This is a genomic window from Pseudoalteromonas arabiensis (genome assembly GCF_001550155.1).
Lineage (GTDB): Bacteria > Pseudomonadota > Gammaproteobacteria > Enterobacterales > Alteromonadaceae > Pseudoalteromonas > Pseudoalteromonas arabiensis.
Map to the genome: position 1 here is coordinate 57672 of NZ_LRUF01000019.1, position 57009 is coordinate 114680.

General features: G+C 41.6%; 61 protein-coding genes, 4 tRNA genes and 1 other RNA gene (2 of these 66 running past the window's edge). 37 read left to right on the top strand and 29 right to left on the bottom strand.

Annotation, left to right across the window (positions count from 1 at the left end):
• Nucleotides 1-352: the 5' portion of a small ribosomal subunit biogenesis GTPase RsgA gene (gene rsgA, locus PAARA_RS08050; RefSeq protein ID WP_062568532.1), read on the bottom strand. Its footprint begins 707 nt before the window's first position; only the first 352 of its 1059 coding nucleotides appear in the window; it begins with the start codon at nt 350-352; its stop codon lies beyond the left edge, outside the window.
• A gap of 122 nt (nt 353-474) precedes the next feature.
• On the opposite strand from rsgA, the gene orn reads away from it, so the two are divergent.
• From orn to PAARA_RS08075, 5 genes are all read left to right on the top strand, one after another.
• Entirely contained in the window at nt 475-1020 is a 546-nt protein-coding gene (orn, locus tag PAARA_RS08055; protein ID WP_062568533.1) for an oligoribonuclease, read from the top strand.
• 258 nt (nt 1021-1278) lie between these two features.
• Nucleotides 1279-1354 (top strand) — tRNA-Gly (locus PAARA_RS08060).
• Nucleotides 1355-1426: 72 nt separating this feature from the next.
• Nucleotides 1427-1502, top strand: a tRNA-Gly gene (locus tag PAARA_RS08065).
• 101 nt (nt 1503-1603) lie between these two features.
• Nucleotides 1604-1679, top strand: a tRNA-Gly gene (locus PAARA_RS08070).
• 424 nt (nt 1680-2103) lie between these two features.
• Nucleotides 2104-2179: transfer RNA gene (locus tag PAARA_RS08075), tRNA-Gly, on the top strand.
• Between the two features lie 70 nt (nt 2180-2249).
• Here PAARA_RS08075 and PAARA_RS08080 read toward each other — a convergent pair.
• The 3 genes from PAARA_RS08080 to PAARA_RS08090 form a co-directional block, all read right to left on the bottom strand.
• The gene (locus PAARA_RS08080; protein ID WP_062568534.1) at nt 2250-2675 is read right to left on the bottom strand and encodes a secondary thiamine-phosphate synthase enzyme YjbQ; all 426 of its coding nucleotides are present in this window, start codon (nt 2673-2675) and stop codon (nt 2250-2252) included.
• Nucleotides 2672-3139, bottom strand: coding sequence for a chemotaxis protein CheX (locus PAARA_RS08085; RefSeq protein WP_062568535.1), 468 nt, complete (start codon nt 3137-3139; stop codon nt 2672-2674). The genes PAARA_RS08080 and PAARA_RS08085 overlap by 4 nt, the downstream gene beginning before the upstream one ends.
• Before the next feature lie 76 nt (nt 3140-3215).
• Nucleotides 3216-3650, bottom strand: a complete 435-nt coding sequence (locus PAARA_RS08090; protein WP_062568536.1) for a transcriptional repressor — start codon at nt 3648-3650, stop codon at nt 3216-3218.
• A 95-nt stretch (nt 3651-3745) separates the two neighbouring features.
• On the opposite strand from PAARA_RS08090, the gene PAARA_RS08095 reads away from it, so the two are divergent.
• Both PAARA_RS08095 and PAARA_RS08100 read left to right on the top strand, forming a co-directional pair.
• On the top strand, nt 3746-4366 hold the full coding sequence (locus PAARA_RS08095) for a MarC family protein (protein ID WP_062568537.1): 621 nt from the start codon (nt 3746-3748) through the stop codon (nt 4364-4366).
• 98 nt (nt 4367-4464) lie between these two features.
• On the top strand, nt 4465-4944 hold the full coding sequence (locus tag PAARA_RS08100; protein WP_062568538.1) for a hypothetical protein: 480 nt from the start codon (nt 4465-4467) through the stop codon (nt 4942-4944).
• 238 nt (nt 4945-5182) lie between these two features.
• Here PAARA_RS08100 and PAARA_RS08105 read toward each other — a convergent pair whose 3' ends face one another.
• Nucleotides 5183-6571, bottom strand: coding sequence for a HipA domain-containing protein (locus tag PAARA_RS08105; protein ID WP_062568539.1), 1389 nt, complete (start codon nt 6569-6571; stop codon nt 5183-5185).
• Nucleotides 6555-6821, bottom strand: a complete 267-nt coding sequence (locus PAARA_RS08110; protein WP_083515294.1) for a helix-turn-helix domain-containing protein — start codon at nt 6819-6821, stop codon at nt 6555-6557. The genes PAARA_RS08105 and PAARA_RS08110 overlap by 17 nt, the downstream gene beginning before the upstream one ends.
• A 615-nt stretch (nt 6822-7436) precedes the next feature.
• Between PAARA_RS08110 and dusA the strand changes: the two genes are divergently transcribed.
• The 7 genes from dusA (at nt 7437) to PAARA_RS08145 (ending at nt 12268) form a co-directional block, all read left to right on the top strand.
• Nucleotides 7437-8450: a tRNA dihydrouridine(20/20a) synthase DusA gene (gene dusA / locus PAARA_RS08115; RefSeq protein ID WP_083515284.1), complete on the top strand. Its 1014-nt coding sequence runs from the start codon at nt 7437-7439 to the stop codon at nt 8448-8450.
• Nucleotides 8451-8686: 236 nt separating this feature from the next.
• Nucleotides 8687-9361 (top strand): PspA/IM30 family protein, encoded by a 675-nt coding sequence (locus PAARA_RS08120; RefSeq protein WP_062568541.1) that lies wholly within the window; start codon nt 8687-8689, stop codon nt 9359-9361.
• Nucleotides 9362-9371: 10 nt separating this feature from the next.
• Nucleotides 9372-9578: a PspC domain-containing protein gene (locus tag PAARA_RS08125; protein WP_062568542.1), complete on the top strand. Its 207-nt coding sequence runs from the start codon at nt 9372-9374 to the stop codon at nt 9576-9578.
• Nucleotides 9579-9587: 9 nt separating this feature from the next.
• The gene (locus tag PAARA_RS08130; RefSeq protein WP_062568543.1) at nt 9588-9914 is read left to right on the top strand and encodes a hypothetical protein; all 327 of its coding nucleotides are present in this window, start codon (nt 9588-9590) and stop codon (nt 9912-9914) included.
• An 80-nt stretch (nt 9915-9994) separates the two neighbouring features.
• Entirely contained in the window at nt 9995-10501 is a 507-nt protein-coding gene (locus tag PAARA_RS08135) for a copper chaperone PCu(A)C (RefSeq protein WP_062568544.1), read from the top strand.
• 8 nt (nt 10502-10509) lie between these two features.
• Complete coding sequence (locus PAARA_RS08140) at nt 10510-11496, top strand: DUF2333 family protein (protein WP_062568545.1); 987 nt, start codon at nt 10510-10512, stop codon at nt 11494-11496.
• Nucleotides 11497-11500: 4 nt separating this feature from the next.
• A complete protein-coding gene (locus tag PAARA_RS08145) occupies nt 11501-12268 on the top strand; it encodes a TIGR04219 family outer membrane beta-barrel protein (RefSeq protein WP_062568546.1) in 768 nt (255 codons plus the stop codon).
• A gap of 30 nt (nt 12269-12298) precedes the next feature.
• Here the strand turns inward: PAARA_RS08145 and PAARA_RS08150 are convergent, their stop codons facing one another.
• Together PAARA_RS08150 and PAARA_RS08155 are read right to left on the bottom strand one after the other, a co-directional pair.
• Nucleotides 12299-13186, bottom strand: a complete 888-nt coding sequence (locus PAARA_RS08150) for a TIGR03899 family protein (protein WP_062568547.1) — start codon at nt 13184-13186, stop codon at nt 12299-12301.
• Entirely contained in the window at nt 13155-13640 is a 486-nt protein-coding gene (locus PAARA_RS08155; RefSeq protein WP_237114486.1) for an SRPBCC family protein, read from the bottom strand. Before PAARA_RS08155 ends, PAARA_RS08150 begins: the two co-directional genes overlap by 32 nt.
• A 277-nt stretch (nt 13641-13917) precedes the next feature.
• On the opposite strand from PAARA_RS08155, the gene PAARA_RS08160 reads away from it, so the two are divergent.
• Together PAARA_RS08160 and PAARA_RS08165 are read left to right on the top strand one after the other, a co-directional pair.
• Nucleotides 13918-16113 (top strand): bifunctional diguanylate cyclase/phosphodiesterase, encoded by a 2196-nt coding sequence (locus PAARA_RS08160; RefSeq protein WP_062568549.1) that lies wholly within the window; start codon nt 13918-13920, stop codon nt 16111-16113.
• 122 nt (nt 16114-16235) lie between these two features.
• Nucleotides 16236-18416 carry a YgiQ family radical SAM protein gene (locus tag PAARA_RS08165; protein ID WP_062568550.1) on the top strand — a complete coding sequence of 727 codons (2181 nt, stop codon included), beginning with the start codon at nt 16236-16238 and terminating at the stop codon, nt 18414-18416.
• Nucleotides 18417-18490: 74 nt separating this feature from the next.
• Here the strand turns inward: PAARA_RS08165 and mgtE are convergent, their stop codons facing one another.
• The 12 genes from mgtE to PAARA_RS08225 all read right to left on the bottom strand — a co-directional run bounded on the left by mgtE (nt 18491) and on the right by PAARA_RS08225 (nt 27855).
• Entirely contained in the window at nt 18491-19849 is a 1359-nt protein-coding gene (mgtE, locus tag PAARA_RS08170; RefSeq protein ID WP_062568551.1) for a magnesium transporter, read from the bottom strand.
• 210 nt (nt 19850-20059) lie between these two features.
• On the bottom strand, nt 20060-20332 hold the full coding sequence (locus PAARA_RS08175; protein ID WP_062568552.1) for an HPr family phosphocarrier protein: 273 nt from the start codon (nt 20330-20332) through the stop codon (nt 20060-20062).
• 13 nt (nt 20333-20345) lie between these two features.
• A complete protein-coding gene (gene rapZ / locus PAARA_RS08180; protein ID WP_062568553.1) occupies nt 20346-21191 on the bottom strand; it encodes an RNase adapter RapZ in 846 nt (281 codons plus the stop codon).
• Nucleotides 21192-21644, bottom strand: coding sequence for a PTS IIA-like nitrogen regulatory protein PtsN (gene ptsN, locus PAARA_RS08185; protein WP_062568554.1), 453 nt, complete (start codon nt 21642-21644; stop codon nt 21192-21194). It abuts the gene before it with no gap.
• Between the two features lie 3 nt (nt 21645-21647).
• Nucleotides 21648-21935 carry a ribosome hibernation promoting factor gene (gene hpf, locus PAARA_RS08190; RefSeq protein ID WP_062568555.1) on the bottom strand — a complete coding sequence of 96 codons (288 nt, stop codon included), beginning with the start codon at nt 21933-21935 and terminating at the stop codon, nt 21648-21650.
• A gap of 26 nt (nt 21936-21961) precedes the next feature.
• Nucleotides 21962-23461 (bottom strand): RNA polymerase factor sigma-54, encoded by a 1500-nt coding sequence (locus PAARA_RS08195; protein WP_062568556.1) that lies wholly within the window; start codon nt 23459-23461, stop codon nt 21962-21964.
• 109 nt (nt 23462-23570) lie between these two features.
• Nucleotides 23571-24296, bottom strand: a complete 726-nt coding sequence (gene lptB, locus PAARA_RS08200; protein ID WP_062568557.1) for an LPS export ABC transporter ATP-binding protein — start codon at nt 24294-24296, stop codon at nt 23571-23573.
• Nucleotides 24293-24814, bottom strand: a complete 522-nt coding sequence (lptA, locus tag PAARA_RS08205) for a lipopolysaccharide transport periplasmic protein LptA (protein WP_062568558.1) — start codon at nt 24812-24814, stop codon at nt 24293-24295. Before lptA ends, lptB begins: the two co-directional genes overlap by 4 nt.
• Entirely contained in the window at nt 24804-25358 is a 555-nt protein-coding gene (gene lptC / locus PAARA_RS08210; RefSeq protein WP_062568559.1) for an LPS export ABC transporter periplasmic protein LptC, read from the bottom strand. Before lptC ends, lptA begins: the two co-directional genes overlap by 11 nt.
• Nucleotides 25355-25906 carry a 3-deoxy-manno-octulosonate-8-phosphatase KdsC gene (kdsC, locus tag PAARA_RS08215; RefSeq protein WP_062568560.1) on the bottom strand — a complete coding sequence of 184 codons (552 nt, stop codon included), beginning with the start codon at nt 25904-25906 and terminating at the stop codon, nt 25355-25357. Before kdsC ends, lptC begins: the two co-directional genes overlap by 4 nt.
• Before the next feature lie 2 nt (nt 25907-25908).
• Nucleotides 25909-26880, bottom strand: coding sequence for a KpsF/GutQ family sugar-phosphate isomerase (locus PAARA_RS08220; protein ID WP_062568561.1), 972 nt, complete (start codon nt 26878-26880; stop codon nt 25909-25911).
• 3 nt (nt 26881-26883) lie between these two features.
• Nucleotides 26884-27855: a calcium/sodium antiporter gene (locus tag PAARA_RS08225; RefSeq protein ID WP_062568562.1), complete on the bottom strand. Its 972-nt coding sequence runs from the start codon at nt 27853-27855 to the stop codon at nt 26884-26886.
• Nucleotides 27856-28101: 246 nt separating this feature from the next.
• Between PAARA_RS08225 and PAARA_RS08230 the strand changes: the two genes are divergently transcribed.
• Genes PAARA_RS08230 through murA form a run of 7 tightly spaced genes read left to right on the top strand, consistent with a single transcriptional unit; the run spans nt 28102 to nt 32758 of the window.
• Entirely contained in the window at nt 28102-28920 is an 819-nt protein-coding gene (locus PAARA_RS08230) for an ATP-binding cassette domain-containing protein (RefSeq protein ID WP_083515295.1), read from the top strand.
• Entirely contained in the window at nt 28913-29692 is a 780-nt protein-coding gene (gene mlaE, locus PAARA_RS08235; protein WP_062568564.1) for a lipid asymmetry maintenance ABC transporter permease subunit MlaE, read from the top strand. The genes PAARA_RS08230 and mlaE overlap by 8 nt, the downstream gene beginning before the upstream one ends.
• A 13-nt stretch (nt 29693-29705) precedes the next feature.
• A complete protein-coding gene (gene mlaD, locus PAARA_RS08240; protein ID WP_062568565.1) occupies nt 29706-30254 on the top strand; it encodes an outer membrane lipid asymmetry maintenance protein MlaD in 549 nt (182 codons plus the stop codon).
• A gap of 2 nt (nt 30255-30256) precedes the next feature.
• Nucleotides 30257-30934, top strand: coding sequence for an MlaC/ttg2D family ABC transporter substrate-binding protein (locus tag PAARA_RS08245; RefSeq protein WP_062568566.1), 678 nt, complete (start codon nt 30257-30259; stop codon nt 30932-30934).
• The gene (locus PAARA_RS08250; protein WP_062568567.1) at nt 30927-31220 is read left to right on the top strand and encodes an STAS domain-containing protein; all 294 of its coding nucleotides are present in this window, start codon (nt 30927-30929) and stop codon (nt 31218-31220) included. Before PAARA_RS08245 ends, PAARA_RS08250 begins: the two co-directional genes overlap by 8 nt.
• A 5-nt stretch (nt 31221-31225) precedes the next feature.
• The gene (locus tag PAARA_RS08255; protein ID WP_062568568.1) at nt 31226-31483 is read left to right on the top strand and encodes a BolA family protein; all 258 of its coding nucleotides are present in this window, start codon (nt 31226-31228) and stop codon (nt 31481-31483) included.
• Nucleotides 31484-31498: 15 nt separating this feature from the next.
• Nucleotides 31499-32758: a UDP-N-acetylglucosamine 1-carboxyvinyltransferase gene (murA, locus tag PAARA_RS08260; RefSeq protein ID WP_062568569.1), complete on the top strand. Its 1260-nt coding sequence runs from the start codon at nt 31499-31501 to the stop codon at nt 32756-32758.
• A gap of 55 nt (nt 32759-32813) precedes the next feature.
• Here the strand turns inward: murA and PAARA_RS08265 are convergent, their stop codons facing one another.
• From PAARA_RS08265 to PAARA_RS08275, 3 genes are all read right to left on the bottom strand, one after another.
• Entirely contained in the window at nt 32814-33896 is a 1083-nt protein-coding gene (locus PAARA_RS08265) for a trypsin-like peptidase domain-containing protein (RefSeq protein WP_062568570.1), read from the bottom strand.
• 98 nt (nt 33897-33994) lie between these two features.
• On the bottom strand, nt 33995-35347 hold the full coding sequence (locus PAARA_RS08270; protein WP_062568571.1) for a Do family serine endopeptidase: 1353 nt from the start codon (nt 35345-35347) through the stop codon (nt 33995-33997).
• Between the two features lie 166 nt (nt 35348-35513).
• Nucleotides 35514-35957, bottom strand: a complete 444-nt coding sequence (locus PAARA_RS08275; protein ID WP_062568572.1) for a Z-ring associated ZapG family protein — start codon at nt 35955-35957, stop codon at nt 35514-35516.
• Between the two features lie 176 nt (nt 35958-36133).
• On the opposite strand from PAARA_RS08275, the gene zapE reads away from it, so the two are divergent.
• The 8 genes from zapE to PAARA_RS08315 all read left to right on the top strand — a co-directional run bounded on the left by zapE (nt 36134) and on the right by PAARA_RS08315 (nt 42688).
• The gene (gene zapE, locus PAARA_RS08280) at nt 36134-37222 is read left to right on the top strand and encodes a cell division protein ZapE (RefSeq protein WP_062568573.1); all 1089 of its coding nucleotides are present in this window, start codon (nt 36134-36136) and stop codon (nt 37220-37222) included.
• A gap of 276 nt (nt 37223-37498) precedes the next feature.
• Nucleotides 37499-37927 (top strand): 50S ribosomal protein L13, encoded by a 429-nt coding sequence (gene rplM, locus PAARA_RS08285; RefSeq protein ID WP_062568574.1) that lies wholly within the window; start codon nt 37499-37501, stop codon nt 37925-37927.
• 8 nt (nt 37928-37935) lie between these two features.
• Nucleotides 37936-38328, top strand: a complete 393-nt coding sequence (gene rpsI / locus PAARA_RS08290) for a 30S ribosomal protein S9 (RefSeq protein ID WP_095209788.1) — start codon at nt 37936-37938, stop codon at nt 38326-38328.
• A gap of 624 nt (nt 38329-38952) precedes the next feature.
• Nucleotides 38953-39543 carry a ubiquinol-cytochrome c reductase iron-sulfur subunit gene (gene petA / locus PAARA_RS08295; RefSeq protein WP_062568575.1) on the top strand — a complete coding sequence of 197 codons (591 nt, stop codon included), beginning with the start codon at nt 38953-38955 and terminating at the stop codon, nt 39541-39543.
• Entirely contained in the window at nt 39543-40808 is a 1266-nt protein-coding gene (locus PAARA_RS08300) for a cytochrome b (protein ID WP_062568576.1), read from the top strand. Before petA ends, PAARA_RS08300 begins: the two co-directional genes overlap by 1 nt.
• Complete coding sequence (locus PAARA_RS08305; RefSeq protein WP_062568577.1) at nt 40805-41542, top strand: cytochrome c1; 738 nt, start codon at nt 40805-40807, stop codon at nt 41540-41542. The genes PAARA_RS08300 and PAARA_RS08305 overlap by 4 nt, the downstream gene beginning before the upstream one ends.
• Before the next feature lie 79 nt (nt 41543-41621).
• Nucleotides 41622-42248: a stringent starvation protein SspA gene (sspA, locus tag PAARA_RS08310; RefSeq protein WP_062568578.1), complete on the top strand. Its 627-nt coding sequence runs from the start codon at nt 41622-41624 to the stop codon at nt 42246-42248.
• Nucleotides 42248-42688 carry a ClpXP protease specificity-enhancing factor gene (locus PAARA_RS08315; protein ID WP_062568579.1) on the top strand — a complete coding sequence of 147 codons (441 nt, stop codon included), beginning with the start codon at nt 42248-42250 and terminating at the stop codon, nt 42686-42688. The genes sspA and PAARA_RS08315 overlap by 1 nt, the downstream gene beginning before the upstream one ends.
• A gap of 59 nt (nt 42689-42747) precedes the next feature.
• Here the strand turns inward: PAARA_RS08315 and dolP are convergent, their stop codons facing one another.
• Genes dolP through PAARA_RS08335 form a run of 4 tightly spaced genes read right to left on the bottom strand, consistent with a single transcriptional unit; the run spans nt 42748 to nt 46205 of the window.
• Nucleotides 42748-43314 carry a division/outer membrane stress-associated lipid-binding lipoprotein gene (dolP, locus tag PAARA_RS08320; protein WP_062568580.1) on the bottom strand — a complete coding sequence of 189 codons (567 nt, stop codon included), beginning with the start codon at nt 43312-43314 and terminating at the stop codon, nt 42748-42750.
• A complete protein-coding gene (locus PAARA_RS08325; protein WP_062568581.1) occupies nt 43307-43900 on the bottom strand; it encodes an SIS domain-containing protein in 594 nt (197 codons plus the stop codon). Before PAARA_RS08325 ends, dolP begins: the two co-directional genes overlap by 8 nt.
• Nucleotides 43901-43932: 32 nt before the next feature.
• Nucleotides 43933-44304, bottom strand: coding sequence for a YraN family protein (locus PAARA_RS08330; protein ID WP_062568582.1), 372 nt, complete (start codon nt 44302-44304; stop codon nt 43933-43935).
• A gap of 23 nt (nt 44305-44327) precedes the next feature.
• On the bottom strand, nt 44328-46205 hold the full coding sequence (locus tag PAARA_RS08335; RefSeq protein ID WP_062568583.1) for a penicillin-binding protein activator: 1878 nt from the start codon (nt 46203-46205) through the stop codon (nt 44328-44330).
• Nucleotides 46206-46266: 61 nt separating this feature from the next.
• On the opposite strand from PAARA_RS08335, the gene rsmI reads away from it, so the two are divergent.
• From rsmI to PAARA_RS08355, 4 genes are all read left to right on the top strand, one after another.
• Nucleotides 46267-47124 (top strand): 16S rRNA (cytidine(1402)-2'-O)-methyltransferase, encoded by an 858-nt coding sequence (gene rsmI, locus PAARA_RS08340; protein WP_062568584.1) that lies wholly within the window; start codon nt 46267-46269, stop codon nt 47122-47124.
• Between the two features lie 42 nt (nt 47125-47166).
• Nucleotides 47167-47532: RNase P RNA component class A (rnpB, locus tag PAARA_RS08345), an RNA gene on the top strand.
• A gap of 384 nt (nt 47533-47916) precedes the next feature.
• Nucleotides 47917-48159, top strand: coding sequence for an HP1242/YdcH family protein (locus tag PAARA_RS08350; RefSeq protein WP_062568585.1), 243 nt, complete (start codon nt 47917-47919; stop codon nt 48157-48159).
• 169 nt (nt 48160-48328) lie between these two features.
• Entirely contained in the window at nt 48329-51013 is a 2685-nt protein-coding gene (locus PAARA_RS08355) for a M14 family metallopeptidase (RefSeq protein ID WP_062568586.1), read from the top strand.
• Nucleotides 51014-51042: 29 nt separating this feature from the next.
• On the opposite strand, the gene PAARA_RS08360 is transcribed toward PAARA_RS08355, so the two are convergent.
• Together PAARA_RS08360 and PAARA_RS08365 are read right to left on the bottom strand one after the other, a co-directional pair.
• A complete protein-coding gene (locus PAARA_RS08360) occupies nt 51043-52887 on the bottom strand; it encodes a metallophosphoesterase (protein ID WP_062568587.1) in 1845 nt (614 codons plus the stop codon).
• Nucleotides 52888-52936: 49 nt separating this feature from the next.
• Entirely contained in the window at nt 52937-55693 is a 2757-nt protein-coding gene (locus PAARA_RS08365; RefSeq protein ID WP_062568588.1) for a TonB-dependent receptor, read from the bottom strand.
• A 233-nt stretch (nt 55694-55926) separates the two neighbouring features.
• Here PAARA_RS08365 and PAARA_RS08370 point away from each other — a divergent pair, with 233 nt between their 5' ends.
• Nucleotides 55927-56466, top strand: a complete 540-nt coding sequence (locus PAARA_RS08370) for an RNA polymerase sigma factor (protein ID WP_062568589.1) — start codon at nt 55927-55929, stop codon at nt 56464-56466.
• A gap of 45 nt (nt 56467-56511) precedes the next feature.
• Nucleotides 56512-57009, top strand: partial view of a FecR family protein gene (locus tag PAARA_RS08375; RefSeq protein WP_062568590.1) — the 5' portion only. The gene runs 384 nt beyond the window's last position; 498 of the gene's 882 nt are visible here — the first part of the coding sequence; its start codon is at nt 56512-56514; its stop codon lies beyond the right edge, outside the window.

The following is a 57009-nucleotide window of genomic DNA, read 5'->3' on the forward strand; positions in this document are numbered from 1 at the left end:
AAAAATCAGGGCGTGTTAGTTGTGAGCGACGTTCATGGGTTGCTTCAATAACGCCTGCTAAGTCGCCTTCGCTGACTTTTGCACGGCGAAAAATAACTTCATCACCACACACAAGGCTTGATACGGTTCTGCGTATATTACAACGCAGCACTTCGCCTGATTCGGTTTCGATATCGGCATGTTGGCCAAATCGACTGATCACAACCGCATTTTCGGCAGGGCCTAAATTATCATTTTGCCATTGCACTGCAGCCCCTTTCTGTTGCTTTTTATCTGCATTAGAGAGGCGTTTTTGGTGATTGGCCTTAATTCGACGTGATTGGCCTTTACTTAATTTCTTTTGTTTTGCCACTTTTGGCCCATAACTTGATTAAATGTCGGGCTTTTTGAAAAAAAAGCTTTAGGTCGACTGATGATACTAATATGATATATCTAAATGCGTTGGATCTAAAGGAAAGCACCGCTAAGGTAACTATGTCTTTTCATAAATCAAATCTTATCTGGCTCGACCTGGAAATGACTGGCCTCGAACCAGCAACAGATAAAATACTCGAAATTGCCACTGTTGTCACCGACAGTGATTTAAACATCTTGGCTGAAGGCCCTGTTATTGCTATTCATCAAAGTGATGAACTGCTTGATGGCATGGACGAGTGGTGTACAACTCAGCACGGTCAATCTGGTTTAACAGCTCGTTGTAAAGCAAGCACATTCACTGAACAAGATGCTATTGATCAAACACTGGCATTTCTAAAGCAATGGGTACCTGCGGGTGCTTCACCTATGTGTGGTAATTCTATCGGCCAAGACCGCCGCTTTATGAATAAGTACATGCCTGAATTGGAAAACTACTTTCACTACCGTAACCTTGATGTGAGTACAGTTAAAGAACTTGCACGTCGTTGGAAACCTGACGTATTAGCGCAAGTGAACAAAAAAGGTTCACATCTAGCCCTCGACGATATCAAAGATTCGATCATGGAATTAAAGGTTTACCAAGAAAAATTCTTTAATTTGTAAAAAACATTTGCAAACACATCGGATTATTGTAGAATCCTGCCCCGCTTAAGACGTTAACCCTCGCGGGGTTCGTATGTCTCTAAGTAATTGAATGCGGCACTAGCTCAGTTGCCAGAACGTTTTACCGCAACCTTCAAGGTTGTGCAGCAACGGACAAATTACTGATTACTTATAAAGCGGCACTAGCTCAGTTGCCAGAACGTTTTACCGCAACCTTCAGGTTGTGCGACAACGGACAAATTACTGACTACTTATAAAGCGGCACTAGCTCAGTTGGTAGAGCGCAACCTTGCCAAGGTTGAGGTCACGAGTTCGAGCCTCGTGTGCCGCTCCAATTTCTCACTAAAAGAAATTGGCTTAAGTTTCAAGGGGAAAGTTGAAAGCATTAGCTTGAAACTAGAAAAATGCGGCACTAGCTCAGTTGGTAGAGCGCAACCTTGCCAAGGTTGAGGTCACGAGTTCGAGCCTCGTGTGCCGCTCCAATTTCTCACCAAAAGAAATTGGCTTAAGTTTCGAGGGGAAAGTTGAAAGCTCCAAGCTATTCCAACTTTTAACTTGAGTCTTATAACTAGTAACTTATTGTGCGGCACTAGCTCAGTTGGTAGAGCGCAACCTTGCCAAGGTTGAGGTCACGAGTTCGAGCCTCGTGTGCCGCTCCAATTTCTCACCAAAAGAAATTGATATAAGTTTTAAGGGGAAAGTTAAAAGCATGAGCTTGAAACTAGAAACTTGCAGCTTACAAGTTATTTATGCGGCACTAGCTCAGTTGCCAGAACGTTTCACCGCAACCTTTAGGTTGTGCGCCAACGGACAAATTACTGACTACTTTTGAATGCGGCACTAGCTCAGTTGCCAGAATGTTTTACCGCAACCTTCAGGTTGTGCGCCAACGGACAAATTACTGACTACTTTTGAATGCGGCACTAGCTCAGTTGCCAGAATGTTTTACCGCAACCTTCAGGTTGTGCGCCAACGGACAAATTACTGACTACTTTTGAATGCGGCACTAGCTCAGTTGCCAGAATGTTTTACCGCAACCTTCAAGGTTGTGCAGCAACGGACAAATTACTGACTACTTATAAAGCGGCACTAGCTCAGTTGGTAGAGCGCAACCTTGCCAAGGTTGAGGTCACGAGTTCGAGCCTCGTGTGCCGCTCCAATCTCTAGACAAATCCCAAAATACTTTCTTAAATAATTTAGTTAATGCCAAGTTTTGCTTACAGCTTGTTTTAGATCTGACCTTGAATCGTCGCGACAATACGTCTTGCACCACCTTGATCTCGGTGTTCACCTAAATAGATACCTTGCCAAGTACCTAGCATTAAACGGCCTTGATTAATTGGAATGGTGAGCTCAGCACCTAATGTACTGCTTTTTATGTGGGCTGGCATATCATCATCACCTTCATAATCATGACGATAATAACTTTGTCGTTCTGGCACAAAATGATTGAAGTGACTTTCCATATCCATTCGTACAGTAGGATCTGCATTTTCGTTAATAGTTAAGCTTGCAGAAGTATGCTGAATGAAAAGATGTAACAAACCAACTTTGTATTGCCTTATTTCAGGAAGTTGACGAAGTAGCTCGTCATCAATGATGTGAAAGCCTCGTGAACGAGGCTTCAATTGAATGGTTTTTTGCTGCCAGCTCATAGTTTATCAAAGCTAACTTCAATATTAGCGTTACCATCAGCTGAAGTGAATGGAATTAACACCTTAGCACCCTCACATTTATGAGCGATTGTATGTCCTTTACCAGACACAACGACAGGTGTTGCCATATCAAACTCATAGCCTTTTTCGCCGAGTAGGTTTTTAGCGCCACCTGTTACCATATTGGTAATTTCGCCCACCATGTCAGTGACTTCTTCATTGACTGAGTCTGGTCGCTCACCTAGCATTCTTTCCATAATGGTTAATGCTAGATTTTCATCAAAAGTAATTGATAGTGAGCCTTTTGTTTGTGGCCCCACCATACCAATCAAGCCCGACACATCGCCACGGGCTAACTCATCTTTTTTTAAACTTGGTTTACCCGGTTTTAATTCTGTTTGAGCCATGGTGCTCAATACATTCAATAATGATGATAAAAAAGGGTTGATGAACTCTACATTCATTGTTTATTTTCCCTCAGATTACGCAGTTAAACTGTTTTTCTAACTATAAGTGTAGTGGCTGTATGTGACAGCGCACTTAATCTTTGCAATTTTCACATTTACCGTGAGCTTCGATAGTTTGTCCTGAGACAATAAACCCACTCTCTGCGGCTAGGTTATTTAGTTCGTGTGAAATAACGGTTGAGTGTAATTCTTTAACATAGCCACAACTGTCACATATGAGTAATTGTACAGGGTGAATATGATCAAAATGATGGCACAACATAAATGAGTTGGTACTTTCAATTTTGTGAATAAAGCCAAGTTCTGACAAGAAATCGAGAGCACGATAAATAGTGGCAGGTTTTGCGCCTGACTCTGTTAATTTAAGTTGTTCTAATAAGTCATAAGCACCAACGCCACCCTGAGCACTTGCTAGCAGGCGGAATACTTTCTCACGGATAGGTGTGAAACGTGCCCCACGATTATCGCAGACTTGTTTTGCTTTACTGACGAGTGATTCTATATTCATCTTCTCTTATCCTTACGCTACCGTGATATACTAACATACTGTATTGTAGTTGCAGTGTTTTTATTCGCTAACACGTTTTATAGGGAGTTTTCTTAATGAATGAATTGCTTGCTGCATTCATTTTCTTTTTTGCCGTCATTGACCCTATTGGTACAGTGCCTGTATTTATTGCTGTTACTCGTTGGGATGATGCTAAATTTAAGCGTAAAGTTGCGTTAAAGGCAGTTGGCGTTTCTGCATTAGTTTTATTGTTCTTTGTGATTGCTGGTGAACTACTTTTAAACGCGATCAATATTCCGCTTTCAGCGTTTCAGATTGCCGGAGGTATCGTATTATTAATTTTTGCCTTGTCGATGATATTCGGTGAAAGTAAACCTGAAACTGAAATCAAAAGCGTTCGCGACAGTACCGAAACTGCTATTTTTCCATTAGCCATTCCTTCTATAGCCAGCCCAGGTGCCATGCTTGGTGCGGTGCTAATGACTCGAAATACAGAATACACTTGGTATGAGCAGCTTGTAACATCATCAATCATGCTTTCTGTATTAGTGATTGTGTTGGTTTTATTATTGCTCGCAACACATGTACATAAGTTAATTGGCGATAGTGGGGCAAGTATTATTAGCCGAGTAATGGGATTAATTTTATCTTCCGTGGCTGTGACTAATATTTTGGGGGGGATTGCCCATTACTTTGGTTTAGCTGTGACAGCATAATTTAAATTTAAAGTGCATTTTCAGTAATTTAAATTTTGAATTATTGCCTGCTTTTATCTAACTTAAAGGAAGGCAATATAAAATTTAAGGAACAAAGAATGCTCATTAAAAATGTTATTTTATCTATTTTTCTGATTTTTAGTTTAGGCGCTTGCATGGAGCCAACCTATGATAGTGGTAAGCTAAAAGTGATTGAAGTGACCGACCACGATTTTAAAATTAATGGGGAGAGCGCCGTTACGATAATTGTAGGCCATGCTAATGTGGCGGAATACAGCTTTTCTATTCGTAAAAGTGATCTTAAAAAGGGCATACTTTTGCAGTCTGAGTCTGATAACAATTCAAATGTGCGTGCCGATGGTACTTTCTTTAGCGAGTATTACGTACAGTCAAAAGATCATGATACACATGCATCCATTGAAATTGTAGAGATAGATCCTGCCCAGAAAGTTGCTCGCATTGCAGTGGGTGCTAAATTGGTTAATCTGAAAAATGAAGATTATAAAGAGCTTGAAATCACTGTTTTAGAGCTTACAGGCAAAAACCTTGAGCACCTTCTAAACGAAGTGAAAATTTAGTCTTTACATTTTTATTTTATTCATCGAAGAAGTGAGATTGCAGTACACTTCTTCGCCTCTTTTCATCATCTGATCTTCGATTAAGCCATGTGCCGTTTTTCTGTAGCACCCATGTTAGAAAGTAATCATACACGCGAAAAAATCGATTTAATAATATGATTTATAAGTACTTTTATTCGATGTCTACTTATTGTCATGCCACTTTAATGAAATAAATAGAAATAGCTAGAAATCCACACTAAATTAAGTCGCTCATTTCCGTTATTTTATCCACTTCTGAACTTAGCTCTTCAACTGCTTCATCGATGATTTGAATACAGGTATTAACATGCTGTATTTCAGAATCAGTTAACTGCTGTTTAAGCGCATCAGCTTTGGCTAAATCAACAGAGCTTTGCACTTGTTTAATCATTTGCCTCATCAACAATTGCAGACGTGCGAGCGATATTTCGAATTCTTGGGCGAAGTCAGCCAACATGTAAGCGGTAAATGGGTGATTAAAATTACCTGCACTGCCAGAACCATATTCACCTATAGACATCGAAAATTGGTTTGCCATTGGTACTTTAGAATTTTCCTCAGCTTGTCTTGCTTGGATCTCTCGAATAATGGCCTCAATATTTACTAAATCGTAAAATGGCGTAAGACTTAGCCCTTGTTTACCCACAAAGAAACTGATGTTCTTGCCGTGCGCATCATAGTTGCGTACCAAAATATTAAAGGTCATCCAGCGTATAAGTTGTGTTTGGTACGCTTCGGCATTAGTTGTTTGTACATTAAATAGCTTCACAAAAGACACACCATCACGAATATAAATACCGTCGCCTTCATCACCATGTTGACGTTCGTATTTGTATGATGGGGGTAGGTTGGTTGCTTGGCAGCCATCGATAATGTGACGGCGCATAACACGCTGTTGCTCAGTTATTAACTTGCGGTCAAAACGGTCAATCACAAACACACTGACTTCTCCGTATTTTCGTACTGCTACGTTTGGTACATCAATACCCGAATGCTTTGCCAATAACATGGTAAATAACTCATTCACGGCGATAAAAGGTGCTTTTCCCGTTTCAAACTTAAAGATCTTATTGGAGCAAAGCTGGCCTTCACCAAACCCTAATTTGCCCTCAATTTCTAATAAGTTGAGTTTATCTTGTACACCCGCGACTGATAGCCTTGTACGACCATCCCAATAAGTAATAGATTCTCCAGCATTCTTAAAACGAGCTAGCTTTTCGATTAGTTCTTCATTAGTGACTTCTCGAAATGAAGTTTCGGTTTCTTCATTGTTTTGACTTGTAAATGATAACGCGCCAGATGTGTCAGCGCCGATGATCTTGATAAGCCCAAAGGTATTATTTTTGGAGATAGTTGCATTACTAATGATCTCTTCTAACCCTTTACCCTCAGGCAACAAGTTTTGTAAAAAGTTACGGACCGCCCTGTGATCAAACTCACCGTTCAAAGGCAAGTGGGGCGAGATAGCAAAACCCTCTTTGATCCAATCAGGCTCGTAAGTTAAGGTTAATTCGGTTTCAGAGCCTACAGGAATGGTTATTATCGCAATTTTACGACCATGACCGATATAAACGTTCAGAGTATTTAGATCAGTACCAGTCATCACTTACCTCTGTTCCTTCTTTGGAAGTAGCATCATCACAAAGAAGGCTAAATGAAAGACCAAGGTACTCCATTACTTTGAGTAGGTTCGTTAACTTTACATTGGTATTGCCTTTTTCTATTTTCACCAGCGTTGGCTTTGAAATCGATAATGCTTCAGATACATCCACTAAAGACAGCTTCATACCTGTTCGCTTTGCAGTGATTGCTTCAGCGAGCTGAGTCGGGGTAAAGCGTTCTGATAAGTTAGGCATGGCTGTTGCCTTAACCGCCTTACCTGTTCTGTTTGTTTTGGCTAAATTACCCATATAAGTTAATTACTGTTTACTTTTAAAAATAAAGTAATGCTAAATTGGTTATAAGTCAAATATAATTAACTTATAGACTTTAAAAAGCCTTTTTTGCTTTAAAAGTCAGTTATAATTTACTTTTAATTCTCTGTCTAGAAGTCTAGGGACGTTTTAATAGCACTCCTTACTTCTGCACTTTGAGGACCTTTGTAACCTAACGAGTATTCTTGTATCCAATCGTGCGCCTCTCCAATAGAAATAATATGCATTGAATGGATATCATCACTCAAAATTGCATAGGCTACGTCTAATTCGGAAGTGTTTTTTGTCTAGGCTTTCTGCCAGTACTCTTTTACTGAATGTTTTACTTTCGTTGTGTATAATCTTTCCTTTAGATTTCTCGCGTACTACGCACTTGTAGCGGTAGTCGCCTGAAGCAAGACGGCGTTTTTCGATATTGTATGAAGCCATTGAGTAACCCTAAGTTATCGATCAGTCCTACCCCGCGGGGGTGACTATAAGGTGACTGTATATCGAAACTCGCGGCGATTTAAGGTAATTCAAGGCAATTCAGACTATATGAGTAACACACTAAATAAGGGCTCTAGCCCAGTAATAGCAGGTAATACAGGGTTTAGACGGTTTAGCGTGGCACCCATGCTGGATTGGACTGATCGTCACTGTCGAACCTTTCACCGTAAAATGACTAAGCATGCTGTGTTATATACTGAGATGGTGACAACTGGCGCTATTTTATTTGGTAAAGGTGACTACTTACACTTTAATAAGCATGAAGGGCCTGTGGCACTGCAACTTGGTGGCTCTGACCCAGAAGCGTTGGCGAAGTGTGCTAAATTAGCGGCTGAACGCGGCTATCATGAAGTAAATTTAAATGTGGGATGTCCGTCTGATCGCGTTCAAAATGGTCGCTTTGGTGCTTGTTTAATGGCTGAGCCGAAGCTTGTTGCTGACTGCGTTGCAGCAATGAAGGCCGAGGTAACTATTCCTGTTACGGTTAAAACTCGCATTGGTATTGATGAGCAAGACTCGTATGAGTTTTTACGTGCCTTAATAGAAGCAAGTCATGATGTGGGGTGTGATGACTTTATTATTCATGCCCGTAAAGCATGGTTAAATGGTCTAAGTCCAAAAGAAAACCGTGAGATCCCACCTCTAGATTACCCGCGTGTTTATCAGTTGAAAACAGATTACCCACAACTGCACTTAAGCTTAAATGGCGGCGTGAAAACCATCGCTGATAGCATAGCTCATCTTGAGTATGTTGATGGTGTTATGATTGGCCGTGAAGCGTATAGTAATCCATTTATTTTATCTGAAGTGGATGAAAAAATTTATGGTGATGAAGCTTTTATGCTTAATCGTCATCAGGTTGTGCGCGCTATGTATGACTATATTGAAGATGAAATGAGTAACGGCGCTAATTTTTGGCATATTGCTCGTCACATGTTGGGGATTTTCCAAGGGCAACCAGGTGCGCGTGGTTTTAGACGTCATTTGTCTGAGAACGGGCACGGTAAAGCGGCTAACTTATCTGTTATGGATAAAGCCTTAAGTTTTGTCCCAGAAGCCTAATCATATATCTCGTTAAAAAAGCCACATTTTGTGGCTTTTTTTGATCCTAAAATTTGGTGAAAAAGTTAGCTTTTTAGTCAAATTAGTTATTTTTCATTCAGTCACTAGTCAGCCGAAAACTAAACTTAAGTCATTTAACTCTTTGTATTTATTTAATAAATTAATTTTATTTGTTAGTTGGCACAAGAATTGGAATCTCCTAGCTGTATTAACCCAATTATCAACAGGAGAGTCACATGGGTGTATTAAATCGCGTAAATGACATTATTCAGGCAAATCTTTCTGCAGCACTCGATAAAGCGGAAGACCCTGAAAAGTTACTTAATCTACTCGTGCAAGAAATGCAGGATGCACTAACTGAATGCCGTGCAACCGCTGCGACATTTTTAACGCAAGAAAAGCAAATGAAGCGTGAAATAGCTGCAAAACAAACGAAAGTAGCAGACTGGCAAGCGAAAGCAGAAAAAGCGCTGAGTAAAGAGCGTGACGACCTTGCCAAAGCTGCACTAGTAGAAAAGCAGCGCTTAATTACAGAGATTGAAGCGCAGCAAGCTGAAATGGATAAGGTGGCTGAATCACTGTCTAAATTAACTGAAGATTGTCAGCGTTTACAAAACAAGCTTGCAGATGCCAAAGCCAAGCAACTGACCTATATGCAAAAAGAGCGCGTCGTTACAGCACGTTTAAAAGTAAAAGAGCAGTTGCATAGCAATAAGGTGACGGATGCACTAGCGCGTTTTGACTACTTAGAGCAGCGCGTTGAAAACATTGAATCGCAAGTCGAAGCGTACGAGTTAACGCACGCAGATGCTGCCAACTCAACCGCTGCTCAAATCGCTGCCTTAGAGAAAAATGAGGCAATCGATAAAGAGCTTGCTGATTTAAAAACTACGATGAAGCAGTCAGCTTAGGAGGTTAATGATGAACACTTATCATGCATCATCACGTTGGTACCGAGATTTAAGCAATAAGAAAATCTCGGGAGTGTGCAGTGGACTCGCTGCGCGCTTAGGGTTTCCAGTATGGTCTACGCGATTGGTGATGATCATATTACTGATTAATATGCCGCTGTTAATAGGCGTGGGTTATTTAGTTGCTCACTGTTCTTTACCAGTAAAAGGTTACTAGGAGTAGAGCATGAAAACGTTAGCTATCATCGTCTTAGCAATGCTATTGCTGTGTACCGATGCAGTGTCATTCGTATCGTTTGACTCATGGCAGTTGCCGTTATCAATTGCTGATATGAGCTGGGCAGGGCTTGAAGTCATCGGTGCGATAGTGGCAGTGATTGCCGTTGTGGCAGGTGTTGCATTATTCACTATTGGCCTACTTGGCGCTGGTGTTGTTGCTGTGATAGGTGTTGTGCTTGCGTTTCTATTTGGCTCAGTGATGGTTGCATGGCCATTGTTGTTAATCGCCGCATTATGCTGGTTGATTGCTGATAACAAAAAATCAGCGGCTTAGCGCCTTAATAAACTGCCTTAATAAACAAAGTATGCTAAATTTAGCGGGTAAGTTGATGTCTTAACAAGGATTAAAGCACGATGAAGCTGTTACCCGCACTCTCTTTTCTTACTGCAAGTTTACTTTATAGCACTTTTTCATTTGCTCATAGTGGTCATGACCATACTGATAGCGCTGAAATTTCAGTCAGTAATGCGCAAGTCCGTGAGTTTTTACCCGCGAGCAAAGCCAGTGTTGCCTATATGACTATCACAAACCCTAGCAATCATGCTGCTGTTTTAACGAAGGCTGAACTAGATGGTTTGGGGCGCGTTGAAATTCATCAGCATACACATGTGGATGGCATGATGAAAATGGAGCAGGTTTTATCATTAGAGATTGATGCCCACAGCAGCGTTGAGTTTAAACCTGGGGGGTATCATTTGATGGTGTTTGAGCCAGAAGATAAGCTACAAGCAGGGCAAGAACGAAAACTCACGCTATATTTTAAAGATGGAAATCGCGTTTTTACTCAAGCTAAAGTTGTATCTTTACAAACAATGACAGAAGAAAAACCGCAAAAAAGTAAAGAGCACTCACATCACTAGGAGATAATATGTCTGAACACAAAGGAAAAATAGCCAGTGCGTTGCTTATAATTTTAATTATTTTTTATGCAATTGCCGTTTATTGGAGTAGTGAGCCTGCTCGTATGGATGTGGTAAGCAAGGCGAAGCAAGAAGCACAAATGCGCGGCGATAAATTTGTGACGGGCTATACCACGACAAGCACACTGATCAACGTTGCTGATACACTGTTAAATAAACCGGGTGGTTATCTATCTAATGATATTATGCCACCGAGTGTAATGATGGATAATATGCCTGCATGGGAATATGGCGCGCTTGAGATGACGCGAGACTTAGTGTTGTCGATGCGAAAAGATTTTAGCCGTTCACAATCTCAATCAACAGAACATGCAGCACTTAAAAAGGCACAACCACAATTTAATATTAGCTCTGAGGCGTGGGCATGGCCTAGTGCAGAAGCAGAGTATCAAAAAGGTATCAATTACCTCATTGTTTACCGTAGCCAAATTGCCGACCAAAATGACAGAGACAGTCAATTTTATGCTCGTGCAGATAACTTGCGTAGCTGGCTAAAAGAGGCTGAGAAGCGCCTTGGTAGCTTAAGCCAACGATTAAGTGCCAGTGTCGGTCAAGAACGTTTAAACACAGACTTAGCCGGCGATACAGCGGCTCATCAAGCAACGTACACGCCATTGCAAAATCAAGTGAAAACATCTTGGTGGCAAATTGATGATGTATTTTATGAATCGCGAGGTGCAACATGGGCATTACTGCACTTTTTACAAGCGGTGGAGTATGATTTTGCCGATGTACTAGAAAAGAAAAATGCTCGAGTGAGCCTGCAGCAAATTATTCGTGAATTAGAGGCTACACAAGAAACAGTGTGGAGCCCGATGATTCTCAATGGCAGTGGGTTTGGCTTTGTAGCAAACCATTCACTGGTGATGGCAAATTATATTTCGCGAGCCAATGCGGCTCTAATTGAACTTAGCGAACTTTTAGCGCAAGGATAAAATGATGAAAAAGTACTGTTTAGCGGCCGCGCTGTCGATGGCCTGTTTAGCACCTACAGCACAAGCTGATACTTTATTGGGCCTGTACTTGGGTGTTGATGGCTGGCGGTCAGATAATAGTGGTAGTTTTGCTCAAAACGACAACTTACAAAACTTTAATTATGATGATGAGACATTCATTAGTTATTACGCGGCACTAGAGCATCCCGTACCTTTAGTTCCTAACTTTAAATTTAAGTACACTGAGCTTGAGCTAAATGGCTCAACAACCTTAGATGATACGTTTAGTTTTGGTGATGCTGATTACGTTGTTGGTACGCAAGTAGGCACGGTGAGTGATTTATCTCATATCGATTATATTCTTTATTACGAGATTTTTGATAATGATCTCGTTTCGATTGATTTAGGCTTAAACGCTAAGCAATTTGATGGTGATATCGTTGTCACTGGTACGTCACAAAATGGTGGCCCTGCATCAACAGAACGTGTTGATTTTTCTGGCTTCGTTCCTTTAGTTTACGGTCGTGCGGAAGTGGGTTTGCCACTGACAGGTATGAGCGTTTTCTTTGAAGGAAGTATGCTTGCGATTGATGATAGCAAAGTACAAGACTACCAAGTGGGTATCGCGTATGCGTTACTTGATAATCTTGCGATTGATTTAGACGTTAAAGCCGGTTACCGCTCAATGACCTTAGAACTTGATGATGTTGATGATATTTATACAGATATTGATGCATCAGGCCCATTTGCGGGTATTCAAGTACACTTCTAAGTACTTTACTTAGTAAAAGCAGCTGGCAGGTTATTTGGTTACTTGCCAGCTAGTTTCGAATTCCTCTTCCAACGATGTAGATACTATTTGCTTGTAGGCCTTGTTAACAGGTGAAGCGATAAGTTTTCTTAGCTCATCCCCCGTTTGTGTAAATTTATAATAGCTCAGTACTAAGTCATTACTTTTTGCTTTTAGGGTTAGGCGCTGATGCATAAAGCTTAAATTAAACTCTTGTCCGGCCTTTAAAACAGCCGATTCGATCTCTTTTCGGTATAACAGGTTAATATCCATCAGTGTCAAAATATCAGGAAAACTGATAGGTGTTTTACCTAAGTTTAATGACACCTTGTTACCTTTACGTAGTAAATCAAACAAGGAAGGCTTTTTATAAAAGCCCAACAAAATAAGGTTGCTGTTATCTTTTTCATTAAAACCACATAGCGACGTGCAGCGCTGAAGTGCGTCAGCTTCACGCTGAGTCATATGCTTGAGTGTTTGCAGGCTTTTTATGGAAAAAGTACCAGGCGAAACAGTTTCACCTGCCAATATCTTAGCCCAGAGCTTTTGCATTGAAGTATTGGCCGTATCTTCGCATAAACTTATGAAACGCTCTATCCAATCCGAGTCAGGTTGATGGCGTCCTGTTACATCAGGGCAAAAGCCCATTGCCATAGCCATGATTGTTTCTATGTTTTCTTGGCGTTTAATAAATTGAATCTCTTGACGAGTGTGAGCTCGCTCTAATAAGCCGACATCAGCCTTTATTTTGTAGGGAAGTTGTTGTTGCCCTTGTGAAGAATAGCTATCACTGTCTAGGTTATTAATTCTTGCAGAAGGGGACTTATGAATAGAATACCCGAGTTGGTTTTCTATAATATTGGCAAGGTTAACTCTTGCTTGTGCCGTTTTGACTGTCATCGCTGGCATTGGCCTTGTTGGTAGTGGTTAATTGCGCATGTGTTTTTATATTATTAAGCGCAAGCTTTACCGTGTTGTTAAGTATGTATTGGCTTAAAAGGGCAAGGTAGCCACCTATAATTGGGGTGTTTACCTCACCATGAAGCGTGCATATGATTTCAACATCATTGCCTTGATTTAAGTAACGAATAGAACCTCGAGCAATGTGTTCTTGGTTAAATAAAATGTTGAAGCTCATTCCTTCGTCGTTCATTTGTGTAATTGTCATTTCACCCGCTCCCCAGCGACTATCCCAAAATTGATGGGCGCCGACACCTTGACTTGGTTCTGCTATTGTAAACTGAATACTCGGATCGACTGCTTCCCAAGGTTGCCATTGTGGCCATTGGTTCAAGTCCGTAACGAGCGAGGCAATATCGTCACGCTTAGCGGTGACTGTTATTGCTTTATTCACAGTATATTGCTGTGCAAGCATCAGCCCAATTACTAAAATTATAAGGGCACATATAAACAGTGTCTTTATACACAGAACGAAGAGTTTAATAATCTCACCTCAGGTAATAATTTTATAGCTTTCATAACATTATACGTATCATAGACTATAATCTACACAATATAAGTTATCAGCAATGTATCATAGTCAAATTAAGTGGTAGAATTTTCCATCAAGGCTGTAAAATGGGACGGAACCATCGTTGCAGTTTTTAGATGGGTAGTCTAAGGAATTATTAATGGCATCAGAGAGTAACGACTTTTTATTTAGTGATCAGGATGATGAACAGCCGTTAGAGGAGTCTGTTTCGGATTTTTGGGATGTGTTAATCGTTGATGATGACCCAGAAATACATTCTGTTACTAAACTTGCCCTCTCTGGTGTAGAGTTTTGGGATAAAACGTTACGCTTTCATCACGCCTACTCAGGAGCCGAGGCGCTCACTGTCCTTAAAGAAAACCTATCAATTTCTGTTGTATTACTTGATGTTGTGATGGAGTCTGATGATGCAGGCTTGCAGGTGGTTAAACAAGTTCGCGAATGCCTAAATAACCATAACGTACGCATTATTTTACGAACAGGACAACCAGGTTATGCCCCAGAAGAAAAGGTAATTCGTGAGTATGATATTAATGATTACAAGACGAAAACAGAATTAACACGTAGTAAGCTGATTACATCACTGGTTACTGCTATTCGCTCCTATGAGCAAGTTTGTCAACTTGAGTTTCAAAGTCGTGCGCTGAATAACATTCTTTATGCTTCAAAAGCTATTTTAGGGTTTACTGATATTAAAGCATTTACGATGGCTGTGATTAAACAGTTATCGTTTATTTTAGATTGTGAGCCGAAAGGGGTCGTGTGTGGCTCCTTAGAAGATGATAATCAAATATGTGTGTTAGGGGGCTGTGCAGAATATAACAGTTTTATTGGACAAGGTATTGAACAACTTGATGATGGTCGCATTATTTTACAAGTTAAAAATTGCCTAGAGCAGTCACAGCACCAACATACAGATATCGATAGCACTTACTTACTGAAAAGTAAAAACCGTCAAGCAGCAATCTACTTGGAAACAGAGCATATTCCAAGCCCGTCACAACTTCAGTTTGCTGAAATATTCCTCACCAACGTCAGTGTAGGATTAGATAATGTGCGTTTATTTAATCGACTGCGTGATGCTGCCTATAAAGATATCTTAACGGGCCTGTCTAACCGCAATGATTTTATGAACAAAATTGAACGCTTCTACCAGCCAAATAAAAATGATTACGTATTTTTATTAATAGATGTTGCGCATTTTTCAGATATAAACAATGGCTTAGGTCAAGAAATTGGCAACCTGTTATTAATGGCCATCGTTGAAAGGCTTGAGCAAGAATACCCTAATGCAGAGCTAATATCGCGTATTGGTGCGGATGTGTTTGGTTTACTATTGCCAAAAGAGCAGTATGATCTTGAGCTACTTCGAGAGCATTTGAGTTTGCCATTCAATGCAGGAGAACATATTTTACCTATTAATTTTAAAATAGGTTTATGTAACCAAAGTGATTTTCAGCAAGCAGGGATCGAGACTTTAAAACTAGGTTATATCGCGCTAAACCAAGCTAAAAAGCAGTCAATGGAAGCTGTGGTAACTTATACGCCTGATATGGAAGAAAAAATGGCGTGGCGATTAGGAATTATTAGACAGTTACGTCAAGACTTTGAGCAACGTAAACTAGAAGTATGGTTTCAGCCACAACTTGATTTAACGACCCTTAAGATTATTGGCTGTGAGGCATTGTTGCGTTGGCCCTCTGGTAATGGTCAATATATTTCTCCGGCTATTTTTGTGCCTATGGCCGAAGATGCTGGCTTAATTGTTGATATTGGCCAATGGGTACTTGAACAAGCATGTATGCAGCAAAAGCGACTTGAAGCCATGGGCATCGAAATTAGTATAGCGGTTAATGTGTCAGTGCCTCAGTTTAAAGTGAAAGGTTACGCGCAGCAGGTAAAAGATACATTAAATCAATACCAAGTTAAGCCGCAATTTATAGAGTTAGAAGTAACAGAAAGCGTGGTTATGGACGAACTTGCAAGTGTCATTACCACCTTAAAAGAATTGAAAGAGTTTGGCATAGAGATTGCGATTGATGATTTCGGTACTGGTTTTTCATCACTCAGTTATTTACAACAACTCCCGTTAGATCGGTTAAAAATTGATAGGGCATTTGTCAAAGACTTACCAGATAAAGATAGTGAAGCAATTGCAGCGTTAATTATTTCTTTAGGTGCAAGACTCGGCTTGAAAACCATCGCAGAAGGGGTGGAAACACAAGCTCAAGCTGATTATCTTCTAGAGCTTGGCTGTGATGAAGTACAAGGCTTTATGTATGCTAAGCCTATGCCAGAAAAAGAGTTAATAACGTATTTGCAAGCCAAGCATTAAGTGGCTCTTTAAAAAATGCACCCACATGCTAACGCCCTTCAAATTGAAGGGCGTTTTGTTTTCTATAATAATGACTCATAGTGGGGTATAATTCGCCCCCTTTTGGTAGCAGAGTACGTTTTATGAGCGCATTAAAAGCCGAGCGCGGCCTGTTTTCTTACCCTAAATATTGGGCCGAATGCTATGGCACAGCGCCATTTTTACCCACTACTCGCGCTGAGATGGATGCGTTGGGCTGGGATAGCTGTGACATTATTATCGTCAGCGGTGATGCGTATGTTGATCATCCTAGCTTTGGTATGGCGGTGATTGGTCGCATGCTTGAATCACAGGGGTTTCGTGTTGGTATCATTGCCCAGCCTGATTGGAACTCTAAAGATGCTTTTATGGCATTAGGTAAGCCTAACTTATTCTTTGGTGTAACCGCGGGTAACATGGACTCAATGATCAACCGTTATACCGCAGAAAAGCGTATGCGTCATGATGATGCTTATACACCAGGTAACATAGGCGGTAAACGTCCTGACCGTGCGGTGGTTGTATATAGCCAACGTTGTCGCGAGGCCTATAAAGACGTGCCGTTGATCATCGGTGGTATTGAGGCGAGTTTACGTCGAATTGCTCATTATGATTACTGGCAAGAAAAAGTACGTCGAAGTGTGTTGTTTGATGCCAAAGCCGACATTTTAATTTACGGTAATGCTGAGCGTCCATTAGTTGAGGTTGCCCACCGCATCGCTGGTGGCGAAGCCATAGAGACTATTCAAGATATCCGCGGTACTGCGGTTATTCGTAAAGAGCCTTTACCTGGCTGGCGTGGTAGTGATTCCACTGCCATCGATAAAATCGGTAAGATTGATCCAATTCCAAATCCGTATGGTGCCGATGATGTTGGTTGTAGTAAGTCTGAGTTTAAACAAGCGGGTATTGATTTAACCGCCGAGGCTGCTAAACCAATTACTATTCAACCTGCACGGCCTAAGCCATGGGAAAAGACATACGTAAAGTTGCCAGCGTATGAGCAAGTGAGTGTGAATAAACCACTTTATGCCCATGCATCGCGTATTTTACACCAAGAAACAAACCCAGGCTGTGCGCGTGCGTTATTTCAGCGTCATGGCGATCGTTCTATTTGGGTCAATCCGCCTGCATTCCCACTTGAAACAGAAGAGATGGATGGGGTATTCGGTTTACCCTATCAGCGTATTCCACATCCAAGTTATGGTGATGAGAAAATCCCTGCCTACGAGATGATCAAAACCTCAGTGAATATTATGCGTGGTTGTTTCGGCGGCTGTTCATTCTGTTCGATTACTGAACATGAAGGACGCATTATCCAAAGTCGTTCTGAGCAATCTATCATTGATGAAATTGAGCAAATTCGTGACAAAGTGCCAGGTTTTACAGGGGTTATTTCTGATTTAGGTGGGCCGACAGCGAATATGTATAAGTTACGCTGTAAGAGTAAAAAAGCAGAAAGTACGTGTCGTCGTTTATCCTGTGTATACCCTGATATTTGTAAGCACATGGACACTGATCACACGCCAACTATCGAACTTTATAAAAAGGCTCGTGACGTTAAAGGCGTGAAGAAGATTTTAATTGCCTCTGGCGTTCGTTATGACTTAGCAGTTGAAGATCCTCGTTACGTAAAAGAGTTAGTTACTCACCATGTTGGTGGTTACTTGAAAATAGCCCCAGAGCATACTGAAGATGGCCCGCTCTCTAAAATGATGAAGCCAGGTATGGGTGCCTATGATAAGTTTAAAGAATTATTTGATAAGTATTCGAAAGAAGCGGGTAAGAAGCAGTACTTGATCCCGTATTTTATTTCTGCTCATCCAGGCACCAAAGACGAAGATATGGTGAACATGGCGTTGTGGTTAAAGAGTAATGACTTTAAACTTGATCAAGTGCAGAATTTTTATCCATCACCCATGGCCAATGCAACAACGATTTATCATACTGAGATGAACTCGCTGCGTAATATTAAAAACAATACTGAGCAAGTAGCTGTGCCAAAAGGTGCACGCCAGCGTCGCTTACATAAGGCTATATTGCGTTATCATGATCCAGCAGGTTGGCCAATGATCCGTGAAGCGCTGAAAAAAATGGGTAAGGCGAACTTAATTGGTAAAGGACCAAATTGCTTGATACCTGAAGAGAGCCGCAATGAGAAAGCAGCGAAAGGAAAGGGCGGTAAAGGCCGTGCAGCACTGACACGTCACACTGGTTTTAGCCAGTTTAAAAAGGCCAATACTAAACCTAGAGTTGGTAAAAATAAGCAGCGTGCAAGTAAATAGAAATAAAAACGGCCCTAGAAGGGCCGTTTTTATTTATACCAATTCGCTTAATTAAGTATTATTGCGAATTGGTATTAGATCAACAACCAGGTTGCGGTGCCTAAAAAGGCAAAAATGCCCACAATATCGGTGACGGTGGTCAGCACGACACTGCCTGCAAGAGCAGGGTCAATTTTCATTTTCTTTAAGATCAAAGGAATGCTCGCACCAGCAATACCTGCTGCAACGAGATTCATAAACATCGCAAAGGCAAGCACCGCACCGAGCTTAAAGTCCCACTGCCAGAGTGCGACAACACCGGCGATTAATATCGACCAAATAACACCATTTAGCGCCCCAATCGCGAGTTCTTTGAGTAATAAAAAGCGTTGGTTGGTTTGATTAATATGGCCAACGGCTATACCACGAATAACTAAAGTAAGTGTTTGGCTACCAGCAACTCCCCCCATTGAAGGCACAATTCCATTAAGTACCGCAAGGATTGGTAAGATTGCTAAGGTGTTTTCAAAGAAGCTTGCAACGATGGCAGCTAACAATGCGGTTAATAGGTTCACCCCAAGCCAAATAGAGCGACGCTGCGAGCTTTTCAGAACGGGTGCAAAGGTGTCTTCTTCATCATCAAGACCCGCAAGGCTAAGCATGCTATGCTCTGCATCTTCACGAATGACGTCAACGATGTCATCGATGGTTATACGACCAAGCAAGTGGGCGTTATCATCCACAACAGGCGCTGAAATCCAGTTATGACGCTCGAATAGTTGAGCAACATCACTTTCGTCCATCGAAATGAGAATAGACTCACATTCTTCATCCATTAAATCGCGAACAATTTTGTCTGATGGGCTGGTTAAAAGTGTTGTTAATGACAAGGCACCTAAAAAGCAATTATGTTTATCAACCACGTACAGATCATCTGTACCTTCAGGTAGCTCACCACGTAGACGTAAATAACGCAGTACAACGTCTAATGTGACATCGGGGCGAATAGTGACGGTATCACTATTCATTAGTGCGCCTGCAGAGCGCTCCTGATAAGAAAGTGCTTGGGTCGCTCTTTCTCTATCTTGCGTATCCATAGCCCCGACAACATCTTGATAAACAGTATCAGGTAAGCTACGAAGTACTTCACCTAAGTCATCATCGTCCATGTCCTCAGTTGCGGCGGCAATATGCTCAGGTTCCATCTGGGCAATAATGCCAAGGCGTACATCTTCTGAAAGCTCTTCAAGTACGTCACCACGTACATCTGGATCAACGAGTTGCCACAACATGCGGCGGATTTTATGAGGAGATGACTCAAGTAACAGTGCTGTATCGCAAGGTGCTGTTTTAGCTAGCATACCGCGCACTTGAACAAATTGACCACTATTAAGTGACTTGGTCACCTGTTTAAGTTGTTGTAGTGGGTAATCTTGTTCAAAGGCTTCTGGCATTGGCGTCCTTACAACTAAAAAAGTGAGCTCTGGCTAAATAAATACAGCATAGTTGCACAATAATAAATTTGCTGAGTTATCGTTTAAAGCAACCATTATATTAAGAATATTTGTTATATAAGATGAACGAATGACTTAAAAGTAAGATATTTAAGAGGAATTTAAATACCTAAGTTAAGTTTAACGCAAATCTTTCGTGCTTAGCAAATGCTATTCTTGCTCATGAAAGCGTTGTGCTATTAATTCACCTATTGCATTAAGTGCAGCAGTTGCATCAGGGCCTTCGCATACAACGCGTACTTCTTTACCTTGGCTGCTTTCTAATAACATTAGAGCAAGTACACTGTCACCTTCAGCTTCTTTGTCATCTTGATATAACATAATTTTAGCATCAAATTGAAGTGCAAGTTGTGCAAGTACAGTTGCTGCCCGAGCGTGTAAGCCAAGTTTGTTTTGAATTAAAAACGTATTTTCAGCATACATGTTAAAGCCCTTATTATAAGTCTTGCTCACGATGGCGAATTTTTACATTCGCATGGCTTTTCGCGAAACTTTCACCAATCGTCTGTGCTAAGTAAACCGAGCGATGCTGTCCACCTGTGCAGCCAATTGCGATCGTTAAATAGCTGCGGTTATTACGTTCAAGGTGTGGTAACCACGTTTGCACAAAGGTTTGAATCTGCCAAGTAAATTTTTGCACTATGCTATGGCTTGCAAGGTAATCTTTAACTGGTTGGTCGAGACCCGTAAGTGGCTTAAGATCTGGCTCCCAGTGTGGGTTTGGTAAAAAGCGTGCATCAAATACATAGTCAGCTTCTTTCGGGATACCATGCTTAAAGCCAAATGACATAAAGGTAATAATAAGCTTTTTGTCTTTTTTACCGAGAATCTTCTCACGAATTGACTCTGCTAGCTGATGTACACTTAAATCCGTTGTGTCGATCATAAAGTCGGCGCGGGTAATTAGTACATCGAGCAGTATTTTTTCTTGCTTAATTGCTAAATCGAGTGGTAAAGAATCTAAAGAAAGCGGATGTAAACGTCTTGTCTCAGAGAAACGTCTAATGAGTGTTTGATCATCACTATCAAGGTAAAATAAGGTTGGATTGGCGAAACCTGGCAAGTATTCAAGAATATCATTAAATTCTTGTTGCTCTTTTGGCAGGTTACGTACGTCGATACTGACTGCTATTTTGTCGTAATTATCAGAGACGCTGCGCACTAGCGAAGGTAATAGGTTTACAGGAATATTATCAACGCAATAATAACCAAGATCCTCAAGGACTCGTAAAGCGACTGATTTACCTGAGCCAGAACGGCCACTGATAATAATTAATTCCATTTATGCCTCTGATGCAATAACTTGAAACAGTTCCTGATCGGTTTTAGCGCTGCGTAACTGTTTACAAAATTCTTTGTCTTTTAGTCTATCAGCAATTGTTGATAAGGTCTTTAAATGAAGTTGGCAGTCTCCATCAGGTACGATGAGTGCAACAAAAATATCAACAGGGCGGTTGTCAATTGCATCAAAGTTAATTGGAGATTCGCTCACTATAATAAACGCATGCGGTTTATCAGCACCTGACATACGACCATGCGGAATAGCAATACCTCTACCAATTCCTGTGCTCCCCAATTTTTCTCGATTGAGTAAAGCATTAAGAATATCTTGCTGCGATAGATGAGGAAGCTGCTCATGAGCGAGTTCGCTGATAAATTCGAGAATTCTTTTTTTGCTATTAAAAAGGACCGCAGCTTTGCTGCAGTCCTGGCTAGTAAGTGAACTAAGTTTCATAATTTAGTGTCGAGCTAATTTCTCTTTGTGTTTAATTACTTGGCGATCAAGCTTATCAATTAGCGAGTCGATGGCCGCGTACATATCTTGATGCTCTGTAGAGGCAAACAGTTCGCCTCCGTTTACATGTAAAGTTGCTTCTGCTTTTTGACTTAATTTTTCTACGTCTAAAATGACATGAACATTATTAATATGATCAAAATGCCTTTCTAGTTTCGCAAACTTGGTGTTTACATAGTCTTTTAATGAATCTGTGATTTCTACATGACGACCAGTTAGGTTTAGTTGCATAAGCATTTTCCTTCTATGTAAAACGTCTAAATCAAGCTTTTACGCTGATTAGACGGCGGTATTGCTAGAGACTCTCGGTATTTTGCAATTGTACGTCTAGCTACTTTAATTCCTTGCTCAGCCAATATATCTGCAATCTTACTATCACTCAATGGCTTCGCTGAGTTTTCTGCGGCAATAAGCTTTTTGATTAAAGCGCGTATTGCCGTTGATGAACACTCGCCACCATTTTCTGTGCTGACGTGGCTTGAGAAGAAATATTTCAACTCAAAAATACCCCTTGGGGTATGCATATATTTTTGCGTTGTAACCCGTGAAATCGTCGATTCATGCATTTCGACCATTTCAGCGACATCATTTAGCACCATCGGTTTCATCGCCTCAGGGCCGTGTTCAAAGAAAGCCTGTTGTTGTTGAACAATACAGTTCGTTACTTTTAATAAAGTATCATTCCGGCTCTCTAAGCTTTTAATAAACCACTTAGCTTCTTGCAGATGAGAGCGAATAAACTGACTGTCGCTGCTTGATTTTACAGAGCGTGACATAGCCGCATATTGGCTATTCACTCTGATCTTTGGCATACAGTCAGGGTTAAGCTCAACGACCCAACGACCTTTTACTTTTTTTACTGATACGTCGGGTATGACGTATTCAGACTCTTCACGTACGATGCTATCCGCGGGCTTAGGGTTCAAGCTATGGATAAGCGTCATGACTTCTTTTAGCTCGTTTTCTTTAAGCTTAGTCTTTTTCATCAAAGTACGATAGTCGCGACTTGCTAATAATTCGATGTGCTCAGATAAAACCATTTTAGTTTCAGCCAAATAAGGTGTATCTGCATCGAATTGACGAAGTTGAATACATAGGCACTCTTGTAAACTGCGAGCACCAATGCCGACAGGATCAAATAGCTGTATTCTTTTTAGGACCGCTTCGACTTCATCAAGTTCTATTTCTTCTTCTTCATCATCGTTTTGATTAAAGCTTTCAACAATATCCTCACAACTGACGGTTAAAATACCTGAGTCATCAATAGCTTCGACTATAGCAACAGCAATTGCTTCATCAGTTGGACTAAATGGGGTCAACTGTAGTTGCCACATCAGATATTCGTGGAGAGTTTCGGTTGACGCACCTTGATAAATAGACTCATCTTCTGGCATTGGCCCTGAAGAGGTTGAAGGAGCTGCACTCATGTACTCATCCCACGTGACGTCCATTGCTAGGTCGTCACTAACGGTATCTTTATTGAGTGCATCACTGCTTTCTTGCTCGTACTCACTTGGTGCTTCTTCTGCCGTAGCAGTGACTTGTGAATCATCAGAGTCAGATTTTTGTTCGTTTTTACCGATTGCGTCTTCACTGTAATCCGCTTCTTCCACTTCAAGTAGAGGATTACTATCAAGCGCTTCTTGTATTTCTTGCTGGAGATCCAATGTACTAAGTTGCAATAAGCGAATGGCTTGTTGCAGTTGTGGAGTCATTGTAAGTTGCTGGCCCATGCGCAGCTGTAATGATTGCCTCATGTATCCCTAACAATCCTTTTTAAATCATTTATTGATACTACTTTGAGTCAATATCAATATGTTGTCATTATTGTAAGTCTAGCAGATGCTCTAGTCGGTGGTGTATTGGTTACAACCTGAATTGCTCGCCTAGATAAACATCGCGTACGGTTTGGTCTGCTAATACGTGTTCAGGCGTGCCTGATGCAATTAGCTCCCCATGAGAAACAATGTAGGCTTTTTCACAAACATCAAGGGTTTCTCGAACATTATGGTCAGTTATTAGTACACCGATACCACGGTTTTTCAAATGCTCTATAATTTTCTTTATATCTAACACTGAAATTGGATCAACACCAGCAAAAGGCTCATCTAGCAGAATAAATTTTGGATCTGCGGCTAATGCTCGCGCGATTTCAACACGGCGACGCTCGCCTCCTGATAGCGCCATACCTTGGCTATCTCGAATGTGCTGAATACTAAATTCATCAAGCAGGTTATTGAGTGTTTCTTCTCGTTGCTGTTTTTTAAGATCTTTACGTGTTTCAAGAATCGCCATCAGGTTTTGGTAGACCGTCAACTTTCTAAAAATGGATGATTCTTGGGGTAAATAGCCAATACCTAATCGAGCGCGATTGTGCATGGGTAATAAAGTGATGTCGTTGTCATCAATACTAATTTTACCTTTGTCGCTTGGCACTAGCCCTACAATCATGTAGAAGGTGGTGGTTTTACCTGCACCGTTAGGGCCTAGTAAGCCAACAATACTGCCAGCTTCGACTTCTAGTCCCACATTTTTGACAACTTGGCGACCCTTATAGCTCTTTGCTAACAGCTCTGCTTTCAATGTACTCATGGCTGGCCTTTATCATCTTTTTTATTATCAACAGGCACTAAGATTGTATGCACACGATCCGTTGAATTTTCGTCTTTTTCAGCACTAATGAGTTGTTGTTCCATGTCATAAGTTATACTTTTTGCACTGACTTTTTGCCCTGCTTGTGTCACTTGTGCATCGCCAACTAAAGTGAGTAAACGCTTTGCTACATCGTAACGTACTTCGTCTGCACTGGCGCTCATAACCGTGCCATCTTCTTGTTTTTCTTCAAAGTAGGCTGGCTTACCTGTGGCAATGATAAGTGAAACAGTACCATCAACCTCACCAGCATGTGCTTCTAGGCGATCTGCGGTAATACGACGATTACCATGGGTTATTTCTACATTTTCTTCAAAAATCCCGACTCCATTTTTTAACTGACCTACTTGGCGATCTGAGCTAATGCTGATAGGAGTACCCGCTTGGTCTGCAGCAGCGCTTGAAAACGCAATCAATAAGCTTGGGATTAGAAGTAATTTTTTAAGTTTATTGGTCATAGTATATGGTTCGTGTATGGTTAGTTAACTCGACGATTTCGGCTTTTAAATCAGCTTTTAAACCTTTACCGGTAATCTTTAAGTTTGGGCCTGTTAATGTAACAGGTTGTTTTGAGTACATGGTCATTTTTTCAATATCGACATTGATATTTTCTGCGTTGATATCTTCAATCATGCCATTATGAGTTAGATTTTTTGCAACAACGTCACCTTCAAAAATAAGTTGATCGTTTTCGTACAAGGTAGCCTCTTTTGCTTTCACCTGCCAAACCTGTTGATCCCCATAAATGGTAAAAATAGGCTGTTCAAAAAAAGTAAACCCTAATTGCTGGTATAGCTCCATTTTAGCCGCAGCGACTTTATGGCTGATGTTACCTTGCTCATCATACGCCGTTTGCTTTAGCGCAATGGCGGTGTAATCCGGTGTTGCGATTATCTCGTCTTCACTGTTTATTGCGCCTGTTGGTTGGCTAAAGTACGGATACCATAACCAGATCATGCAACAAACAAAAACAATACTCAGTAAAATACGGGCTATATTCATGCGCTGGTTCCATCAGTTGTTAACGCTTTCGCGTTTTCCAGCATTAATAAATCTGTAAGCTCTCGCACAGCGCCAAACCCTCCGGGTAACATGGTGGTGTAATGAGCGAGTCTTTTTATAAGTGGGTGAGCATCGTTTACAGCAACCGCAAAGCCTACTTTTTCCATGACAGGTAAATCAGGGCCATCATCACCGATATAGGCTATTTGCTCATCGCTCAAAGTCAGTTTGTCTTTTAATTCTTGATACGCAATAAGCTTGTTTTCTTGACCTTGATAAATGTGTTGTACTGTTAGGCTAGTCATGCGTTGCTGAACTATTTGTGAATGTCGCCCTGTAATAACCGCAACCTCAAAGCCACTATTTATTAATGCTTTAATACCAAAGCCATCTTTGGTATTGAACGCTTTGAGTTCTTCACCGTTATTTCCTAAGTAAATACGGCCATCAGAGAAAACGCCATCAATATCGCAAATGAGTAGTTTTATTTTCTGAGCACGTTGGCTTACATCGGTGCTTAATGGCTGATAAAGCTCGGCAAACGTCATCTTTAAAGTACCCCTGCTTTTAAAAGGTCTTGCATATTAAGTGCGCCAATCGGTGTATTACTTTCATCGATTATTATTAAACCGTTAATGCGTTTTCGTTCCATAATATTCAATGCTTCCGCAGCGAGCATATCAGCATGTGCGGTGGTGCATGAGCGCGTCATTACTTGGCTAATCGATGTGTTATGAATATCGACACGTTGCTCTAAAATACGGCGTAAATCACCGTCAGTAAACAGACCTGCAAGCTTTTTGTTTTCATCGACAATAGCTGTCATACCGAGGCCTTTGGCTGACATTTCTATTAGTGCATCTTTAACACTTTGGGATTCGGTAACGATAGGTGTGGCACTGCCAGTATGCATGACGTCTTCAAGGCTCAGTAATAAGCGCTTACCTAGGCTCCCCCCAGGGTGAGATAAAGCAAAATCATCGGCAGTAAAACCGCGCGCTTCAAGTAGGGCAACGGCTATCGCATCGCCCATAACTAATGTCGCAGTGGTGCTGGCAGTCGGGGCGAGGCCCAATGGACACGCTTCTTGGCTAACTTTGATGCACACATGGACATCCGATAGCTTCCCCATAGTTGAGTTAGGGTTACCTGTTAGAGATATCATTTTTGCGCCAATACGCTTAATAACAGGAATAATACCAAGCACTTCACTGGTTTCACCTGAATTTGAAATGCACATCACAACATCTTCACGTGTGATCATACCTAAATCACCATGACTCGCTTCACCTGGGTGAACAAAAAATGCAGGGGTGCCTGTACTTGCTAATGTAGCGGCTATTTTGTTGCCGATATGGCCTGATTTACCCATACCTATGACAATAATACGACCTGTGCAATGAAACATTAATTGGCAAGCATGTTCGAAATCAGCATTGATATACTGTTCAATTTCTCTTAATGCTTGCGCTTCAACTTCAAGAACTCGCTTACCTTGCGCAATAAAGCTTTGCTGCGTCATTTGTTATCCTATTTGACTGAAAATATAGCCTTGGTATGCAATAAATGCGACTAACAATAAACCACCTTCAATTCTATTGATACGACGAGCACCTCTTAAGTTCAATGACATAGCGATTAAAGCAATGGTTGCGCCAATCATAATCAAAGCATCTCGGTTAGCCGCTGAAGGGTCGATGATTGATGGGTTGATAATCCCTGCAAGAGGCAGTACCGCCAATAGGTTGAATAAGTTTGAGCCAACAATATTACCTAAGGCTAAATCATCTTCATTTTTTAGTACGCCGGCTATACAGGCTGCTAGTTCAGGTAAACTGGTGCCAATAGCAATGATGGTTAACCCAATCACCAAGTCGCTTAAGCCAAAGTATTTTGCAATATCTACTGCCGAGCCAACCAGAAAGTGTGAACTGATAGGAAGAAGGATCATACCTATGATAAGCCAAAATAAAGCTGAACCTGTAGAAACATTATCAGGGATGTCTTCACACGCTTCAGAAACGAAAGGGTCATCCGCTTGGTTTTTATCCCTTAAAGAAATAATAACTAAGCCTGCAATAAAAACAATAAAGCCAATAAGGAGCGCAACACCCTCAGCAAATGAGAAGAAGTTATCAGAGAATATGTACCAAGAAGCCACCGACACTAATAGTACTAGTGGCATCTCACGTTTGAGTGTTGTTGAAGAAACAGATAAAGGCCTTAACAGTGCTGTAATACCTAATACTAGTAAGATATTAGTAATATTAGAGCCAACAGCATTCCCTACCGCGGTATCTGTTTTGCCTGCAAGGGCTGCTGATGCTGACACCATCATTTCCGGTGCCGATGAACCCATGGCAACAACCGTAAGGCCAATGATTAGGGTTGGGATCCCCATGTTTTTTGCCAGTGCCGCTGCCCCGTAAACAAAACGGTCTGCACTCCATACAAGTGCGGCAAAACCGATAATTAAAATGACAAAAGAAGTCACCATTTTTATACGCCAATATTACTTAAACAGATGACTGCAAATAGTAACAAAAGCAAACCTGAAAGTATAAGTAAAAGAATAGACTGAATGTTTTAAATGGGTGTTTTTTGGAAACTAAATTTAAGCGTGTATTAAGTTCGACATTTCTAGCATAGATTATTTTGATAGAAAATATTACAAAATTTTACGATTTGTTTTTTCCATCTTGACTAAAAAACCCTTAAAATGGCAAAACTAGTGAAAAAAGTTATGGAGAGCGACTTGTCGCAATCAATAGTAGAAATCAAGGATGTAACCTTTTCACGGGGCGATAGAATCATATATAAAAATATGACTTTTAACATTCCGAAAGGCAAAATTACCGCTATTATGGGACCAAGCGGCATTGGTAAAACCACCATGTTACGCTTAATTGGTGGCCAACTTAAGCCTGACGCGGGTGACATTTTATTCGAAGGGCAGAGTATCCCTAATATGTCACGCAAGGCACTTTATGCTGCCCGTACAAAAATGAGCATGTTATTTCAAAGTGGCGCTTTGTTCACTGATATGACTGTATTTGATAACATTGCTTTTCCCTTACGTGAACACACGCAACTCAGTGAAGACTTAATTCGTCTTGTCGTGTTAATGAAACTACAAGCCGTTGGTTTACGTGGTGCACAAGATTTGATGCCATCTGAGTTATCGGGTGGTATGGCAAGGCGTGCTGCACTAGCGCGCTCTATTGCACTTGATCCTGAACTCATTATGTATGATGAGCCTTTTGCTGGCCAAGATCCTATTTCGATGGGGGTGTTAGTGAAACTCATAAAATCACTTAATCAGGTGCTCGGTTTATCCTCTTTAATTGTGACACATGATGTCACTGAAGTTTTAAGCATTGCAGACCATGTTATTATAATTGCTGAACAAGGGGTGATAGGCGAAGGCTCCCCTGAGCAAATGCAGAACCACGAGTCTGAATTAGTACAACAATTCTTAAAAGGTTTGTCTGATGGCCCCGTGCCTTTTCATTACCCAGCTCCTGAATACAGTGAAGAGTTATTAGGAGTGCGCAATGTTTGATCTTTTGCAAAAGCTAGGACATAAAACCTTAGGGCGTTTTGCGGCACTGGGTCGTTCTACACAAATGTTATTTGGCGCCTTAGTCAATAAGCCTAACTTTAAAAAGGGCACGCCTTTACTTATACGTCAGTTGTATATGGTGGGGTCGCAATCGCTGCTTATTATTATGGTGTCAGGCTTATTTATAGGCATGGTACTTGCGCTCCAAGGCTACACTGTATTAGTTGGTTATGGTGCTGAGGACAGTTTAGGTCCATTGGTTGCACTTAGCCTATTGCGTGAGCTTGGGCCTGTGGTTACAGCACTGCTTTTTGCTGGTCGAGCGGGAAGTGCTTTAACGGCGGAAATCGGTCTAATGAAAGCAACAGAGCAACTATCGAGTCTAGAGATGATGGCAATTGATCCGCTCAAGCGAATTATTGCACCTCGATTCTGGGCTGGCTTCATTAGTATGCCCATATTGGCACTTATTTTTTCTGCGGTAGCTATTATAGGCGCTCATTTAGTGGGTGTTGATTGGCTTGGTGTTGACTCGGGTAGCTTCTGGTCAATCATGCAATCGCAGGTGTCGTTTCAACAAGATATCGTAAACGGCATGATTAAAAGTTTTGTTTTTGCCATGATCGTGACTTGGATTGCTCTGTATAAAGGGTATGACTGCATCCCAACCTCAGAAGGGATAAGCAAAGCCACAACAGAAACCGTTGTGCACTCGTCACTGGCAGTATTAGGTTTTGACTTTATTTTAACAGCGGTAATGTTTACCAGCTAATTAGGGTATAAAGATGAATTCACGGAAATTAGAAATTTTAGTTGGCTTTTTTGTAGCCCTTGGTATTGCCGCATTTGCGCTGTTAGCATTTAAAGTCGCCAATGCGGGGATCAGCGGTAATGGTGAGACCTACCAGCTTAATGCCAAGTTTGAAAATATTGGCTCTTTAAAAGCGCGTGCGCCAATTAAAGTGGGGGGGGTTGTTGTGGGGCGTGTCGAGTCTATCTCCATTCATCCTAAAGAGTTTGTTCCTGTGGTTAACATGGCTATTGATGCGAACTATTTATGTAAGTTTTCGGACACGACATCAATCTCTATTTTAACGTCAGGTATTTTGGGTGAGCAATATTTAGGTATCAATCCTGTTATTGCGCCACAGTCAGCTGAGCAACGTTGCATGGGAAGTGAAGTCACTGCCGATGAGCAAGATGCAGGCTTAGATGAACTATTTGGTGTCGAGAGTAAAGCATTAGCTGATGGTGATTATATTACTGATACTAAATCAGCATTAGTACTTGAAGAACTAATCGGTCAGTTCTTATTCAACCAGGGTGGTGAGTAATTATGTTTAAGAAATTTTTGTTATGTTTAAGTGCTGTATGTGCACTAAGTGCCAACGCGGCTGAACCAACCGTCGATTTAAAAGATCCATATAAAATGGTGCGTGAAGTGTCTGACAATACATTCGCACGCATTACTAAAGATCAGCCATTAATTGCTAAAGACAAAGAGCACTTGCGTGTTATCGTTGAAGAAGAATTGATGCCATACATTGATTATAAATACGCAGCGCTGCGTGTTTTGGGTAATCATGTTTCAAAAGTAAGAGCAATCGAGGATAAGGCTGAAAAAGCAAAAGCAATTAAAGAGTTACAGCGCTTTATTGACGTGTTTCAAAAGTATTTAATTGCGACATATGCAGGTGTATTCACACAATATACAAATCAAAGTGTAGAGTTTGGCCCTGCTCAGCCTTTTAAAGGTCAAGACGTTGTTTTAGTTAAGACAAAAATTGTTGAGTCGGGCAAACCTGATATCAAAATTGATTTTAAAGTACGTGAAGATCGTGATGGTGATTGGCGCGCTTACGATATGATTGCAGAAGGGATCAGTTTACTGGATGCAAAGCAAAGTGAGTTCCAAGGTATCTTACGTCAACAAGGTATTGAGCATGTGAGTGACTTACTAGAGCAAAAGAGCCAACTGCCAGTGCAATTTAGAGGTGAAGGTGGGAATGAGTAAAGTATCGATTACTCAACTCGATGATGACCAATTTCGCGTCAGCGGTGAACTGACTCGAAATTCTATCGGTCATGAACGACTTCTGAATATGAAGCCACAAACTAAGCATAAAACATGGTATTTTGACCTTTCTGAGGTCTCTAGGGTTGACACGGCGGGCTTAGCTTGGTTAATTCATTCTTTCGCAGAATTAAAGCAGCAAGGTGTGCGCCTTGAGCTGAAAAACAGCCCTGATCAACTGCAGAAATTAATGCAATTAGGTCAGGTCACAAACCTTTTTGAGTGAGATTTATGGAAACAAGCCAAGTCGAAACGTTATTACGCGACGAATTAAAATTAGATGAAGTAATTGTTAAAGCAAACGGTAGTCACTATGAAGTGATTGCTGTTGGTGAGTGTTTTGATGGTTTATCTCGCGTTAAAAAGCAGCAACTGGTATATGCTCCATTAATGGCGACTATCTCAGACGGTACCATCCACGCAGTGTCAATCAAAGCATTTACACCAACAGAGTGGAAACGCGAACAAAAATTTATACTTCCACAATAGTCACAGGACCTCCTCATGGATCAATTTGTTATTCAAGGTGGTACATCACTGGCAGGTGAAGTCACTATCTCAGGCGCTAAAAATGCCGCTCTGCCAATCCTTTTTGCTGCACTGTTGGGACAAGGCAAAAGTACCTTTAGTAATGTTCCTCGCTTGCGCGATATCGGTACCACAGAAGCCTTGTTAAAAACGCTGGGCGCAAATGTCGAGTGGCAACAAGATAAGCTTGTAATTGATGGCGCAACAGTCAATAAGACACTTGCACCTTATGAATTAGTAAAGCAGATGCGTGCCTCGGTTTTAGCTTTAGGGCCGCTGGTTGCGCGTTTTGGCGAAGCCCAAGTATCACTGCCTGGCGGCTGTGCAATTGGTGCTCGTCCGGTTGATATCCATATTCAGGGCCTTGAGCGCATGGGCGCGGCGATTAAGGTTGAAAACGGTTATATAAATGCCAAAGTTGACGGTCGCTTAAAAGGTGCTGAGATTTTCATGGAAATGGTCAGTGTCGGCGCTACTGAAAACTTATTAATGGCGGCAACGCTGGCTGATGGTAAAACCGTACTTGAGAATGCAGCCCGTGAGCCTGAAATTACCGACCTTGCTAATTGCTTAATCGCAATGGGCGCAAAGATCACTGGTGCAGGTACGAGCCGAATCGAAATTGAAGGCGTTGAGTCGCTATCTGGTTGTGAATATAGCATATTGCCAGATCGTATTGAGACAGGCACCTTCTTGGTTGCAGCGGCAATGGCCGGAGGCGAGGTACTGTGTAAAAATACCCACTACCATAGCCTTGATCCTGTGATTGAAAAACTGCGTGCTACCAATGCATTGGTTGAAGTGACAGATAACAGTATTTACCTAGACATGCGCGGCCGTGATTTAAAAGCCGTGAATATCAAAACCATGCCACACCCAGGTTTTCCAACAGATATGCAAGCACAATTTACTGCACTCAATGTTGTGGCAAAAGGCAGTGCAACAATCACAGAAACTATCTTCGAAAACCGTTTTATGCACGTGCCTGAGTTGCAGCGTATGGGGGCTAATATTCGTTTAGAGGGCAATACAGCGATTTGTGGAGATACCGATAAGTTGTCAGGTGCACAAGTAATGGCAACGGATCTACGCGCTTCAGCGAGCCTTATCTTAACGGGGATTGTAGCGCAAGGTGAAACGATTGTTGATCGTATTTATCACGTTGATCGTGGTTACCAGCGCATTGAGGATAAACTTAGCGCGCTGGGTGCTAATATTAAGCGCCGCTCAAATTAGTTAGAAAACGTTAAGTGTAAAAAAGGCCTAATACTAAGTTAGGCCTTTTTTGTGCTTATAATTTGGTTTCGAGTTCAGCAACTGTCACCATGATTTTCAATATTTTACCATCACGGTAGAGCTCAAATTCAATTTCTTTACCAGGTTCCGTGTTCCCAATTTTTTCAAGAACTTGCTGTGGGTTAGCGACCGATAAACCGGCGATCTTAATCACAATATCTTGCTCTTTAATACCCGCTTGCCAGGCAGGGCCTAGGGGATCGAGGTTATTAATACGCATTCCAGTGACGGGGGTGTAGTTGTCACTCACATCTTTACCCGTGCTATCAACAGCTGTACCCGTAAAGCCAAGATAGCCTCTGACAACTCGGCCGTGTTTAATCAGTTTGTCCATAATATCCTTCGCCAGTGAGTAGGGCACTGCAAAGAAAATACCTTGTATATCTAAATTTTCACGGGTTTTAAATTGTGCAGAAGTAATACCGACTAAGTCACCCCGAGAATTAACTAATGCGCCACCGGAGTTACCCACGTTTATCGCAGCGTCCATCTGGAGCAAGTTATTGTAAGGACTATCTGTAATTTTTTGTTTTCCTGTTGCACTGATAATACCTTGAGTAATTGTTTGCCCTAAATTAAGTGGATTACCAATCGCTAAAACAACATCACCAACGCGAGGCTTGAAGTCATCATTAATCGGGATAACAGGTAAATGATCAGAATTGATCTTTAATAAGGCCAAGTCAGTGATTGTATCAAAGCCAATTAACTGAACATCATAGAAGCGACGACCATCAGTTAAGATAACAATGATTTGATCGGCATTATTAATGACATGGTAGTTCGTTAAAATATACCCGTCTTGCGACATGATTACACCAGAGCCAAGCTCTTGAATGGTATTTTGTCGCTTGTAACGAGGTTGATTACTGATGCTCTCTGAAAAAATAGTCACTACCGAAGGCGCTGCACGATGGACTGCGTCCGCAAAACTCATATGTTGAGTGGATATTGCATCCGGTAGGCTGACATTCGGAAACAGCGCCGCGCGCATCGTAGGACTGAGCAAAACGACTAAAAAGGCAATGCCTAAGCCTGTGAAAAGTGGTGGAAGAATAAATTTTAAAAGTTTAAGCACAGTATTCTTATTATCAGTGAGCAATCCCTTAATGATGGCACAAAAAAAATAACAGCGGCAAGCACCACTGTTATTTTTTCATGATTAATCAATTAAGTTTATTGGATAAGAACAAAAATAAGCTCTCTTCCACGTTTTACACCTAGGACAATATTGCCTTGGGTGTTTTCAATAATCTTATGCATATCTCGGATATTCTCAACGCGTTGTCGGTTGACTTGCATGATCACATCTCCCTCTTCCAAGCCTACTCGTGCTGCTGGTGAGCGAGCTTCTACCGAGGTAACCTCTACGCCTTTACCATCACTTTTTTGCGTGTTTTCAAGGGTTGCGCCTTGGAAAGCAGGGTGGGTTTCTTCGCCAGCGGACACTGAGCTTGCTGCACCATCTAAGGTAACGCTCACTGTTTTAACTTTACCATCACGATAAATGCCCAGTTTGACTTTTTTACCTTCACCTAGGGTAGCTATCTTACTGCGCAGTTCATGAAAACCACTGATCTCGCTACCATCAACACTAATAATGACATCACCAGCCTTTATGCCTGCTTTACTCGCTGCGGTATCATCCATTACTTGCATCACATAAGCACCTTGTTTCACATCGAGCTTTTGCGCTTTAGCAAGGCCTGCATCAAGTGGACGACCTGAAATACCTAGTGAGCCACGTCGAACCTCACCGTGCTCAATAATTTGGTCAACAAGGTTTTTCATCATGGTTGATGGAATGGCAAAACCAATACCTACGTTACCGCCTGAGGCGCCTAAAATAGCCGTATTGATACCAATTAGTTCACCGTTTAGGTTAACTAAGGCGCCGCCAGAGTTACCTTGGTTAATAGCAGCATCGGTTTGAATAAAGTCTTCATAGCCTTCTATATTTAAACCGCTGCGGCCAAGGGCACTGACGATACCTGATGTCACGGTGTGACTTAAACCAAATGGGTTACCAATCGCAACGGCAAAGTCACCCACACGAAGTTTATCTGAATCGGCAATCTTCAGGGCTGTTAAGTCTTCGGCATCAATTTGCAGCAATGCGACATCAGACTCTTTATCACTACCGATTTTTGTTGCTTCATACTCACGACCGTCCTCTAACGTGACGACCATTTTTTCTGCGTCTTCGATCACATGGTTGTTGGTGACTACATAACCCTCTTTTGCATCAATGATTACACCTGACCCAAGACCGCTAAACTGGCGTTTTTGGCTACCACCTCGGGGGACACCAAAAAAGTCATCAAAGGGTGTTGCACGGCGGCGTACTTCTTTTGAGCCAGAAACTTGGATACTGACAACCCCAGGGGTGATCTGTTCAAGCATAGGCGCTAAGGTAGGTAACTGTTGACCATTAACTGCAATAGGAAGTTTTGCAGTTGCAATCGCCGGACTCAATAATAAGCTTGACGATAAAAGGGCAGCACTAATAACAGATAATTTCATTTTCATAGTCTGGGTTTACTCCACTTCAGAGATTTCAGAGTTAAAGCAAATGAGGCGTGTTAATTTTTGATGTTAACTCGCCCAAAAAGAAAAAGGCTGCGTAAGCAGCCCTTTTCTTGGTTTAGATATAAAGCTGTTATACCTAAAGACTATGGGGTCAAAAAAAAGTTCATCAAGAGGCTTTAGAATGTTCTGAAACTTTATTTTCACCGGCAAACAAGCCACTCTCACCAACAACGTAGTCAGCTGGCTGAGCCTCGGCGTTTGAGCGATCGCTGCTGCGATCTTTTAATGAGTTTTGTAGCTGCTCAGTGGTTTCTTTCGAAAAGAAAGGCTCAGCAGGGTGCTGCTTCTTATCAGCAAGTAATAACTTATTTGTTTCTTCAACATGGTTAAGCAATTGGTCATAGTTATCCTTCATTTTAGATACTAGTTTACCTGTGCTTGCGAGATGATCAGCAACATCTTGGCGATATTGCTCAAGTGCATTGTTGGCTTGTTCAACTTGCTCTTCTAATTCGTCTTGTTTAAATTGCTTTTTAGTTACAAATGCGCCAATGAAGAATGCCGAGATTGCAACAATGATTAAAATACCTATCCAGGTAATAGTACCCATAAACCTACCCCTTTGGGAAAAATAACAAAAACTATGCTGTTGAAGCCTTTATAGTCCAATCTATATTAAAAAAAGCTTAATGTGATTGTGAAATCATACTGCGGGTTAATATACCCTGAGATACGATGCGTGTTAATATACTGTGCAAATTTAACTGTGTTTTATTGTAACGACCTATGACTCCTTGGCAAAAATACCAACAAGATTTACAGCGAGAAGACTTTGTACATGATGTAGCGCAAGAAAATGCAGTGCGCCATTTGCAAAGACTCTATGATGACCTAACGGCAGACAAACCCGCCGCGAAGGGATGGTTTGCCAAACTATTCTCTAAAGATAGCACGCCTAGCATAAAAGGGCTGTATTTTTGGGGCGGAGTGGGCAGAGGTAAGACCTATTTAGTTGATACGTTTTACGAAGCTTTACCCACCGAACGTAAAATGCGTGTGCACTTTCACCGTTTTATGCATCGCGTGCATGATGAGCTTAAAAAGTTAAAAAACACCCGTAATCCATTGAACGTTGTTGCCGATATCTTTAAGTCCGAAACAGACATTATCTGTTTCGATGAGTTCTTTGTACAAGATATTACCGATGCAATGCTGCTAGGTGGTTTGATGGAAGCATTATTTGAACGCGGCATTGTGCTCGTTGCGACGTCAAACATTGTGCCTGATGAGCTGTATCGTAACGGTTTACAACGGGCCCGTTTTTTACCAGCGATTGAGTTGGTAAAAGCGAATACCGAAATCGTCAATGTTGATTCTGGCATTGATTACCGATTACGTACACTAGAGCAGGCTGAGATTTTCCATAGCCCGCTTGATAAGCAGGCTGATGAAAATTTATTTGAATATTTCGATAAATTGTCGCCTGAGCCAGGTGTGCTTGATAAGGCAATTGAAATTGAAGGGCGGATGATCAAAACCCGTAAAGTTTCAGACTGTATTGCCATGTTTGAGTTTAGTGAACTGTGCGAAACAGCTCGCAGTCAAGTCGATTATATGGAAATAAGCCGACTTTATAATACGGTGATTTTGTCGAACGTAAAAGCACTTGGTCAGGCTAATGATGATGCGGCACGTCGTTTTATCGCCTTAGTGGATGAATTTTATGAGCGTCATGTAACCCTGATTATCTCTGCTGAAAAGCCAATTACAGAGTTGTACAGCGATGGAAATTTAAATTTTGAATTTAAGCGTTGCATTAGCCGATTACAAGAAATGCAATCGCTCGAATATTTAGCAAAAGAGCATTTGGCATAAAGCTGTTGGCGCAATTTCTTTCTTTGAAATGTGCCTGACAAGCCTAGCGGCTATGCTTTATTTTTTAGAATAAAAAACGACCATCATATAGCAATGTGGTTTAAGTGCTGGTATACTCCCGCGTCTGCCACGTTGCGTTCTATTGCCTGATATTAGTTTAGCCTCTAATTGATGGCTCAAAGTCTTAAACTCGAAGGGGTTAAAGCATTCAACTTAGAGCGGTAATTAATGATAATTACCTGTGGTTTTAAATAAGAAAACATTGGATTTTAATAAATGAAAACGTTTGTTGCTAAGCCAGAAACAGTAAAACGTGACTGGTACGTAGTTGACGCTGAAGGTAAAACTTTAGGTCGCATCGCTACTGAAATCGCTCGTCGCCTACGCGGTAAGCATAAAGCTGAGTACACTCCTCACGTAGATACTGGTGATTACATCATCGTTATCAACGCAGAGAAAGTGACTGTTACTGGTAATAAAGCAAAAGACAAAATGTACCACGCTCATACTGGTTTCCCAGGTGGTCTTAAGTCTACTACTTTCGACAAGCTTCAAGCTGCAAAGCCTGAAATGATTATCGAAAAAGCTGTTAAAGGCATGTTGCCACGTGGTCCTTTAGGCCGCGCAATGTACCGTAAACTTAAAGTTTACGCGGGTACTGAGCACAACCATGCTGCACAACAGCCTCAGGTTCTAGACATTTAAGGAGCACTATCATGGCAAATCAATACTACGGTACAGGTCGTCGTAAAAGTTCAAGTGCTCGCGTATTCTTACGCCCAGGCACTGGTAACATCGTAATCAACAAGCGCTCTCTAGAAGAGTACTTTGGTCGTGAGACTGCTCGCATGGTTGTTCGTCAAGCATTAGAGCACGTAGAAATGACTGAAAAGTTTGACCTACACATCACTGTTTCAGGTGGTGGTACTACTGGTCAAGCTGGTGCTATCCGTCACGGTATCACTCGTGCACTTATGGAGTTTGACGAGTCACTACGTCCTACACTTCGTAAAGCAGGTTTCGTTACACGTGATGCACGTAAAGTTGAGCGTAAGAAAGTGGGTCTTAAGAAAGCACGTAAGCGTCCACAATTCTCAAAACGTTAATATTTACGTTTATCAGAATACCAAAAACCCAGCTTCGGCTGGGTTTTTTGTTTTCGTGTAAAAAGTGTATTGATTTATTCAGCCGCCACGGTTAACTCACAAACCATATTCTCATTCCTCACTTTAAGTGGCTGACTCTCAATTCGTTATAGAGGGGGAGCAAAATCAAGCATCCTTTACGCACAGATGTTTCTTTTTTTCGCTCGATATTTAACCGCTCTTAGTAATTCCTACGTATTACAGTAAAAAAACTTCATGATTTAGCAAAATTAGCTTAAATCCATCAGTTAATTGATGAATTTTTTTGCTACAATTGGAGGGCAAGTAATGTGAGTGAGTTCAACAACAGCTAATACAGAATTCTGTTTCCTCTTAGTGAGGTTGATCTTGGTCAGTATATTGTTTTTTTATATGCGTTATCATAAATAGCGGCTTCATACTCGAGCTAACCCAAATTAATAAAGTATTAAAACGGGTTTATTCAAGCATGAGACTGTGAATAACCTTGTTTTAATCAAGGCTTTTAATTATGATCGCGTCTATTTTGAAATTTCTAAAAATTAACCTGCTGTAACTGATGTTCTCAATATGGCAAGTGTTGGGAATCATAGTGGAGATAAGTGGATGAGCAATGCGCCTGTAGACAATGGCCGACGTCGCTTTTTAACCATAGCTACCTCTGTTGTTGGTGGTGTTGGTGCGGCTGGGGCTGCTGTTCCTTTTATTGCGTCTTGGAATCCAAGTGAGCGAGCTAAATCTGCGGGTGCGCCTGTAGAAGTAGATATCAGCAAGCTTGAGTCAGGACAATTAATACGTGTCGAGTGGCGTGGTAAGCCTGTATGGGTTATATCACGTACCCCGAGAATGCTTGAACAGATGAAAGAGCATGAAGGTCAACTTCGTGATCCTGCATCTGAAGAGCCTCAACAACCTGAATCATCAACCAATGAATACCGTTCACAACGACCAGAGATTTTCGTTGCTGTGGGTATTTGTACACACTTAGGTTGTTCTCCGAGCTTCTTACAAGGTGGCTTTGGTGAAAAAGTAGAGGGCACAGATGACGGTTTCTTCTGTCCGTGTCATGGTTCTAAATTTGATATGGCTGGTCGTGTATTCCAATCTGTACCTGCGCCATTAAATCTAGAAATCCCTCCGTACACCTTCATTGATGACACGACTATCTTAGTCGGTGAAGAAGAAGGAGTGGCATAATGTTTGGTAAAATTATTGGTTGGATCGACGATCGTATTCCAATGACACGTGTTTGGAACATGCATATCGCACAGTATCCAGCACCAAAAAACTTTAACTTCTGGTACTTCTTTGGCTCATTAGCCATGTTAGTACTTGTTAACCAAATCGTAACGGGTATTTGGTTAACAATGAACTTCGTGCCGTCTGCTGAGGGTGCTTTCGCATCGGTAGAATACATCATGCGTGATGTTGAATACGGCTGGTTACTTCGTTACCTTCACTCAACAGGTGCTTCAGCGTTCTTTATCGTTGTTTATCTGCACATGTTCCGTGGCATGATCTACGGCTCTTACCAAAAACCACGTGAGTTACTGTGGTTATTCGGTATGTTCATCTTCTTAGCACTTATGGCTGAAGCTTTCATGGGTTACTTACTTCCTTGGGGACAAATGTCTTTCTGGGGCGCACAGGTAATCATTTCACTATTCGGTGCGATTCCGGTTATTGGTGATGACTTAACGCTTTGGATCCGTGGTGACTACGTAATCTCTGGTGCAACGCTTAACCGCTTCTTCGCGCTTCACGTAATTGCGTTACCTTTAGTTATCGTTATTTTAGTATTCTTACACATTGTTGCACTCCACGAAGTGGGTTCAAACAACCCAGATGGTGTTGAAATCAAGCGTAAGAAAGGTTCTGTTGCTGAAGAAGATAAACCTAAATTCAAATTCCACGAGTATTACACCAACAAGAAAGACATTGTTGATGCAATCCCGTTCCACCCTTACTACACAGTAAAAGATATTGTGGGTGTGGTTGGTTTCTTAATCTTATTCTGTTGGGTTGTATTCTTTATGCCTGCGATGAATGGTTTCTTCTTAGAAGCGCCAAACTTCGAAGCTGCGAACCCACTGAAAACACCTGAGCACATTTTCCCTGTTTGGTACTTCACGCCATTCTATGCGATTCTGCGTGCTATCCCAGATAAACTAATTGGTGTTATCGCGATGGGTGCATCTATCGTAGTGCTTGCGTTACTACCTTGGATTGACCGTGGTTCGGTTCGCTCTATTCGTTATCGTTGTGGCTTACACAAGTTAAACATTGCTCAATTCGTGGTAACTTTCATTATCTTGGGTTGGGTTGGTGCAACACCACAAACTGATTTCAAAACGCTGTTATCACAAATCACGACTGTGACATACTTCATGTTCTTCGTATTGTTATTTGTTTACAGTAAGAATGAGAAAACTAAGCCATTACCAACGAGGTTGACGAAATGATGAAAAAGCTAATTATCGGTTTATTCGCATTGTTGCCATCGTTGACAATGGCAGCAGGTCCTTCGGTTCCGTTAATGGATGCGAACATTGACCTAAAAGACAATGCGTCTTTACAACGTGGTGCTAAATTGTTCATGAACTACTGTCTTGGTTGTCACCAAATGCAGTATCAGCGTTATGAACGTACGTTCCGCGATATCGGTATTCCTACTGAAATTGGTCAAGAACAACTTATTTTTGACGGTTCAAAAGTAGGTAGCCATATCAAAAACGCGATCGGTAAAGAAGATGCTGCTAAGTGGTTTGGTGCTGCGCCACCAGACTTAACACTTGTAGCACGTGTTCGTGGAACTGACTGGATTTATACATATCTGAAGTCGTTCTATAAAGACGAATCACGTCCGTTTGGCGTAAATAATATTGTTTTCCCATCGGTAGGTATGCCTCATGTTCTTCAAGAGCTGCAGGGTTTACCAACACCAATCACTGAAGAAGTCGAAGAACATGGTCATACTGTGACTAAAGTTGTTGGCACTGAAACAGATGGTACCGGTGAAATGAGTGACGATGAGTACGACCGTGCTGCTCGTGACTTAACTAACTTCTTGGCTTATGTTGGCGAACCGTCACGTTTAGAGTCAGAAGCGTTAGGTCTTAAGGTAATTGGTTTCCTAGTGATTCTATTTATCTTGGCATTCATGCTGAAGAAAGAATACTGGAGAGATGTTCACTAATCCTGGGCATGTTGAAAGGTAATTTTGTGATAGGGGCTTAAGCCCCTATTGCTGTTTTTGTAATATAATGGAGGTAGGCATGGCCGTAGCTGCCAATAAGCGCCCTGTAATGACCCTGTTTTCTGGTGCTAACTGTATGTATAGCCATCAAGTACGTATTGTACTTGCTGAAAAAGGTGTAAGTGTTGACATTCACCTGGCTGAAAAGGATAACCTGCCAGAAGCACTTCATGAAATTAACCCTTACGGTACAGTACCCACACTGATCGATCGTGAGCTTGGTTTATATCAGGCAAACATCATCATGGAATACCTTGATGAACGTTTTCCTCATCCTCCACTAATGCCAGTTTATCCGGTTATGCGTGGCCGTAGTCGTCTAATGATGCATCGCATTGATACTGACTGGTATAGCTTAGCTAACAAAATATCAAGCGGTAGCAGTGAAGCAGCTCAAGCGCGTAAAGAGCTGACAGAAGCATTACTTGCAATTGCTCCTATCTTCTCTGAAGCGCCTTACTTCATGAGTGAAGAGTTCAGCCTAGTTGATTGTTACTTAGCGCCACTACTTTGGCGTTTACCAGAACTTGGTATAGAGCTTACTGGTGCAGGCGCGAAAGAGCTTAAAGAATACATGTTGCGTTTATTTGAGCGCGAATCATTCCAAGCTTCACTAACTGAAGCTGAGCGTGAGATCCGTTTATAATGACGCCTAATCGTCCTTATTTACTACGCGCTTTCTTTGATTGGATTGTTGATAATCAGTGCACACCGCATTTAGTTGTGAACGCTGATTTTCCTGCTGTACAAGTGCCAACTCAGTTTGTTCAAGACGGCCAGATCGTTTTAAACATTAGCCCATCGGCAGTTACAAATTTTGCTATGGATAACCAACAGCTAAGCTTTAATGCGCGCTTTGGTGGACAGCCTATGCAAGTATACGTACCCATGGGCGCTGTACTCGCAATTTACGCACGTGAGAATGGTGAAGGGACTGTATTTACTGCAGAAGAATTCATCGAGGACGAAGAAGAGTTTGCTCCGGTATTAGAAAGTGTTGAAACACCTGACGATATTACGCCAGATGATGAGCCGCCGACTAAACCAGAGAAGAAAAAAGGGTCTCACTTACGAGTGATTAAATAACCTTTCAGACTTACAAAAAACCCGCTTCGTAGCGGGTTTTTTATTATTAGTGGTAAAAGTTATAGGTATTCGAATACCTTAATGACTCGTTCAACACCTGAAACATTACGTGCCACTTCAACGGCTAAATTAGCTTCTGTATTGCTCACTAAGCCCATTAAAAAGACTTCGCCATTCTCTGTGACCACTTTTATATTATTGCTACTGATGTTCTCTGTAGTGAGTAATTGCGTTTTTACTTTTGATGTTAGCCATGAGTCGTGAGTTTGTGTGCTCATACCAATATTTGAGCTTATACGAATTTGGTTATGAATTTTACGTATGCCATCCACGCCTTCGATAGCACGTTGTGCTTCGTTTTTCATTTCTTGGTTAGCAACTTGCCCAATCATCAGTACAATGCCATTCACACTGATTACATTGACATTAGCAAACTTGTGTAGGCGCTCATTTTCACTTATAGCAATAGAGCTTTTAATTTCAATGTTGTTGTCATCAATTTGTGAGCCTATTGTACGGCGATCATTGGCTGAGGTGACAGCACCTGCTGTGCCAGCAACGACTGCTGCAGCGCAACCCTGTAGAAGTAATACGGTACTTATGACAATAAGAGACTGTTTAAACATTGTTTTCTTCCTGTGGGAATAAGGTTAAATCAATAAGCTCACCTAAGCAGTGTAAATTAACGAGATGAGATTCAACAATTCGACTTGGGCGTTTTGAAGGGACGCGGATCTCTACATCGTTAGGGCCTAATAAACCAACTAATTCTCCGCCATCATCACCGACTAATACAATGACTTTCATATCGCGGGTTAGCGCAGCCTCTACAGCAGAAATAATTTGTTTCTCATTGCCATTCACTGCAATAGCGAGTAATAAGTCACCTTCTTGAGCAAAAGCGCGAATTTGTCTCGCAAAAGCTTCATGTTCATCGTTATGATTGCTTTGGCCAAGGTTAACTTGCTCTTGCGCAAGCGCAACAGCGGGTAGGCAAGGGCGTTCAGTTTCATAAAAGTTAATCAGTAAGCCTGCCATATGTTGTGCAAGCATATGGCAGCTGGCGGTACCGCAGCAAAGTAACTTATTTCCATTTATAAGACTTTGTGCAATGGTAAATGCTGCAGACTCAAGAGCACTTGGCAAAACTTCACCAGCGGCTATTTGGACTTGAATATTTTCGGTAAAAATCTTTTTAATAGTTTCTTGCATAACCTACCAATAAGGCTTGTTGGCCTTTGATGTTAATATACATTTCTAAACCAGTTTATTTCACTATCTTGTTCACCTGTTATGGCGACGTAATCAATGCGCATACGCTGGTTGGGTAATTTTTTATCTGCAAGGTAATGGGCGATAGTTCGCCTAAGCCGTTGCTGCTTTTGTTGGCTAAGCGCATAATTCGCGCCACCACGAAGTTTGTTCTTTCTAAACTTCACTTCGACAAATACGAGTGTATTGCCTTCTCGCATAATGAGATCAAGCTCACCATATTGGCATAAGTAATTACACTCAATGGTTTTTAAGCCGTGCTGCTTCAGGTAGCTTTCGGCTTGCTTTTCATAATATAAACCTTTCTCGCGGCTATTTTGCCATAACTCTTTGAACCACGACATGACCTCATCCTTGAATCTTATTGCTATTCTGCAGAGCTAATCCCTGAAGCTGATTGCATGAATAACGGTATAGGTTGCTCAGTTGCTAAATCAACAGCAATAATTTGTTTATTCTTATATTGCGCCCAATCTAAAGAGCGTGTGACATGGCCATTGCTGGCAATGCTCAACTCGCCGCTGATACCATTAAAGCGCTTGCCTGCAACCATACTCAATTGTTTTACGCTTCCTAGCATACTGGTTGCATCATAGGTCATCGCAAATAAACGCTGGTTAATATCGGCATTTTCAGGCCAAAGGCGCTCATATTGCTGACGCAAGTTATGTTGCTTTATTTGACCTTCGAGCATCCAAGGGAGTTCCGTGAAATAAAGGCCATCTAGGTCACCTTTGTCAGTTCTATCTATTTGCTTACTATGACTTTTTGAACTAGCGTAAAGCGGAATACGTTCAGCAAAAGTACTGACATTAACATCTAAGTAAGGCTTAATTAGGCGTGTCTCAGTTGCATCTCCAAGAATATAGATAACATCCACATCGCTACGCGATCGCGTTTCGCTCTCAACCTCTTGCCTAAATAATGACTTAACTACTTTAATGCGCTCTTTACTTTGGTCTACTTCTAATAAGCCTGTAATAGTTTTAGGCATATCATCTTTACTAGCGTAAAAGCCAACTTGTGGTTTAACCTCACTATAGCGTTGCCACTGCTGGTTGAAGTATTCAACTAAGCGTTGGCCATTACTATTATTTGGTGCCAGCAGCATAGGTTTTTGGTAACCCGCTGTTAAAAAGCGCTCAAGTGCTTGTTGCACTTCATGTTCAGGGTTTAAAGCAAAGAAAAAGTGCTGTTGAGACACTCGTTCACCATCAAACGTATTTAGGTGCATAACAGGGTAATCAATAAGTGTTTGCGCTGTGCTTAATTTTTCAATATTGCTTTTGAGTAAAGGGCCAATAACAAAATCGGCTTTAAATTCACTGAGTTTTAGGGCAATTTCTGCCGCTGACAGCGATTCGTCTATAAATAAGGTTTCTTCTAGCGGATTGTTATCAAGTGCAGCGAGTACTCCTGCTTTGAGTGCATCGCCTAAACGTTCATTCGCGCCTGACTGTGGAATAAGCACCGCTAAACGGTTGACATTAAGAGGCTCAACTTGCACAAGCTCAGTGACTTTCTTAGGTAAAACCTCTGCGGCAGGGTGACCTGGATAGCGTCGCATCCAGTTGTTCATCGCTTGATGCAATTCAACCGGCGCCCCTAAATATACTTGATGATAAAGCGCTAAATTAACCCAACCTTGTTGCACAACAGAACCGCGGTTAAAGCGCTCTAGTGCATACGATGAAAGCTGAGTAAGGCTATGCCATAAATCCTGATTTAAATTTGCAACGCTAAAGTTGTTATCATTACTAATTGTTGAAGCCGCAAAATAATAGGGCATGGCTTGTTTTGGCAAACCTTGTGATGCGTAAACTCGACCCGTTAAATACTGATGCCAAGCCTTATGTTCAGGCAGACTTAGCTCAGGCTCAAGTACTCGTAGTTGCTCAAGTGCAAGATCGCTTTTACCTTGCTGCTCTTGTGCTAACGCAATATAAAGCTTGTTTTGAATTTGGTCTACGCTGGGAGTTGCTTCAAGCTCTAAACAGATATTTTCTAAAAGAGACCAACGCTCTTCACTAATCGCTGCATCTCGGGCTGTATAAAGTAGTTGGATTTTATCAGCACCTTGGCGATTAAGTGCCGTTTGATACATAGATTGTGCGTCGGTTAATTGTGACAGAGCACTACTCGATTGGCTCGATGGATTTTCTGTACTATTTGATGGTTTTTCGGTTGTGCTACAAGCCGATAACCCTGACAATACAATTAATAGACTAACAAGTTTAAGTCGCACAATGATTTCCCAATACGTTAACGCGATTTGCTTATATTACTGACTGACGCAGGAGACCTCAATGTTAAATGAGGACAATTCAGATAAAATCGGCACTCTTTACATTGTTGCCACGCCTATTGGTAACTTTGATGACATTAGCCAGCGTGCCATTCAAACCCTATCTGAGGTTGACTTAATAGCCGCTGAAGATACTCGTCATACGGGGAAGTTGTTAAGCCACTTTAATATCAAAGCAAAAACCTTTGCTTTACATGATCATAACGAGAAACAAAAAGCGCAGCAAATAGTTGACTGGCTTGAGCAGGGAATGAACATTGCACTGGTATCAGATGCCGGCACACCATTAATTAGCGACCCAGGTTATGCAGTTGTCAATTTATGTCGTGAACAAGGCGCACATGTAACGCCTGTGCCTGGTGCTTGTGCTGCGATCACTGCGGTATGCTGCTCAGGCTTACCAACTGACCGTTTTCAGTTTATTGGATTTACGCCAGCAAAAAGTAAAGCCAGACAAACTTTTTTTATGGAAGCGGTAAACTCAGGTATAACCAGCATCATGTATGAAAGCACCCACCGTATTATGGCAAGCCTTGATGATTTAGAAGAGGCGCTCGGCTCAGAGCAGCCTGTGGTGTTTGCGAAAGAGCTAACAAAAACCTTCGAAACCTTCTTTAACGGCAGCGTTGCCGAGCTAAAGCAGTTTTTAACAGATGATCCAACTAAGCAGCGCGGCGAAATTGTGCTTATGCTCCCAGGTAAGGCGAAGCAAAGTGATGATATTCCAGAAGATGCGCGCCGTATGCTTGCTTTACTCGAAGCCGAAATGCCACTGAAAAAAGCCTGTGGTGTCGTAGCTGAGTATTTTGGGTTGAAGAAAAACGCACTTTATAAAGCAATTATTGACGAAAAAGACTAATTCTTTACTGCATAGACGTGCGCGCTCAGGTATACTGCGCGCCGAGTCAGCCGAGATAATCGCTGCCTGCAACGAAAATGCGCAGGGGGAGGAAAGTCCGGGCTCCACAGGGCAGGGTGCCAGCTAACGGCTGGGGGGCGCGAGCCTACGACAAGTGCAGCAGAGAGGAGACCGCCAACTTCGGTTGGTAAGGGTGAAAGGGTGCGGTAAGAGCGCACCGAGCCACTGGTAACAGTTGGTTGCAAGGTAAACTCCACCCGGAGCAAGACCAAATAGGGTTCTATCATTTTAAATAATGAACGCGTGGCCCACGTGAGAACCGGGTAGGTTGCTTGAGCCATAGAGCAATTTATGGCCTAGACGAATGATTATCCACGACAGAACCCGGCTTACTGGCTGACTCACCAAATCATATTAAAGCCCCGCAGCGATGCGGGGCTTTTGTTTTTCTGGGGGGAGAAAATCCACTCCGCGCATACAAAACAGCGGCTTATTGGCTGACTCACCAAATTAGATTAAAGCCCCGCAGCGATGCGGGGCTTTTGTTTTTTTGGGGAAGAAAATCCACTCCGCGCATACAAAACATCGCTTACTGGCTGACTCATCAAATTAGATCAAAGCCTCGCAGTAATGCGGGGCTTTTTGCTTTCTAAATCACAAGCAATTTTTAACCAAGTACTATTATTCCCTAATCGCCACCATTATTGATCTCGGACAAGGTTGCGACGTTGACTCTATTTTGCACAATGTTACAGTGAATTTGAAATCTAATTCTAGTCAAAGGAGTTGCCCATGCTAGGTGAAAAACACTCGTTATTGAATGAATTCCCAGAGTTTAATGAATTAATCCACAACCTTGCTAAAAGTGATGCGCACTTTAAAAATACCATGCAGCGATATGATGACATGGATAAAGAAATTAGAGAGCTTGAGCTCAATAGTTCTCCGATCGAAGACAGTGAAATGCATGAAAAGAAACATCAAAGAGCGGCGCTGAAAGATAAGCTGTATGATTTCTTGAAGACCAAGGCATAAAATCAAATCACACCTAATACCTCTTGCACTTATGACTCTCGCTGACAAGGGGTGTTATTTCCAGTTAACTCTAATTTAAGCCTTTCTAACGCTTTTAATTCCCTTATTTTCAATAGTTTTATATGTTGATAACTAGTTTATTTACGTTTTTCTAATGGGTGGAATTCATATGTTAGCAAAGGGAGCAATCAAAGCAGTCTCAATGTGCATGATGGCAATGTCTGTCAGCTTTAGTGCCACTGCAAGTATTAACAATACCGAAGTGATGTGGCCTGGTACTGTTTACAATACCGATATACCTACGTTTAAGCAGGTTCTTGGTTATGATGTAGGTGAGCGTATTACTAATTATAACGATATGCGCCGTTACCTCAGTGCCCTTGAAAAGGCGGCACCTAATCGTATTAAAGTGTTTAAGTACGCAAATAGCTGGGAAGGGCGTGAGCTGGTTTATGCGGTGGTTGGCACCGCTGAGCATATTAATTCATTAGAAACCCTTGCGAATAACACACAAGCTTTGGCTGATCCGCGAATTACTTCTGAAAAAGAAGCTAAGTCGCTGATTAAAAACTTACCGACATCAGTGTGGCTTCAGTATGCGGTGCATGGTAATGAAATTAGCTCAACCGATGCCGCATTATTTACAGCGTATCACTTATTAGCAGCCCCTAATGATGCTGTTAACAATAAAATTTTAGACAATACAGTGGTCTTTATCGACCCATTACAAAACCCAGATGGTCGTGAGCGATTTGTTACTCGTTACTATGCAACCGTCGGTCTTGAGCACAGTGCCGATCGCTTAAGTGCAGAGCATAATGAGCCGTGGCCAAGAGGTCGAACAAATCATTATTTGTTTGATATGAACCGTGATTGGTTAGCACTTACTCAGCCTGAAACAAAGGGAAGAGTGGCTGCAATCAATAAATATAAACCACAAGTGGTGGTTGATATTCATGAAATGGGCGGCGATCAATCTTACTACTTTGCACCAGCTGCTCAGCCATTTAACCCACATATGACAAAAACACAAATCGCTAATATGGATGCGATTGGTCAAAATCATGCGAAGTATTTTGATGAGTTTGGCTTTGATTATTTTACCCGTGAAATTTTTGATGCCTTTTACCCAGGCTACGGCGATAGCTGGCCCGTATTTTATGGGGCGTCTGCATCAACTTACGAAGTAGGTTCAGCTCGAGGGCACGTGTTTGAGAAAAACACCGGTGAACTGCTCAGTTATTTTAATACCGTAAAACGTCAGTTTATAGCGTCAATTTCAACCGCAGAAGGTGCCGCCAATCAACGTGAAAAATTACTGGGTGATTTTTATCAATATCAAGTTGATGCGATTGATTCGGGTAAAGATAGCAAAGAGCGTGTTTATATCTTACCTAAACAAAGTAACCGTGAAGGCGCTCACAGACTCGCAACCTTAATGGCTGAACATGGTGTTGAAGTTAAACAAGCAACTGAAGACTTCAAAGCATGTGGCGTTAAGTATAAAGCGGGTAGCTATTTTATTGATACCGCACAGCCGCGTGGTGTATTTGTGCGTACCACGTTTACAGACCAAGTTGATATGGCTGAGGCATTTGTAAAAGAGCAAGAAAGACGCCGTGCGCGTAACCTTGACGATGAAATTTACGATGTCACAGGTTGGTCACTGCCGATGATGTTTAATGTTGATAGCGATAGTTGTGACCGTACCGTTAGCGCAGACAGCAAAGCGGTTCTGGCCGATGTCACATTGCTTGGTAAAGTGAATAATCCAGAAGCTTCAGTGGCTTATGTTGTTGCCTGGGGTGATACGACTGCAGCACGCTTTTTAACAGCAGCATTGCAAGCAGGCATTAAACTGAAAAGTGCTGACCAAGCATTTGTTTTAGGTGATAAAACTAAGTATCCAGCGGGGAGCTTAGTAATCGAAAAGCGTTTAAACGACAAAGAACTACTTGCTAAAATTAGCCAAATTGCTGAGCAAACTGGTGCAATTGTTGATGGTGTCAATTCTAGCTGGGTGATTGAAGGCCCAAGCTTTGGTAGTAACAAAACAGTGCCCATGGTGGCGCCAAAAGTGGCGATGGCATGGGATGCACCCACCAGTGAGCTAAGCGCCGGTAACACCCGTTTTGTTATCGAAAGGCAGCTAGGTTACCCAGTCACGGCGATTCGCACGCCAATGCTCGCATGGGCTGATTTAAGTGATTACCAGGTGCTTATTTTACCGGAAGGTGATTACGAGCAAGGGCTCGGTAAATCAGGCGCGGCTAATTTAAAAAGCTGGGTTGAAGCAGGCGGCGTGTTGATTGCCCTTGGTAATGCAAACCGCTTTACTAGTAATGCCGATTACGGCTTATTAGATGTTAAGCGTGAGCAAGCTTACCGTGAAGATAAAGCCGACAGCAGCGATGATAAAAGCAGTAAAGTGGCAGGGCAGCTGTTCACATCTCGTGATGATTTAAAAGCAGCAAGCATCGAGCCTCACACATCGCCAGACTATGTAGCGGGTGTACTTGCTAATGTTGAAGTAGACCAAGAGCATTGGTTAACAGCAGGGGTTGATAAAAACCTCGTTGCGGTGGCTTACGGTAACGATATTTACACACCAATAAAACTGAACTCAGGTAAAAACTTAGCATGGTTCACAGGTAAGGACGATGTGCTAGCAAGTGGTTATCTATGGCAGCAAAATAAAGCACAGCTTGCGTATAAGCCATTATTAGTTCATCAATCGCAAGGTAAAGGCATGGTGATTGGCTTTACACAATCACCAACCTATCGTGCTTACCTTGAAGGTATGAATGTACTGCTAACTAACACAATTTTCCGTGCTGCAGCACATGCTCAGTAATCGCAAAAAATAATAAAAACGGCATCGACTTAGGTGCCGCTTTTATTTATGGAATCACAGGTTTTTGCTGGCTTATTAGTTTTTAGATTCAGATCAATGATCAAGCAGCGGTCATTTTCACCTGCTGCTAGTTTTTCAAAAATAGTAAGCGCTTTGCTAAGGCCCACTTGTAGAGTACAGACATCAACTGTTTGCGCTATTTTACTCATTTGCCTTGGTAAGCATTGCCCCATAGCATTTAACTGCTGTGTTATCAGCTTATAAGTTTTGAAGTGTTCTTTTGAAATATCTTCAAATGCTAATGAACCTGCATTTCGTAGTAGGTAAAAGTCACGAATAAAATCAAATAAAGTGACTTTACTCAACAAAGCATCTGAAGCTTGCGTTATTGGAGGGCTTGTAGGGCTATCGTAAAGTGTTAATAGCTCCTGGAAGCTATATGAGATTAGCTGGGTTTTAAAACTGTCAGGCCACTCTTTAGGTATAAATCGCCATTTTGCGAGTCCGGCTAGGTGTTGCAAAGTAAATTGCTGATAGTTTTCGCTGCCTAGAATATCCGCAAGCCATTTTTCATCTGGATTACGCTCTGCTAAGTGATCGTATTCTCTCTCATAAGCAGGAAATAATGTGTCAAAGTTAGCTATGGAATCAAGTAGTACTGTATCAACTTTAGCTTCACTTCCAAGTATACTTACGAGCTTGTAAGCTGGACGGTAAGCGCTTATGGATGGAGCTTGAATATTATAAAGCGTGTTTTTCTTTGCTCGAATTATACGGGTGTCATTCATATGCATATGGCCGCCAATATGCAAACGTAGCCCAGTTTCAGCTAACGCACTTTGCGTCTGATTTGTGGGTTTTCGAGTGAGTTGAAAAGCGTTGTCGCCGAACAAGTCCTTAATAGATTCACTTTGCTGATCGTAAAACTCTCCCATTGGAAAGTGACTAAATGCAATCAGTGTTTTGTGCTGTTCTTTTGCTGCGGTAACAAGCTGTTTTATCCAACTTAATAAGTACGGCTTTTCCGTTAAGACCTTGTTGTATCCTGCATTGCCTGATCCCTTGAAAGTAAGTTGGTTATTCTTAAACTCAGGTAAATAAACATTGGCATCGATAGCTAAAAGCCATAATCCTGCAACAGGTTCAACAAGGTAACTCGTATCAGGGATCATTACACAGTGCTTATTATCATTAGTGCACTGCTGATACTGGCGCTCGGATAAAGAAGCGTGATTATCTAAAAAAGGTGTTTGCCATAGCAAGTCTTGGCTCTGTGGCTTTAAACCAAATTCAGACATCGCGTCCATGATTTCTTGATAGCCACCGTGGCTAATAGCATCATCGCAAAACAAGAAATCAGTATGAGGGGTTTTACACATAGCGTGGTCGTTACTAAAAATTGCCACCTCACGGCCTTGCTCATCTAAAAAGTCTGATTTACCAGCCGCACTTCTTATTGGCTTAACAGGATCATGATTGCCTGGAATAGCAAAAAAGCGCATTCCATAGCGTTTGCTGTAATCACTTAAAAGAGTTTTTAATCCCTTTAGGTGAACAGGTTGTCCGTCGTCGGTAAAATCCCCCGGTAATGCCACTAATTTCACGCCGCGTGCGGCAATATCATCTAGCGCTGCTATCAGAGCAAAGTAGTTTTCATTAAATAATCGAGTTGAGTGAAGCTGAGATTTCATGCTGCGAATAGAGACAGGCTTCGATTGGTTATCGAGCTTAATGCCAGCGAAGCCAGCTTGGCTAAAGTCAGCGTAAATATCGTGAAAATGTATATCTGGTATAAAAGCAATTTGCGTGTTTAGCTCCTTGGCATAGAGTTGAAACGTCGCAAAAAGCAGTGAAAGTAGTGCAAATAATCGCATTAATATAGCCTTACTGAAAAAATCGGGGCGCACCGCCCCGATGATCCGCTTAGAAACTGCCGCGTAAGCCTAATGAGAAGCGACGACCCGAGAACTCATACATAGTTGGGAAAGCAGGTGCTATGGTGTAGCCCGTGGTCTCCTCATCAGTGATATTGATGCCCTCAAGGGTGACTTTTATCGTGTCATTTATTTTGTAGCCAAACGAAACATCTGTTTGACCGTAAGCATCGCGGTAAACTGGATACATATCGCGTTCTATGTATTCAACATATTTATCTTTGTAGTTGTAAGAAATGCGTGCATCAAAGCTGTCATTCTCAAAATAAAAGGTAAGGTTATAGGTTTCGTCAGCTAAGCCTTCTGGTGGTGTTGGAATCGCTAAATCAGACGCGCCAGTGAGCGAGTTATCAAGCGTAGTGTAGTTAGCATTTATACCAAAACCTTGTAACATTGGGTGGAAGCGGGAAAATGGAATTTGTGCAATAAATTCAAGACCACTTACATCATAAGACCCTTCAGCGTTTACTTTTTGATAAACGTCAAAATCATACACGCCATCGACAGTGCCATTGTCGTTATATTTAGTTACGTCATTTACAACACCTGTAAGGGATTCACGTACTACACCTTCAATTTCTTTTTCGAAGTAAGACACAGCAAGTAAACCACCTTCTTCTAAGTACCACTCTAAACCGGTTTCCCATTGGTCTGCGTAAGTAGGTTTAAGATCAGGGTTACCGTCACGATATTTAAATTCACTTAAGCTAACTGTACGTTTGTAGGCAATATCAGTCAGTGCTGGGCGAATAAATGTTTCTGATGCAGCAGCGCGGAATAATAGGTTGTCTGTAAGCTCTAAACTAAAGTTAATGCTTGGTAGGGTCTCTTTGTAGTTACCTTCTTTTGAAATAGGCGCAGGCGTATAGCCTGTGCTACCGTCATCACTTTGTACTTGGTGATAGCCAGAAGAATTAACATCGGTATCGATATAACGGACACCCGCGTTTAAAGTAGCTGGTAATGTGCCAATATCAAATACAAAGTCAGCCATAGCGTAAATAGCGGTGGTTTTTTCTGATACTTCGTAAAACTCATCCGGTGCGAAATCTACTGCAAAACCATCGTAACGTAATTCATTTCGTGCATAATTATTTGAAATTTGACTCCAGTCTTGTTTAGACGATACATCAGATAGATACTCACCACCTGACACTAAATCTGAAATATCATGGATTTCGCTATCAGCTAAAGTACGTGTGCCTACCCATGATGAATCACCTGCAGAAGAGCCTGTAACTCTGTTACTACCATAATTACGTTGTTTAGATTTATCTGTATAACGCGCACCGAACTGTACTTTTGATAATGCAGGGAAGAAGTCTAGTTGAAAATGGCGGCTAAAATCGAGCTGAGCCGCATATTTGTCATCAGAGATATCTTCTAAATTTACCTCATAATAGTCAAATGTATAAGTTTCAGGAGAATTATACATGTCAAATGTATCTGGATTATCACTGGGAATCGTTTCGCCACCAGTTGATGTATAGCGAGTACGAGTTGGGCGGTATGCTGTGTGCTTTAAATTAGTTGTTTCTGCTAGTTTGTCTGCACCACTGTAACCAACTACTCCGTAAACTTCCCAATCACCCAGCATCCAATCAAGGGTTAAGCTGAATTGTTGGTAGTCTGTATCGCTACTATTTTCCTTACTTAAAAATTCGTGCTGCGTTGCGGCATAGTTAACATCAGTTAAAACGGTAATACCATAGTCAGCAAGGGTGGTGTTATCGTAATTGTTTATTTTTTCTAATGAGCTGATACTTGAAGCAGAGTAGGCCGCTGCGTCATATTGATCCTCATGATTATCAAAGTTACCAAGTAAAGCATCAAAGGTGAGGCTGAACTCACTGCTCGGTTTATATTGCAGTGATAAGGTTGCGCCCCACTTTTCTTGTTCTGTTAAGAAAGCTCTGTCGCCGACTTTATTCATAAACACTACACGGCTAGTTTCATCTTTATCGAAACGATCATTTATAGTGATACCCGTATCGCGTTCTAGAACATCAGCAGCTTGATCTGATTGCCATTGCGAGGATCCTGACTTTTCTAGCCAGCGTGATAAAGGACGAAAATCAATACCAGAGTTGCTATCTGTTCTGTTGGTACGTTCTGAGTATGCAAATGAGGCAAGCGCACCCCAGTCGCCAAAGGTATCACTTGCTAAGAGTGCAAATTTAGGATCGCTCTTTTCTGAGATGTCGTTATATGCCCCCTCAACTGATGCTACGATTTGACGACCATCATAGTCAAATGGGCGCGCAGTGGTAATGGCTACAGAGCCGGCAATGCCACCTTCTTCGTCTGCTGCTGTTGGTGATTTTTTTACAGTGACACTTTGAATTATCTCTGAAGCGAACATATCAAATTCAACATCACGGCCACCACTGCCAGAGGCTGTGGCAAGGTTATTTATAGAAACAAATGTAAACTCAGACGGTAAGCTTCGTACATTAACTTTTTGACCTAGGCCTTTATTACGTTCAATAGTAACACCTGGCATACGCTGTAAAGCTTCCGCTAAGTTTTGCTCTGGGAAGTCAGCAATATCAGATGCCACTATTGAATCTGAGAAGCCAATATTTGTGCGTTTTAAATCAATCGCTTTTTCTAAACTTTTTATGTAGCTGCCAGTGACAACAATTTCTTCAATCGGTTCTTGGTTTTCTTCTGCGTAAGCGGGAGTGATTAATAATGAGCCAACAGCAAGTGCTAAAGGTGATAATGAAAATGCACGGTACGTCATGTGAGTTAATTCCTGTTAAATGCAATATTTGGTTTAAATTCGCCTGTAAAGACGCTGCAATAACAAAGAAGGGGACGCCTTTTTTCGTGAAGCTTTCGTGACGTTTTTAAGTCGATAATTACTTAAAACTGTAACCAAATGATCATCAAACAGCTGTCCCCTTTAGGCTAGCATTTGCGTCATATCTAGATAAATAAGCTAGCCTTCACCACTAAATTATGGCTTTACCTTCAATGACTAACGGTTTGAATAATACAGTTACAGCGCATAGCAGAACCTTATTGCAGTGCTTTATAGCCAATCAAGACGCGCTTAAAGGTTTTTTTTGCAAAGCCGTTGCAGAGCGTGCGGATGCGGACGATTTATTTCAAAAGTTACTGCTAAAAGCACTTAACTCTGAGCATTTAGATCCGATAGATAATCCACTGGCATATGGTTATCGAATGGCCCAGCACTTGGTTATTGATCATCATCGTGAGCAAAAGAAAATACCAGAAAGCTTAGAGCATGAGCCGCATTGTGAGGCGTTATCTCTTGAGTCCGCGCTTGAGTATGAGCAGCGTATTGCGCTCTATCAGCGTATTTTGTCACAAATGCCAGCACTGCGTAGAGACGTGTTTATTCGGCGTCGGATTAAAGGCCAAACTCGTTCTGAGATCGCAAGCAGTTTGGGGATCTCTGAAGAAGCGGTAAAAAAACATATTTCGCGGGCAATGGATATGCTAAAAAATGCCATGACTGAGTATTTTTTAATGCATGAGTGTCCCCGTTAGGGCGATTAATCCGTCACATTAGTATTACGAGTAATTGAGATAACGATGAACTCTTCACACCAACATGATTACGAATCGGATAATGCGCTAGAAAAGGCTATTTGGGACGACCCTGCATTATTAGCCGCGCTTGAGCTGGTGGATACGCAACAGAATGAACAACTTGAACAAGCTAAAAAACGTCGTCGTTTAGCGCAATACTCTTGGGGCTGCGGTGCTGTAGCAGCGTGCTTTGCTATTTTCATGTGGACGTTAATGCCACTAAATGAACAGCGCTCGATACCAGCCTCTAATCTTGTAGCTGTGCAGCAATTTAGTAGTGATACAGCACAGCAAGTCAGCTTGTCTGACGGGACACAGGTTGCAATGAATGTGCATGCTCAACTTGAATTTACTGAAAATAGTCAAACTCGAAAAGCAATCTTAAGTAAAGGCGAAGCGTACTTTTCTGTGCACCGTGATGAATCGCGGCCATTCACTATTGATGCAGGCAATGCCACGATTGAAGTGCTTGGTACGGCTTTTAATGTGGATAAAACATTG

Coding starts and splice junctions, on each gene's coding strand:
- orn (WP_062568533.1), top strand. CDS start 475: ATGTCTTTTCATAAATCAAATCTTATCTGGCTCGACCTGGAAATGACT.
- PAARA_RS08080 (WP_062568534.1), bottom strand. CDS start 2,675: ATGAGCTGGCAGCAAAAAACCATTCAATTGAAGCCTCGTTCACGAGGC.
- PAARA_RS08085 (WP_062568535.1), bottom strand. CDS start 3,139: ATGAATGTAGAGTTCATCAACCCTTTTTTATCATCATTATTGAATGTA.
- PAARA_RS08090 (WP_062568536.1), bottom strand. CDS start 3,650: ATGAATATAGAATCACTCGTCAGTAAAGCAAAACAAGTCTGCGATAAT.
- PAARA_RS08095 (WP_062568537.1), top strand. CDS start 3,746: ATGAATGAATTGCTTGCTGCATTCATTTTCTTTTTTGCCGTCATTGAC.
- PAARA_RS08100 (WP_062568538.1), top strand. CDS start 4,465: ATGCTCATTAAAAATGTTATTTTATCTATTTTTCTGATTTTTAGTTTA.
- PAARA_RS08110 (WP_083515294.1), bottom strand. CDS start 6,821: ATGCCTAACTTATCAGAACGCTTTACCCCGACTCAGCTCGCTGAAGCA.
- dusA (WP_083515284.1), top strand. CDS start 7,437: ATGAGTAACACACTAAATAAGGGCTCTAGCCCAGTAATAGCAGGTAAT.
- PAARA_RS08120 (WP_062568541.1), top strand. CDS start 8,687: ATGGGTGTATTAAATCGCGTAAATGACATTATTCAGGCAAATCTTTCT.
- PAARA_RS08125 (WP_062568542.1), top strand. CDS start 9,372: ATGAACACTTATCATGCATCATCACGTTGGTACCGAGATTTAAGCAAT.
- PAARA_RS08130 (WP_062568543.1), top strand. CDS start 9,588: ATGAAAACGTTAGCTATCATCGTCTTAGCAATGCTATTGCTGTGTACC.
- PAARA_RS08135 (WP_062568544.1), top strand. CDS start 9,995: ATGAAGCTGTTACCCGCACTCTCTTTTCTTACTGCAAGTTTACTTTAT.
- PAARA_RS08140 (WP_062568545.1), top strand. CDS start 10,510: ATGTCTGAACACAAAGGAAAAATAGCCAGTGCGTTGCTTATAATTTTA.
- PAARA_RS08145 (WP_062568546.1), top strand. CDS start 11,501: ATGAAAAAGTACTGTTTAGCGGCCGCGCTGTCGATGGCCTGTTTAGCA.
- PAARA_RS08150 (WP_062568547.1), bottom strand. CDS start 13,186: ATGACAGTCAAAACGGCACAAGCAAGAGTTAACCTTGCCAATATTATA.
- PAARA_RS08160 (WP_062568549.1), top strand. CDS start 13,918: ATGGCATCAGAGAGTAACGACTTTTTATTTAGTGATCAGGATGATGAA.
- PAARA_RS08165 (WP_062568550.1), top strand. CDS start 16,236: ATGAGCGCATTAAAAGCCGAGCGCGGCCTGTTTTCTTACCCTAAATAT.
- mgtE (WP_062568551.1), bottom strand. CDS start 19,849: ATGCCAGAAGCCTTTGAACAAGATTACCCACTACAACAACTTAAACAG.
- PAARA_RS08175 (WP_062568552.1), bottom strand. CDS start 20,332: ATGTATGCTGAAAATACGTTTTTAATTCAAAACAAACTTGGCTTACAC.
- rapZ (WP_062568553.1), bottom strand. CDS start 21,191: ATGGAATTAATTATTATCAGTGGCCGTTCTGGCTCAGGTAAATCAGTC.
- ptsN (WP_062568554.1), bottom strand. CDS start 21,644: ATGAAACTTAGTTCACTTACTAGCCAGGACTGCAGCAAAGCTGCGGTC.
- hpf (WP_062568555.1), bottom strand. CDS start 21,935: ATGCAACTAAACCTAACTGGTCGTCATGTAGAAATCACAGATTCATTA.
- PAARA_RS08195 (WP_062568556.1), bottom strand. CDS start 23,461: ATGAGGCAATCATTACAGCTGCGCATGGGCCAGCAACTTACAATGACT.
- lptB (WP_062568557.1), bottom strand. CDS start 24,296: ATGAGTACATTGAAAGCAGAGCTGTTAGCAAAGAGCTATAAGGGTCGC.
- lptA (WP_062568558.1), bottom strand. CDS start 24,814: ATGACCAATAAACTTAAAAAATTACTTCTAATCCCAAGCTTATTGATT.
- lptC (WP_062568559.1), bottom strand. CDS start 25,358: ATGAATATAGCCCGTATTTTACTGAGTATTGTTTTTGTTTGTTGCATG.
- kdsC (WP_062568560.1), bottom strand. CDS start 25,906: ATGACGTTTGCCGAGCTTTATCAGCCATTAAGCACCGATGTAAGCCAA.
- PAARA_RS08220 (WP_062568561.1), bottom strand. CDS start 26,880: ATGACGCAGCAAAGCTTTATTGCGCAAGGTAAGCGAGTTCTTGAAGTT.
- PAARA_RS08225 (WP_062568562.1), bottom strand. CDS start 27,855: ATGGTGACTTCTTTTGTCATTTTAATTATCGGTTTTGCCGCACTTGTA.
- PAARA_RS08230 (WP_083515295.1), top strand. CDS start 28,102: ATGGAGAGCGACTTGTCGCAATCAATAGTAGAAATCAAGGATGTAACC.
- mlaE (WP_062568564.1), top strand. CDS start 28,913: ATGTTTGATCTTTTGCAAAAGCTAGGACATAAAACCTTAGGGCGTTTT.
- mlaD (WP_062568565.1), top strand. CDS start 29,706: ATGAATTCACGGAAATTAGAAATTTTAGTTGGCTTTTTTGTAGCCCTT.
- PAARA_RS08245 (WP_062568566.1), top strand. CDS start 30,257: ATGTTTAAGAAATTTTTGTTATGTTTAAGTGCTGTATGTGCACTAAGT.
- PAARA_RS08250 (WP_062568567.1), top strand. CDS start 30,927: ATGAGTAAAGTATCGATTACTCAACTCGATGATGACCAATTTCGCGTC.
- PAARA_RS08255 (WP_062568568.1), top strand. CDS start 31,226: ATGGAAACAAGCCAAGTCGAAACGTTATTACGCGACGAATTAAAATTA.
- murA (WP_062568569.1), top strand. CDS start 31,499: ATGGATCAATTTGTTATTCAAGGTGGTACATCACTGGCAGGTGAAGTC.
- PAARA_RS08270 (WP_062568571.1), bottom strand. CDS start 35,347: ATGAAAATGAAATTATCTGTTATTAGTGCTGCCCTTTTATCGTCAAGC.
- PAARA_RS08275 (WP_062568572.1), bottom strand. CDS start 35,957: ATGGGTACTATTACCTGGATAGGTATTTTAATCATTGTTGCAATCTCG.
- zapE (WP_062568573.1), top strand. CDS start 36,134: ATGACTCCTTGGCAAAAATACCAACAAGATTTACAGCGAGAAGACTTT.
- rplM (WP_062568574.1), top strand. CDS start 37,499: ATGAAAACGTTTGTTGCTAAGCCAGAAACAGTAAAACGTGACTGGTAC.
- petA (WP_062568575.1), top strand. CDS start 38,953: ATGAGCAATGCGCCTGTAGACAATGGCCGACGTCGCTTTTTAACCATA.
- PAARA_RS08300 (WP_062568576.1), top strand. CDS start 39,543: ATGTTTGGTAAAATTATTGGTTGGATCGACGATCGTATTCCAATGACA.
- PAARA_RS08305 (WP_062568577.1), top strand. CDS start 40,805: ATGATGAAAAAGCTAATTATCGGTTTATTCGCATTGTTGCCATCGTTG.
- sspA (WP_062568578.1), top strand. CDS start 41,622: ATGGCCGTAGCTGCCAATAAGCGCCCTGTAATGACCCTGTTTTCTGGT.
- PAARA_RS08315 (WP_062568579.1), top strand. CDS start 42,248: ATGACGCCTAATCGTCCTTATTTACTACGCGCTTTCTTTGATTGGATT.
- dolP (WP_062568580.1), bottom strand. CDS start 43,314: ATGTTTAAACAGTCTCTTATTGTCATAAGTACCGTATTACTTCTACAG.
- PAARA_RS08325 (WP_062568581.1), bottom strand. CDS start 43,900: ATGCAAGAAACTATTAAAAAGATTTTTACCGAAAATATTCAAGTCCAA.
- PAARA_RS08330 (WP_062568582.1), bottom strand. CDS start 44,304: ATGTCGTGGTTCAAAGAGTTATGGCAAAATAGCCGCGAGAAAGGTTTA.
- rsmI (WP_062568584.1), top strand. CDS start 46,267: ATGTTAAATGAGGACAATTCAGATAAAATCGGCACTCTTTACATTGTT.
- PAARA_RS08350 (WP_062568585.1), top strand. CDS start 47,917: ATGCTAGGTGAAAAACACTCGTTATTGAATGAATTCCCAGAGTTTAAT.
- PAARA_RS08355 (WP_062568586.1), top strand. CDS start 48,329: ATGTTAGCAAAGGGAGCAATCAAAGCAGTCTCAATGTGCATGATGGCA.
- PAARA_RS08360 (WP_062568587.1), bottom strand. CDS start 52,887: ATGCGATTATTTGCACTACTTTCACTGCTTTTTGCGACGTTTCAACTC.
- PAARA_RS08365 (WP_062568588.1), bottom strand. CDS start 55,693: ATGACGTACCGTGCATTTTCATTATCACCTTTAGCACTTGCTGTTGGC.
- PAARA_RS08370 (WP_062568589.1), top strand. CDS start 55,927: ATGACTAACGGTTTGAATAATACAGTTACAGCGCATAGCAGAACCTTA.